The organism is Streptomyces sp. DG2A-72, from assembly GCF_030499575.1.
Lineage (GTDB): Bacteria > Actinomycetota > Actinomycetes > Streptomycetales > Streptomycetaceae > Streptomyces.
The window spans coordinates 8,098,487-8,156,157 of sequence record NZ_JASTLC010000001.1; the positions used below are offsets into that span (position 1 = coordinate 8,098,487).

47 protein-coding genes and 3 pseudogenes (2 of these 50 running past the window's edge) are annotated in these 57,671 nt (G+C 68.9%); 35 read left to right on the forward strand and 15 right to left on the reverse strand.

What is annotated here, in order from left to right:
* Window positions 1–1,408, reverse strand: partial view of a PucR family transcriptional regulator gene (locus QQY66_RS38490; RefSeq protein ID WP_301987636.1) — the 5' portion only. Its footprint begins 290 nt before the window's first position; only the first 1,408 of its 1,698 coding nucleotides appear in the window; its start codon is at window positions 1,406–1,408; its stop codon lies beyond the left edge, outside the window.
* A gap of 314 nt (window positions 1,409–1,722) precedes the next feature.
* Between QQY66_RS38490 and QQY66_RS38495 the strand changes: the two genes are divergently transcribed.
* The 3 genes from QQY66_RS38495 to QQY66_RS38505 are packed head-to-tail and all read left to right on the forward strand — an operon-like array spanning window position 1,723 to window position 7,300.
* Window positions 1,723–2,991 (forward strand): aspartate aminotransferase family protein, encoded by a 1,269-nt coding sequence (locus tag QQY66_RS38495; protein WP_301984996.1) that lies wholly within the window; start codon window positions 1,723–1,725, stop codon window positions 2,989–2,991.
* The gene (locus tag QQY66_RS38500; RefSeq protein WP_301984997.1) at window positions 2,988–5,864 is read left to right on the forward strand and encodes an FAD-binding and (Fe-S)-binding domain-containing protein; all 2,877 of its coding nucleotides are present in this window, start codon (window positions 2,988–2,990) and stop codon (window positions 5,862–5,864) included. Before QQY66_RS38495 ends, QQY66_RS38500 begins: the two co-directional genes overlap by 4 nt.
* A complete protein-coding gene (locus QQY66_RS38505) occupies window positions 5,861–7,300 on the forward strand; it encodes an NAD-dependent succinate-semialdehyde dehydrogenase (RefSeq protein WP_301984998.1) in 1,440 nt (479 codons plus the stop codon). The genes QQY66_RS38500 and QQY66_RS38505 overlap by 4 nt, the downstream gene beginning before the upstream one ends.
* A gap of 18 nt (window positions 7,301–7,318) precedes the next feature.
* On the opposite strand, the gene QQY66_RS38510 is transcribed toward QQY66_RS38505, so the two are convergent.
* Window positions 7,319–8,062 (reverse strand): IclR family transcriptional regulator, encoded by a 744-nt coding sequence (locus QQY66_RS38510; protein WP_301984999.1) that lies wholly within the window; start codon window positions 8,060–8,062, stop codon window positions 7,319–7,321.
* A gap of 215 nt (window positions 8,063–8,277) precedes the next feature.
* Window positions 8,278–9,024 (reverse strand): IclR family transcriptional regulator, encoded by a 747-nt coding sequence (locus QQY66_RS38515; protein ID WP_301985000.1) that lies wholly within the window; start codon window positions 9,022–9,024, stop codon window positions 8,278–8,280.
* Between the two features lie 282 nt (window positions 9,025–9,306).
* On the opposite strand from QQY66_RS38515, the gene solA reads away from it, so the two are divergent.
* The 12 genes from solA to QQY66_RS38575 all read left to right on the forward strand — a co-directional run bounded on the left by solA (window position 9,307) and on the right by QQY66_RS38575 (window position 22,473).
* Window positions 9,307–10,446, forward strand: a complete 1,140-nt coding sequence (solA, locus tag QQY66_RS38520) for an N-methyl-L-tryptophan oxidase (protein WP_301985001.1) — start codon at window positions 9,307–9,309, stop codon at window positions 10,444–10,446.
* Window positions 10,443–11,510, forward strand: coding sequence for a succinylglutamate desuccinylase/aspartoacylase family protein (locus QQY66_RS38525; RefSeq protein ID WP_301985002.1), 1,068 nt, complete (start codon window positions 10,443–10,445; stop codon window positions 11,508–11,510). The genes solA and QQY66_RS38525 overlap by 4 nt, the downstream gene beginning before the upstream one ends.
* Window positions 11,511–11,585: 75 nt before the next feature.
* The gene (locus QQY66_RS38530; RefSeq protein ID WP_301985004.1) at window positions 11,586–12,716 is read left to right on the forward strand and encodes an ABC transporter substrate-binding protein; all 1,131 of its coding nucleotides are present in this window, start codon (window positions 11,586–11,588) and stop codon (window positions 12,714–12,716) included.
* The gene (locus QQY66_RS38535) at window positions 12,709–13,854 is read left to right on the forward strand and encodes an ABC transporter ATP-binding protein (RefSeq protein ID WP_301985006.1); all 1,146 of its coding nucleotides are present in this window, start codon (window positions 12,709–12,711) and stop codon (window positions 13,852–13,854) included. The genes QQY66_RS38530 and QQY66_RS38535 overlap by 8 nt, the downstream gene beginning before the upstream one ends.
* 2 nt (window positions 13,855–13,856) lie before the next feature.
* Complete coding sequence (locus QQY66_RS38540) at window positions 13,857–14,789, forward strand: ABC transporter permease (RefSeq protein ID WP_301985007.1); 933 nt, start codon at window positions 13,857–13,859, stop codon at window positions 14,787–14,789.
* Window positions 14,786–15,652, forward strand: coding sequence for an ABC transporter permease (locus QQY66_RS38545; RefSeq protein ID WP_301985008.1), 867 nt, complete (start codon window positions 14,786–14,788; stop codon window positions 15,650–15,652). The genes QQY66_RS38540 and QQY66_RS38545 overlap by 4 nt, the downstream gene beginning before the upstream one ends.
* Window positions 15,649–17,040: an aminotransferase class III-fold pyridoxal phosphate-dependent enzyme gene (locus tag QQY66_RS38550; protein WP_301985009.1), complete on the forward strand. Its 1,392-nt coding sequence runs from the start codon at window positions 15,649–15,651 to the stop codon at window positions 17,038–17,040. Before QQY66_RS38545 ends, QQY66_RS38550 begins: the two co-directional genes overlap by 4 nt.
* 23 nt (window positions 17,041–17,063) lie before the next feature.
* A complete protein-coding gene (locus QQY66_RS38555) occupies window positions 17,064–18,017 on the forward strand; it encodes a succinylglutamate desuccinylase/aspartoacylase family protein (protein ID WP_301985010.1) in 954 nt (317 codons plus the stop codon).
* Window positions 18,014–19,474, forward strand: a complete 1,461-nt coding sequence (locus QQY66_RS38560; RefSeq protein ID WP_301985011.1) for an aldehyde dehydrogenase — start codon at window positions 18,014–18,016, stop codon at window positions 19,472–19,474. The genes QQY66_RS38555 and QQY66_RS38560 overlap by 4 nt, the downstream gene beginning before the upstream one ends.
* A gap of 22 nt (window positions 19,475–19,496) precedes the next feature.
* The gene (locus tag QQY66_RS38565; protein ID WP_301985012.1) at window positions 19,497–20,435 is read left to right on the forward strand and encodes an aldo/keto reductase; all 939 of its coding nucleotides are present in this window, start codon (window positions 19,497–19,499) and stop codon (window positions 20,433–20,435) included.
* 59 nt (window positions 20,436–20,494) lie between these two features.
* A complete protein-coding gene (locus QQY66_RS38570; RefSeq protein ID WP_301985013.1) occupies window positions 20,495–21,160 on the forward strand; it encodes a haloacid dehalogenase type II in 666 nt (221 codons plus the stop codon).
* Between the two features lie 29 nt (window positions 21,161–21,189).
* A complete protein-coding gene (locus tag QQY66_RS38575; RefSeq protein WP_301985015.1) occupies window positions 21,190–22,473 on the forward strand; it encodes an FAD-binding oxidoreductase in 1,284 nt (427 codons plus the stop codon).
* 18 nt (window positions 22,474–22,491) lie between these two features.
* On the opposite strand, the gene QQY66_RS38580 is transcribed toward QQY66_RS38575, so the two are convergent.
* Together QQY66_RS38580 and QQY66_RS38585 are read right to left on the reverse strand one after the other, a co-directional pair.
* Window positions 22,492–24,021 (reverse strand): UDP-N-acetylglucosamine 1-carboxyvinyltransferase, encoded by a 1,530-nt coding sequence (locus QQY66_RS38580; protein WP_301985016.1) that lies wholly within the window; start codon window positions 24,019–24,021, stop codon window positions 22,492–22,494.
* Window positions 24,022–24,085: 64 nt separating this feature from the next.
* Window positions 24,086–24,283, reverse strand: a complete 198-nt coding sequence (locus QQY66_RS38585) for a DUF4236 domain-containing protein (protein ID WP_301985017.1) — start codon at window positions 24,281–24,283, stop codon at window positions 24,086–24,088.
* A gap of 477 nt (window positions 24,284–24,760) precedes the next feature.
* On the opposite strand from QQY66_RS38585, the gene QQY66_RS38590 reads away from it, so the two are divergent.
* The 7 genes from QQY66_RS38590 (at window position 24,761) to QQY66_RS38620 (ending at window position 29,967) form a co-directional block, all read left to right on the forward strand.
* On the forward strand, window positions 24,761–25,471 hold the full coding sequence (locus tag QQY66_RS38590; RefSeq protein ID WP_301985018.1) for an AAA family ATPase: 711 nt from the start codon (window positions 24,761–24,763) through the stop codon (window positions 25,469–25,471).
* A 30-nt stretch (window positions 25,472–25,501) separates the two neighbouring features.
* Complete coding sequence (locus tag QQY66_RS38595) at window positions 25,502–26,098, forward strand: flavodoxin family protein (protein WP_301985019.1); 597 nt, start codon at window positions 25,502–25,504, stop codon at window positions 26,096–26,098.
* A gap of 41 nt (window positions 26,099–26,139) precedes the next feature.
* On the forward strand, window positions 26,140–26,586 hold the full coding sequence (locus QQY66_RS38600) for a nuclear transport factor 2 family protein (RefSeq protein WP_301985020.1): 447 nt from the start codon (window positions 26,140–26,142) through the stop codon (window positions 26,584–26,586).
* A 37-nt stretch (window positions 26,587–26,623) separates the two neighbouring features.
* Entirely contained in the window at window positions 26,624–27,631 is a 1,008-nt protein-coding gene (locus QQY66_RS38605) for an AvrD family protein (RefSeq protein ID WP_301985022.1), read from the forward strand.
* The gene (locus QQY66_RS38610; protein WP_301985023.1) at window positions 27,628–28,641 is read left to right on the forward strand and encodes a beta-ketoacyl-ACP synthase III; all 1,014 of its coding nucleotides are present in this window, start codon (window positions 27,628–27,630) and stop codon (window positions 28,639–28,641) included. The genes QQY66_RS38605 and QQY66_RS38610 overlap by 4 nt, the downstream gene beginning before the upstream one ends.
* 28 nt (window positions 28,642–28,669) lie before the next feature.
* Window positions 28,670–28,918, forward strand: a complete 249-nt coding sequence (locus QQY66_RS38615) for an acyl carrier protein (RefSeq protein ID WP_301985024.1) — start codon at window positions 28,670–28,672, stop codon at window positions 28,916–28,918.
* Between the two features lie 155 nt (window positions 28,919–29,073).
* The gene (locus QQY66_RS38620) at window positions 29,074–29,967 is read left to right on the forward strand and encodes an aromatic prenyltransferase (protein WP_301985025.1); all 894 of its coding nucleotides are present in this window, start codon (window positions 29,074–29,076) and stop codon (window positions 29,965–29,967) included.
* A gap of 331 nt (window positions 29,968–30,298) precedes the next feature.
* Here QQY66_RS38620 and QQY66_RS38625 read toward each other — a convergent pair whose 3' ends face one another.
* A complete protein-coding gene (locus QQY66_RS38625) occupies window positions 30,299–30,550 on the reverse strand; it encodes a hypothetical protein (protein ID WP_301985026.1) in 252 nt (83 codons plus the stop codon).
* A gap of 1,063 nt (window positions 30,551–31,613) precedes the next feature.
* On the opposite strand from QQY66_RS38625, the gene QQY66_RS38630 reads away from it, so the two are divergent.
* The 3 genes from QQY66_RS38630 to QQY66_RS38640 all read left to right on the forward strand — a co-directional run bounded on the left by QQY66_RS38630 (window position 31,614) and on the right by QQY66_RS38640 (window position 33,622).
* Window positions 31,614–32,504, forward strand: a complete 891-nt coding sequence (locus tag QQY66_RS38630; RefSeq protein WP_301985027.1) for a hypothetical protein — start codon at window positions 31,614–31,616, stop codon at window positions 32,502–32,504.
* Between the two features lie 54 nt (window positions 32,505–32,558).
* Complete coding sequence (locus QQY66_RS38635; protein ID WP_301985028.1) at window positions 32,559–33,089, forward strand: GNAT family N-acetyltransferase; 531 nt, start codon at window positions 32,559–32,561, stop codon at window positions 33,087–33,089.
* Window positions 33,090–33,331: 242 nt separating this feature from the next.
* Complete coding sequence (locus QQY66_RS38640; RefSeq protein ID WP_301985029.1) at window positions 33,332–33,622, forward strand: hypothetical protein; 291 nt, start codon at window positions 33,332–33,334, stop codon at window positions 33,620–33,622.
* A gap of 77 nt (window positions 33,623–33,699) precedes the next feature.
* On the opposite strand, the gene QQY66_RS38645 is transcribed toward QQY66_RS38640, so the two are convergent.
* Window positions 33,700–34,185, reverse strand: a complete 486-nt coding sequence (locus tag QQY66_RS38645) for an NUDIX hydrolase (protein WP_301985030.1) — start codon at window positions 34,183–34,185, stop codon at window positions 33,700–33,702.
* Window positions 34,186–34,640: 455 nt separating this feature from the next.
* Entirely contained in the window at window positions 34,641–35,876 is a 1,236-nt protein-coding gene (locus QQY66_RS38650) for a serine hydrolase (protein ID WP_301985031.1), read from the reverse strand.
* 394 nt (window positions 35,877–36,270) lie between these two features.
* Between QQY66_RS38650 and acnA the strand changes: the two genes are divergently transcribed.
* Complete coding sequence (gene acnA, locus QQY66_RS38655; protein ID WP_301985032.1) at window positions 36,271–38,988, forward strand: aconitate hydratase AcnA; 2,718 nt, start codon at window positions 36,271–36,273, stop codon at window positions 38,986–38,988.
* Window positions 38,989–39,076: 88 nt separating this feature from the next.
* Here acnA and QQY66_RS38660 read toward each other — a convergent pair whose 3' ends face one another.
* From QQY66_RS38660 to QQY66_RS38670, 3 genes and pseudogenes are all read right to left on the reverse strand, one after another.
* Entirely contained in the window at window positions 39,077–39,994 is a 918-nt protein-coding gene (locus QQY66_RS38660; protein ID WP_301985033.1) for an NAD(P)-dependent oxidoreductase, read from the reverse strand.
* A 168-nt stretch (window positions 39,995–40,162) separates the two neighbouring features.
* Window positions 40,163–41,257: a lytic polysaccharide monooxygenase gene (locus QQY66_RS38665; RefSeq protein WP_301985034.1), complete on the reverse strand. Its 1,095-nt coding sequence runs from the start codon at window positions 41,255–41,257 to the stop codon at window positions 40,163–40,165.
* Between the two features lie 173 nt (window positions 41,258–41,430).
* A pseudogene (locus QQY66_RS38670) lies at window positions 41,431–41,979 on the reverse strand (acetylxylan esterase); the annotation flags it as partial.
* A 2-nt stretch (window positions 41,980–41,981) separates the two neighbouring features.
* On the opposite strand from QQY66_RS38670, the pseudogene QQY66_RS38675 reads away from it, so the two are divergent.
* Window positions 41,982–42,410, forward strand: a pseudogene (locus QQY66_RS38675) (beta-galactosidase); the annotation flags it as partial.
* 58 nt (window positions 42,411–42,468) lie between these two features.
* Here the strand turns inward: QQY66_RS38675 and QQY66_RS38680 are convergent.
* Window positions 42,469–43,222 (reverse strand): annotated as a pseudogene (locus QQY66_RS38680) (alpha-glucuronidase); the annotation flags it as partial.
* 35 nt (window positions 43,223–43,257) lie between these two features.
* Window positions 43,258–47,064 (reverse strand): GH92 family glycosyl hydrolase, encoded by a 3,807-nt coding sequence (locus QQY66_RS38685; RefSeq protein WP_301985035.1) that lies wholly within the window; start codon window positions 47,062–47,064, stop codon window positions 43,258–43,260.
* Between the two features lie 405 nt (window positions 47,065–47,469).
* Between QQY66_RS38685 and ngcE the strand changes: the two genes are divergently transcribed.
* The 3 genes from ngcE to QQY66_RS38700 are packed head-to-tail and all read left to right on the forward strand — an operon-like array spanning window position 47,470 to window position 50,870.
* Entirely contained in the window at window positions 47,470–48,957 is a 1,488-nt protein-coding gene (gene ngcE / locus QQY66_RS38690; RefSeq protein WP_301985036.1) for an N-acetylglucosamine/diacetylchitobiose ABC transporter substrate-binding protein, read from the forward strand.
* Window positions 48,958–49,015: 58 nt separating this feature from the next.
* Complete coding sequence (locus QQY66_RS38695) at window positions 49,016–49,942, forward strand: carbohydrate ABC transporter permease (protein WP_301985037.1); 927 nt, start codon at window positions 49,016–49,018, stop codon at window positions 49,940–49,942.
* Window positions 49,943–49,946: 4 nt separating this feature from the next.
* Window positions 49,947–50,870 carry a carbohydrate ABC transporter permease gene (locus QQY66_RS38700; protein ID WP_301985038.1) on the forward strand — a complete coding sequence of 308 codons (924 nt, stop codon included), beginning with the start codon at window positions 49,947–49,949 and terminating at the stop codon, window positions 50,868–50,870.
* Window positions 50,871–50,888: 18 nt separating this feature from the next.
* Here QQY66_RS38700 and QQY66_RS38705 read toward each other — a convergent pair whose 3' ends face one another.
* Entirely contained in the window at window positions 50,889–51,293 is a 405-nt protein-coding gene (locus tag QQY66_RS38705) for a type II toxin-antitoxin system VapC family toxin (RefSeq protein ID WP_301985039.1), read from the reverse strand.
* On the reverse strand, window positions 51,290–51,523 hold the full coding sequence (locus tag QQY66_RS38710; RefSeq protein ID WP_301985040.1) for an antitoxin: 234 nt from the start codon (window positions 51,521–51,523) through the stop codon (window positions 51,290–51,292). Before QQY66_RS38710 ends, QQY66_RS38705 begins: the two co-directional genes overlap by 4 nt.
* A 224-nt stretch (window positions 51,524–51,747) precedes the next feature.
* Between QQY66_RS38710 and QQY66_RS38715 the strand changes: the two genes are divergently transcribed.
* The 5 genes from QQY66_RS38715 to dxs form a co-directional block, all read left to right on the forward strand.
* On the forward strand, window positions 51,748–52,947 hold the full coding sequence (locus tag QQY66_RS38715; RefSeq protein WP_301985041.1) for an ROK family transcriptional regulator: 1,200 nt from the start codon (window positions 51,748–51,750) through the stop codon (window positions 52,945–52,947).
* 133 nt (window positions 52,948–53,080) lie between these two features.
* Window positions 53,081–54,178 (forward strand): substrate-binding domain-containing protein, encoded by a 1,098-nt coding sequence (locus QQY66_RS38720; protein WP_301987637.1) that lies wholly within the window; start codon window positions 53,081–53,083, stop codon window positions 54,176–54,178.
* Between the two features lie 196 nt (window positions 54,179–54,374).
* Complete coding sequence (locus QQY66_RS38725; protein ID WP_301985042.1) at window positions 54,375–55,166, forward strand: ATP-binding cassette domain-containing protein; 792 nt, start codon at window positions 54,375–54,377, stop codon at window positions 55,164–55,166.
* Window positions 55,163–56,458: a sugar ABC transporter permease gene (locus QQY66_RS38730; protein WP_301985043.1), complete on the forward strand. Its 1,296-nt coding sequence runs from the start codon at window positions 55,163–55,165 to the stop codon at window positions 56,456–56,458. The genes QQY66_RS38725 and QQY66_RS38730 overlap by 4 nt, the downstream gene beginning before the upstream one ends.
* Window positions 56,459–56,730: 272 nt before the next feature.
* A protein-coding gene (gene dxs, locus QQY66_RS38735) for a 1-deoxy-D-xylulose-5-phosphate synthase (protein WP_301985044.1) crosses the window boundary here: on the forward strand, window positions 56,731–57,671 show its start. Its footprint extends 979 nt past the window's final position; 941 of the gene's 1,920 nt are visible here — the first part of the coding sequence; the start codon lies at window positions 56,731–56,733; its stop codon lies beyond the right edge, outside the window.

A 57,671-nucleotide genomic window follows, 5' to 3' on the forward strand; every position in this document is an offset into this window, starting at 1 on the left:
GGGCGAAGAGGAGGCGGCGCAGGCCGATGTCGGATCGCTCGTGGTAGGAGCGTCCCGGCGGGAGCGGCCGGCCGGGCTCGGTCGCTTCGGCGACACGGGTCGCCTCACGGAAGGAGCGGGCGACGGCGGGGAGGCCGGTCGCCTCGCTGCCCACGCTCACCGTTGTCCCCGGCACCAGCTCGAGTGCGGTGCGACCGAGGTGTTCGACGACGGGTCGCCACGGCTGGTCGGGGCGCAGGGACAGCAGGACGGCGAGGCGGGTCGGTCCGAGGAGACCGACGAGGGCTTGTGTTCCCTTCTTCCTCAGCTCCTCGGAGAGGAGTTCCTCGGCCTTCGCCGTGTCGTCCTCGGGGCGGACGTCCGCGAGCACGGCGATGAAGCGGGAGTCCCTGGTGGGCAGGCCCAGCGCGGCGACCTGGGCCTCGGCGTCGGCGGGCGAGCGGTGGCGCTGTTCGACGAGGTCGCGCAGGACGCCGCGGTGCGCGGTGCGTTCCCAGGGAGTGGGGTGGGTGAGGCGGGCGATGGTGAGGGCCATCGCGGTCCTCTCCAGGACCGTGACGTCCTCGGGGCCGAACGGGCCGAAGGCCGGGGGAGCGTCCGGGCCGGGCGGGGTCGGGCCGGGCGGGGTCGGGAGCGTGGCGCGAGCCGGGGGCAAGACGTGAGTCGGGAGCGTGGCGAGGGTCGGGAGCATGGCGACCCGGCCCCAGCGTTCGCCCTGGTACTCCACGGGTGCCACGAGCCAGCCCTCGGGGCCGGAGACGGTGGTGTGGTCGGCGGGCGGAGTCGCCCGGGAGCGCTGTTCCCAGTCGGTGAGCGCCGCCTCGACCGTGTCGCCGGAGGGCTCGCAGACGAGCGCCTGGTGCACCAGGTTCTCCAGCACGACGGTGTGGCCGCTCATCTCGGCGGCGGCGCGTACGACGTCCTCGGGCCCGGCGCCGCGCAGGGTGAGGGCGGTGAACGCCTCGTGCACGCGCTGGGTCCGCCGCATCACCTCGGCCTGGTTGCCGAGGATGAACGCGTGGACGACCTGGGTGACCTCCAGGAAGTTGACGTCCTTGGCCAGGGTGACGAGGGGCAGACCGCGGGCCCGGCAGGCGTGGACCAGGGCGTCGGGCGGGCGGTGGTAGCGGCGGACCAGTTCGATGACGAGGGCCGCCGCGCCGATGTCGGCGAGTTCGTCGACGTAGCGGCGTACGCCGGCCGGCTCCTCGGGCAGGGGCATGCCGGTCGTCAGGACGAGTTCGCCGCCCTTGAGGAAGGAGGCGGGGTCGGTCAGCTCGGTGATGTGGACCCAGCGGACGGGCCGGTCGAGCCGTGCCAGGCCGGTGACGACCTGGGGCTGTCCGGCGGCCAGGACGGGAAGGGCGAGCACGTCGGCCACGGTGAGCGGGCGGCCGACGGCATCCATCTCTGGTCCCGGCACGGAGGCGTCAGGCCCTGGAGCCGCGTGGTGGTTCTCGCTCACGGTGCCTCCATGGGGGTCTCCTGCTCGCGACCCCGAGTTCGGGACGTGCCCTGTCACTCTGACAAGCACCGCTGACCTGCGCAAGAGCCCGCAGACGGCGGCGGCGAGACGGGCGGGCGGGGTACAGGGCCCGGTATGCCTGACACAACGTCCGGATACCGCGTCCCGGCCGGACAGATCGCGCGTTGGCCCCGCCCTGGTCCACGGAGATGCTCAGAAAGACCGGAGCAGACCGCCGAACCCGCCGGGAGACGAACATGACCGCACTGTCGCCGCACCTTCGCCAGGCCACACCCGTGACGGCGGTCCGGGGCGAGGGCGTCCACCTCTACGGCGAGGACGGCCGCCGCTACCTGGACTTCACCGCCGGCATCGGCGTCACCAGCACTGGACACTGCCACCCCAAGGTCGTGGCGGCGGCCCAGGAACAGGTCGGCACGCTCATCCACGGCCAGTACACGACGGTCATGCACCAGCCCCTCCGCCAACTGGTCGAGAAGCTCGGCGAGGTGCTGCCGACCGGCCTGGACAGCCTGTTCTTCACCAACTCCGGCAGCGAGGCGGTCGAGGCCGCGCTGCGGCTCGCCCGCCAGGCCACCGGCCGCCCCAACGTCGTCGTCTGCCACGGCGGCTTCCACGGCCGTACGGTCGCCGCCGCCGCCATGACCACCTCCGGCACCCGCTTCCGCTCCGGCTTCTCCCCGCTGATGAGCGGCGTGGTCGTCACCCCCTTCCCGACGGCCTACCGCTACGGCTGGGACGAGGACACCGCGACCCGCTTCGCCCTGAAGGAGCTGGACTACACCCTCCAGACGATCTCCTCGCCCGCCGACACGGCCGCGATCATCGTCGAGCCGGTGCTCGGTGAGGGCGGCTACGTCCCCGCGAACCGCGCCTTCATGGAGGGACTGCGGGAGCGCGCCGACCGCCACGGCTTCCTCCTCATCCTCGACGAGGTGCAGACCGGCGTCGGCCGCACCGGCCGCTTCTGGGGCCACGACCACTTCGGCGTCACCCCGGACATCCTCGTCACCGCCAAGGGCCTGGCCAGCGGTTTCCCGCTGTCCGGCATCGCCGCCTCCGAGGAGCTGATGACCAAGGCGTGGCCCGGCTCGCAGGGCGGCACGTATGGCGCCAACGCCGTCGCCTGCGCGGCAGCCTGCGCCACCCTCGACGTCGTACGCGACGAGAAGCTCGTCGAGAACGCCGACGCGATGGGCGCACGGCTGCGTGCCGGTCTGGAGGCGGTCGCCGACCGGACCCCGGGCATCGGCGACGTCCGGGGCCTCGGGCTGATGCTGGCCACCGAGTTCGTCACCGAGGACGGCAGCCCCGACCCCGACACCGCCGCCCGCGTGCAGCGCGCCGCCGTCGACGAGGGACTGCTCCTGCTGCTGTGCGGGGCCTGGAACCAGGTCGTACGCATGATCCCGGCGCTCGTCATCGACGAGGCGGCGGTGGACGAGGGCCTCCAGGCATGGGCGACCGCGGTGGAAGTCGGCACCTCGGGACCAGCGGCACGATGAGCGATACCCTCGCGCGGCTGACCGCCCGGCTCACCGGGACCGCTCCCGGCCTGCGGGTGGAAACCGGCCCGGGCGCCACCGGCCTCTACGCCTACGACGCCTCCAACTACCGGGTCCCGCCGCGGGCCGTGGTCTTCCCCCGCAGCGCCGACGACGTGGTCGCGGTGCTGCGGACCTGCCGGGAGACGGGCGTCCCGGTCACCGCGCGCGGCGGCGGTACGAGCATGGCGGGCAACGCGGTCGGACCGGGCGTCGTCCTGGACTTCTCCCGGTACATGAACCGGATCCTGGACATCGACCCGGTGGCGCGCACCGCACGAGTCGAGGCCGGCGTGGTCCTGGACGCGCTGGCCAGCGCGACCGCCCCGCACGGGCTCACCTTCGGCCCCGACCCCTCCTCGCACAGCCGCTGCACCCTCGGCGGCATGATCGGCAACGACGCGTGCGGCAACCGGTCGGTGCGGCACGGGCGCACCAGTACCCACATCGAGGCACTGGAGATCGTGACGGCAGACGGCGTGCGAGCCGTCGCCGACCGCACGGGGCTGCGTCCGGTGGACCCCGCGGACACAGAACGGGTCGCCCGGCTCGAAGCGGACGTACGTCACCTGATCGACGCCAACCTGGCCCCGATCCGCACCGAGCTGGGCCGCATCCCGCGCCAGGTCTCCGGCTACCAACTGCACCGCCTGCTGCCCGAGCACGGCTTCGACATGGCCCGCGCCCTGGTCGGCACCGAGGGCTCCTGTGCGGTCGTCACCGCCGCGACGGTCCGCCTGGTGGCGACCGCACCGGCTTCGGCACTGCTCACCCTCGGCTACGACGATGTCGTCGACGCCGCCGAGGACGTACCGGAGATCCTGCGCCGGCACCCCACCGCCGTGGAGGGCATGGACGAGGCGATCGTGGCCACCATGCGCGCCCGGCGCGGACCGGACTCCGTCACCGGACTGCCCGAGGGACGCGCCTGGCTGTATGTCGAGCTCGACGGTGACGACCAGGCGGCGGTCGACGCCCGCGCCGCCGAACTGCTGGACGTGCTCAAGGGGCAGGGCCGGATGACCGGGGGTCGGGTCGTGCAGACCCCGGCCGAGCGGCGCTCGCTGTGGCGGGTCCGCGAGGACGGGGCCGGGCTCGCCGCCCGGCTCGTCGACGGCGGTGAGTCCTGGCCCGGCTGGGAGGACGCGGCGGTCGCGCCCGAGAACCTGGCCGCCTACCTGCGGGACTTCCGCGAACTGCTGGCCTCCCATGACCTGACCGGCGTGCTGTACGGACACTTCGGCGCGGGCTGTGTCCACGTGCGCATCGACTTCGACCTGGCCACGGACACCGGCCGGGCAGCCACCCGCCGCTTCCTCTCCGAAGCCGCCGCCCTGGTCGTCGAGCACGGCGGCACGCTGTCCGGCGAACACGGCGACGGGCGGGCGCGCGGTGAGCTGCTGGAGATCATGTACAGCCACCGCATGATCCGGACGTTCGCCGCCTTCAAGGAGATCTTCGACCCCGAGGGGTTGCTCAACCCCGGTGTCATCGTGGCCCCGGCCCCGCTCGACGCCGACCTGGCACTGCGCCAACTCCCGCTCCTCGAAACGACGTTCACCTTCCCGCACGACGGGGAGGGCTTCGTCGGCGCCGTACGCCGCTGTGTCGGCGTCGGCCGCTGCCGCAGCGACGCGGGCGGCGTGATGTGTCCCAGCTACCGGGCCACGGGCGAGGAGAACGACTCCACCCGGGGCCGGGCCCGCCTGCTCCAGGAGATGGTGCGCGGCGGGACGGTCCAGGACGGCTGGCGCTCGACGGAGGTGCGCGACGCCCTCGACCTGTGCCTGTCCTGCAAGGCGTGCTCCAGCGACTGCCCGGTCGGCGTCGACATGGCCACATACAAGGCGGAGTTCCTGCACCAGCACTACAAGGGTCGCTTGAGGCCCCGCTCGCACTACTCGCTGGGCTGGCTGCCACTGACCTCCTCCCTCGCCGGATTCGCCGCCCGCCCGCTCAACGCGCTGCTGCGCGGACCGGTAGGCAGGCTGCTCGCCCGCCTGGGAGGGGTGACCACGAAGCGCCGGATTCCGGCCTTCGCTTCCCGGCGTGCACGCCGCAAGGTCCTGCGGGCGGCGAAGACGGACACACCGGCGAAGTCCCTGCTCTTCGTCGACAGTTTCACCCGTGCCTTCCGTCCCGAGGTGGCGGGCGCCGCGAGCCGTGTGCTCGCCGACGCCGGCATCCCCTGCACGGCTCAGGACGGCCTGTGCTGCGGCCTGACCTGGGTCAGCACCGGGCAACTGTCCACCGCCCGCCGCATCATGGCCCGCACGGTCGCCCACCTCGACGACGGCGACGACCGGCCCATCATCGTGGCCGAACCCAGCTGCGCCGCCGCCCTCAAGCGTGATGTGCCCGAGCTGCTCGGCACCGAAGCCGCCCAGCGCGTCGCGTCCCGCGTCCACACCCTCACCGGCGCCCTGACCGACCTCGCCACTCCCGACTGGACCCCACCGGAACTGCCGGACAACGTCGTCCTGCAGACCCACTGCCACGAGTACGCCACCTTCAAGGGCCGCCACCTTCGAGACCTGCTCGGCCGCCTCGGCGTACGGAAGGTCGACGAGGCCGAGGGCTGCTGCGGACTCGCCGGGAACTTCGGCTTCGAGGAACAGCACTACGACACCTCGATGGCCGTCGCCGACCTGGCCCTGAAGCCACGCCTCGACGCCATCGACGCCGGGGGACGGACCGTCGTCGTGGCCGACGGCTTCAGCTGCGCCACCCAGATCGACCACCTCGCCGGTGACCGGGGCATCCGCGCCCTGCACCTGGCGGAACTGCTCGACCCCGCCGCCGATCAAGCCGCTCGACCAGGAGGAACCCCATGACCGACACACCTACGCAGTTGTTCATCGGCGGGGCCTGGGTGGACGCCGCGGACGGTGCCACCATGGCCGTCGACGACCCGGCGACCGGTGAGATCCTCTGCCATGTCGCCGATGCGGGCGCCAAGGACGCCAGGCTCGCCGAGGACGCGGCAGCCCAGGCGCAGGAGGAGTGGGCCCGTACGGCGCCTCGGGCCCGTAGCGAGATCCTGCGTCGGGCGTACGAGATCATCCTCGACCGCACCGACGAACTCGCCCACTTGATGACGTCCGAGATGGGCAAGCCGCTGGCCGAGGCCAGGGGAGAGGTGGCGTACGCGGCCGAGTTCTTCCGCTGGTTCTCCGAGGAAGCCGTCCGTGTCGAAGGCGGCAACGGCGTCCTGCCCGACGGCCGCAACCGGATGCTGCTCTCGCGCCGCCCGGTCGGCCCCTGTCTGCTGATCACCCCCTGGAACTTCCCCCTCGCCATGGGGACGCGCAAGATCGGCCCGGCGATCGCCGCCGGCTGCACGATGATCCTCAAGCCGGCCCCGCAGACCCCGCTGTCCAGCCTGGCTCTCGCCGCGATCCTCAAGGAGGCCGGGCTGCCGGACGGCGTCCTCAACGTCGTCACCACCTCCCGTGCGGGGGAGGTGTGCGAGCCCCTGCTGCGCGGCGGCCGTATCCGCAAGCTGTCCTTCACCGGCTCGACGGCGGTCGGCCGGCTGCTGCTCGCGCAGAGCGCGGAGGCGGTCGTACGGACCTCGATGGAGCTGGGCGGGAACGCGCCGTTCATCGTCTTCGAGGACGCCGACCTGGACAAGGCCGTTGACGGTGCGATGGTCGCCAAGATGCGCAACATGGGCGAGGCGTGCACCGCGGCCAACCGCTTCTTCGTCCACACCTCCGTGGCGGAGGAGTTCGGGCGGCGCCTGGCCGAGCGCATGGGCGCGCTGGTCGTGGGCCCCGGCACCCGGGACGGTGTCGACGTCGGCCCGCTGATCGACCGGGTCGGCCGGGCCAAGGTCGAGGAACTGGTGGCCGACGCGGTGGAGCGCGGCGCCCGGGTGCTCGTCGGCGGCCGTACGCCCGAGGGGCGGGGCTGCTTCTATCCGCCGACCGTGCTCACGGACGTCGCCTCCGACAGCCGTCTGATGGACACGGAGATCTTCGGCCCGGTCGCGGCGATCCTCACCTTCGACGACGAGGACGAGGTGATCCGCCGCGCCAACGACACCCCCTGGGGCCTCGTCGGCTACGTCTTCACCGAGGGCCTGGACCGCGCCCTCAGCGTCAGCGAACGCCTGGAGGTCGGCATGGTCGGCCTCAACACAGGCCTCGTCTCCAACCCGGCCGCGCCCTTCGGCGGCGTCAAGCAGTCCGGGCTGGGCCGGGAGGGGGGCCGGGTCGGGATCGACGAGTTCCTGGAGTACCAGTACCTGGCGGTGCCCGTGCGGTGAGGGCCGTAGCCGTCGTCCTCAGCGCAGGTGGCGAGCGGTGATCTCCGCCGCGGTCTCGGTCACCAGTCGCCCCAGCTCGGCGAGGCGGCCGGGCTCGAAACGGGAGTCGGGCATGGAGACGGCCACGGCGGCCAGCGGCACGCCGTCACCGTCCAGGACGGGTGCCGCGATGGCACAGACGCCCTGGAGGTACTGGTTGTGGTTGACGGCGTATCCGCGGTCCCTGACGCGGCGCAGCTCCGCGCGCAGTTCCACCGGATCGGTGATGGTCTCCTCGCCGTACCCCTCGAACGCGCCCGTCGCGAACTCGTCGACCTCGGACTTCGGCAGATGGGCGAGGACCGTGTGCCCGGTCGCCGTTGCGTGCAGCGGCGAGGTGTCGCCGATGGCGTGGAAGGTCCGTACGGCGTGGTCGCAGTCGATGCGGTCGACGACGACCATGCTGTGCAGCGCGTCGGGCACGGAGAGATGGATGGTCTCGTTCAGCGTGTCCCGGAGCCGGAGCATGGGTTCGCGGGCGGCGGCGAAGAGGCTGGAGCCCTGGAGGGCGGCGGGGCGTACGGCCAGCACGCGGGCACCGATCTCCCAGCGGGTGGTGTCCTTGCGGTTGGCCCGGAGCCAGCCCGCCTCGTTGAGCGTGACCAGGGTGCGCTGCACGGTGGACTTCGGCAGGCCGAAGAGCTTCGTCAGCTCGCCCACGGTCACGGGCTGGTGCTGGGCTACCGCTTCCAGGATGCGCAGCGACCTCGTGACGCTCTTCATTTCCATCCGGTGCCCCGTCAGTTGTGCGGCCTCTTGGTGCTCACCTTGTGACTCCCTTCCGGAGGAGTCGAAGGCACGATCGTGCCGGATTCTAGCATGGCGTTCCACAATATGGCATGATCTGGAAGGTTGGTGGCTGCGCGCAGCAGCAAGGGCCGGCTCTCACGTCGATGCGTGCGAGCCGGCCCTCGCCGGTGTGGAGCCCACTCGGGCCTTCAGGCGCCCAGCAGGCGCCCGGAGATCTCGGCGGCCGTGTCGGTGACGAGGCTGCCCCACTCGGGCGCCCGGTCCTCGTCGTACCGGGAATCGGGCATCGAGATGGCCACGGCGGCCAGCGGTGTCCCGCTCTCGTCGAGCACGGGTGCGGCGAGGGCGCAGACGCCCGGCCGGTACTGGTTCCGGTTGATCGCGTAGCCGTCGGCGCGGATCCGGTCCAGCTCGGCGCGCAGCTCGTCGGGGTCGGCGGGGGTCGTGTCGCTGAAGCGGTCCAGTCCCTGCGTGATGAGTTCCTCGACGTCCTGTTTCGGGAGGTGGGCGAGGATGCTGCGCCCGACGGCGGTGGCGTGCAGCGGCGAGGTGTCGCCGATGGTGTGGAAGGTCCGTACGGGGTGGTCGCAGTCGACGCGGTCCACCACGACCACGCACTGGAGTGCGTCGGGAACCGACAGGTGGATGGTCTCGTTCACCGCGTCGCGCAGGCGGATCATGGGTTCGCGGGCGGCGGCGAACAGGCTGGAGCCCTGGAGGGCGGCGGGTCGTACGGCCAGTACGCGGGCGCCGATCTCCCAGCGGGTGGTGTCCTTGCGGTTCGCGCGCAGCCAGCCCGCCTCGGCCAGCGTGACCAAAGTGCGCTGCACCGTCGACTTCGGGAGTCCGAAGAGCTTTGTCAACTCCCCGACGGTGACCGGCTGGTGCTGGGCGACCGCTTCCAGGATGCGCAGCGACCTCGTGACGCTCTTCATTTCCATCCGGTTTCCCCCTGTTAATCCTCGAAATCTCTGCTGGGCACCCTCTTGACTCCCCTCTGAGCCGCTGCCATTCTCGTGCCAGATTCTAGCACAGCGTTCCACAATGTGGCACGGTCCAGCGGAAAGATCCCGACGAGGTGGGCCGGCACCGCGAGACACGGCGGCTGTGAGCCGTAGGCCCGAAGGAAGGGCCCGGCCCCCGTCCAAACCGCCTCGAATCGATCAGCCCACGTCGAGCGCTCAGCATGCGCCCCGGCGTTACGAAAGGAAAGTCCTGTGTCAGCTGCCAGGAAGCGCGTCGCCGTCGTCGGCGTCGGAACGATGGGCAGCCAGGCCGCCTGGCGGCTGGCGGCCCGCGGCGCCGAGGTCGTCGGATACGACAGGTTCGCCCCCGGCCACGACCGCGGTGCCGCCGGCGGTGAGACCCGGATCTTCCGCAGCGCCCACTTCGAGGACTCCCGCTACGTCCCGCTGCTCAAGCATGCCGACGCCCTGTGGGAGCGGCTCCAGCAGGAGACCGGCCGTGAGCTGCGCCGACTGACCGGGTGCCTGCTGATGGGGCCGACCGAGCACCACCAGATGGCCACCGTCCTGCAGTCCATCGCGGAACACGACCTCGACCACGAGGTGCTCGACGCCGAGCTGCTGGCCAAACGTTTCCCCCAGTTCCGCATCGAGAACGGCGACGCGGCCGTGCTGGACCGCCGCGCCGGTTTCATCCGCCCCGAGCTGACCATCCAGACCGCCGCCCGCCGCGCCGAGCAGCTGGGCGCCGTGCTCCACCGCTACACCACGGTCCGCGAGATCGTCCCCGTCGCGAACGGCGTGGAGATCCGCACCGACACCGGCAGTGAGCGCTTCGACACCGCCGTCGTCACCCCCGGCCCCTGGGTCAACGACCTGCTGCCCGACCTGCCCTGGGAGGTGGACGTCCGCCGCCTCGTCAGCGCCTGGTACGTGCCCACCACCCACGACGCCTGGTTCGGCGAGGAGCGCCCCGCCTTCATCCGTACGGCACCCACCCACTGCTACGGGCTCCCCTCCCCGGACGGCATCTCCGTCAAGCTCGGCCTCTCCCGCGCCCTGCACCGCCCCGCCGGCGACCCGAACCAGCTGGACCGGACGGTGCGGCCCGAGGAGCTGGAGATCTTCAGCGAGCTGATCGGCCGCTACATGCCGGACCTGCACCCGGATCCGACCCGGCTCTCCGTCTACATGGAGGGCTACACCGAGAGCAGCCGCCCCCTGGTCGGCCCCCTGCCCGCCGCCGAGAACGTGATCCTGCTCGCCGGCTTCTCCGGCCACGGCTTCAAGCTCTCGCCCGCCTTCGGCGACATCGCCGCAGACCTCGCACTGGACGGCGCCTCGCCCCAGCCCATCGACTTCCTCTCCACCGTCAGCCGCACGGAGGCATGACCATGAACGACGCCACGCTCGCCGTCGGCTCCCTGCACGCGCAGCCCGGCACCAAAGCCCGCGGCACGGTCCGGGCCGACCTCGGCACCCTCACCGTCGACATTCCGCTGACCCTGGTCAACGGCACCCGCCCCGGCCCCCGGCTCGTCATCACCGCCGGCGTCCACGGCGGTGAGTTCACGCCCATCGACGCCGTCGTACGACTGGCGGACAGGCTGGAACCCGGCGAGGTGCACGGGCAGGTGATCATCTGCCCCGTCGCCAACCCTCCCGCCGTCTACCAGGGCCGACTCAACATCTCCCCGGTCGACGGCGTGAACCTCAACCGCGTCTTCCCCGGCGACCCGGCCGGCGGCCCCACCGAGCGGCTGGCCGCCTGGCTCTTCACCCACCTGCTCGATGGCGCCGACGTCTACGTCGACCTGCACTGCGGCGGCATCGACCAGATCCTGCGGGACTTCGTCGGCTACCGCCTCACCGGTGACCCGGACCTCGACAAGGCGACGGCCGAGCTGGCCCGCTCCTTCGGTATAGAGGACGTCATCCTCGGGCTGAAGGCCGACGGCGGCAACAGCCACGCGGCCGCCGCCCGCCGGGGCATCTCGGCGGTCCTCGTCGAGGTGGGCTCACTCGGACAGCGGGACGAGCCCACGGCCCTCCGCCGCGTCGACGGTCTCCTCACGGCACTGCGCCACCTGGGCGTCCTCGACCACGACGGCTCCGCCCCGGCGCCGATCCGGGAATGGGTCTGGTCCGCCGGCGTCACCGCCGAGGCCACCGGCCTGTGGTACCCGGAGTTCTCCTTCGACGCCGACCTCATCGGCGAAGTCGCGGAGGGCGACGTACTCGGCCGCATCGTCGACCCGGCCGACGGCACGGAGCACACGGTCCACGCCCCGGCCGCCGGGCGGATCTTCTACGGCATGCACGGCCTCACCGTCGCCCCCGGAGCCGAGCTCGCCGCCCTCGCCGTCCCGTGGGACCCCGACACGGCCACGCGCCCCGACACCCTCCGTACCCCTGGCGCGGGACGCGGATCCGACGAGGCGGGCCCCCGCACGTAGCGCCCTCACCCCCCGCACGTAGCGCCCCAACCCCCCGTCCCCCTTCCCCAGCAGTCCCACCCCAGGAGGCACCCGATGACGAATCGAAATGCGGCTCCGCCGCGTGGCGCCCGGATAGACCGCCGGCTCTTCCTGCGCGGCGTCGGCGGAGTCACGGCGGGTCTCGCCACCGCGTCCGCCCTCAGTGCCTGCGGCACCGGCACCAGCCGCTCCGTCGGCGGCGGCGATGGCAAGAACTCCAAGACACTCGTCGTCCGCAACAGCGGTGGCACCTACGGCGACGCCAACCAGAAGGCGGTCTACGACGCGTTCACCAAGGAGACCGGCATCCAGATCAAGGTGGTGAACATCGCGTACGCCCAGCTGCTCGCCCAGATCCAGCAGGGCCGCCCGCAGTTCGACCTGATCGACACCTCCATGGCCGACGTGGTGCGCTTCAAGGACGAGGACGCCACCGAGGCGCTCGACTACGACCGGCTCAAGTACGCCAAGAACGCGGGCATCGCCGACTCCCTGATGATGACCCACGGTGTCGGTAAGAACTACTGGGCCAGCGTCATGGCGTACCGCACGGACTCCTTCGACGGGAAGAAGCTCGGGAGCTGGGCGGACTTCTGGGACACCAAGGCGTTCCCCGGCAGCCGCTCCCTCCAGGCCCGTGACGCCGACCTGCCCGAGCTGGAGTTCGCCCTCCTCGCCGACGGCGTGCCCCTGGACAAGCTGTACCCCCTCGACGTGGAGCGCGCCTTCAAGTCCCTCGACAACATCAAGGGATCCGTCCGCAAGTACTGGGACACCGGTGCCCTCCCCGGCCTGCTGCTGGGCCGCAAGGAGGTCGTCGCCACCAGCGTCTGGCACGGCCGGCTCGACGCCCTGATCAAGGGCGGCTCGCCGATGGCGTACCAGTGGAACGGCGCCCGCCGGCAGAGCAACGGCTTCTGCGTCCCCAAGGGCGCGGCCAACCCCGACGCCGCTTACCAGCTGATCGACTTCGCGCTGCGGCCCGACATCCAGGCCGCCTACGCCGAGCTCTACCCGATGGCGCCGGTCGTGCCCGCCGCCTACAAGAAGCTCTCCCCGGCCGCCGCCGGCAACCTGGCCAGCTCGCCCGAGCACCTGAAGTCCGGGTTCGACCTCGACGTCGAGTGGTGGATCAAGAACGAGGCCGCCGTGTCCAAGCGCTGGCAGGAGTGGGTCAATGCCTGAGCTGCACGTGAAGTCCCAGCCCCAGTCGTCACCGGCGCTGTCCACGCCGTCGGGGACCGGCACCGGAAAGCCCCTCTCCGTCACCGATCTGCGCAAGACGTACGGCGGCGTGACCGCTGTCGACACCGTCTCCATGGAGATCGCGGGCGGCGAGTTCGTCACCTTCCTGGGGGCTTCCGGCTCCGGCAAGACCACCACACTGATGATGATCGCCGGGTTCTGCGAACCGGACTCCGGCACCATTGTCGCCGGCGGCCGTGACGTGACCCGGCTGGCCCCGCAGAAGCGCGGTCTCGGCTTCGTCTTCCAGCAGTACCTGCTCTTCCCGCACATGACGGTGTGGGAGAACGTCGCCTTCCCGCTGCAACTGCGCGACGTCCCCAAGGCGGAGCTGCGCCGCCGGGTCGGCGAGACCCTGGAGATGGCCGGACTCTCCGCCATGGCCCGCCGCCGGCCGCGCGAGCTGTCCGGCGGCCAGCAGCAGCGTGTCGCGCTGTGCCGGGCCCTGGTCTACCGGCCCCCGGTGATCCTCATGGACGAGCCGCTGGGCGCCCTCGACAAGAAGCTGCGCGACCAGCTCCAGACCGAGATCAAGCGCATCCAGCAGGAACTCGGCCTGACCGTCATCTATGTGACGCACGATCAGGAGGAGGCGCTGGTCCTGTCCGACCGGATCGCGGTGATGCGGGACGGACGGATCGACCAGTTCGACACCCCGCGTGAACTCTTCGAGCGCCCCGGCACCCCGTTCGTCGCCGACTTCCTCGGCGCGGCCAACTTCCTCCCCGCCACCGTCAAGCAGCAGACCTCCGAGCAGACCCTCGTACAGCTCGACACCGGAGGCCTGCTCAAGGCCCGCCCGCAGTCGGGAGCGGAGGGAGCGCGAGTACGGGCCGCGGTCCAGCCCGGCCGGCTCGGACTGTGTACCCCCGGCGAAGGGTTCTGTACCGGGACCGTGGAGACGGTCACCTACGTCGGCACCCTCGTCCGTGTCACGGTCCGCCCGGCGGGCGACGCCGACACCGGTGTCGTACGCCTGGAACTCCCGGCCTCAAGCGCCCCGGTCCTCGGCGAGCAGGTCAGCCTGACCGCCCACCCCGACGACGTCAGCGTCTTCGCGGTGGAAGGAGGCGGATGAGCATGGCCGGATCCCTCCTCGCCCCCGCGCCCCCGGCCCCGGGCCCGGCGACCCCCACCACCCGCAAGGGACGGCTGCGCCGCACGCTGTCCGAGCGCCGCACCCGCTTCGGGCTGCTCAACGCCGCCCCCGTCGTCATCTACCTGCTGGTGCTGTTCGTCTTCCCGATCTTCAGCACCCTGCTCCTCAGCTTCAAGGGCGAGGAGGGCGGCTGGACGCTGCACTGGTACACGGACGCACTCCAGGGCTCCAACCTGGAAGTCCTCCTCACCACGCTGCGGATCTCCGCCGAAACCTCGCTGCTGAGCCTGGTCATCGGGTTCCTGCTGGCCGCCGCCGTCTCCCGGCTCAAGCCGCTGTGGGCGGGCCTGGTGATGGTCATCGTCATCGTGCCGCACTTCATCAGCGCGCTGGTGCGCACCTACGGCTGGATCATCCTGCTCGGTGAACACGGCGTCATCAACAACGCCCTGACGGACCTGGACGTCCCCGGCGCCCCGTTCCAGATGCTCTACAACGAGCTGGGCGTGGTCATCGGCACCACCTCGGTGATGCTGCCGTACACCGTGCTGCTGCTGTACGCGGTCATGAAGGGCATCGACCGCAGGCTGCCCGCCGCCGCGGCCAGCATGGGCGCCGGACGGCTGACGATCTTCCGCCGGGTCTACCTGCCCATGGTCGCCCCCGGCCTGGTCAACGCGGGAATCCTGTGCTTCATCCTCTGCCTCGGCTACTACCTGACCCCCGCCCTCATGGGCGGCCCGAAGCAGACCATGGTCGCCTCGCTCATCAGCGAGCAGGTCATGAAGCAGAGCCAGTGGAACGGCGCCGCCGCGCTCGGCATCATCCTGCTGCTCCTCACCTTCGCCGGTCTGCTCCTGCTGCGGCTCATCAAGGTCGTGACCGAGGCCGCGAAGAGTCGAGGTATCTCATGATCGCGCTGCGCTCGACCCTGACCGGGCGGATCTGCCTGACCGTCGCCTCCACGCTGATCCTGCTGTTCCTCGCCTTGCCGATCGTCCTCATCGTCGTCACCTCCTTCGGCAGCGACGCGTTCGGCTCCTTCCCGCCGGACTCCTGGACGCTCGGCTGGTACAAGTCACTGTTCGCCGACGGCAGCAAGTGGCCGGCCGCACTCTCCCTGAGCGCCCTGGTCGCCTCTCTGACCACCGTGTTCTCGCTCGTCCTGGGCATCACGGCGGCGACCGCGCTGGTCCGCAGCGACCTGCCGCTGCGCTCGGCGGTCTACGGTCTTGTCCTCGCCCCGCTGGTGATCCCCCAAGTCGTCATCGCCCTCGGCCTGTTCCTGCTCTTCGAGCCGGCCGCGATGCTCGGCAGCCCGATCGCCATCGCCCTCGGCCACACCGTGCTCGCCGCACCGATCGCCGTGATGATCCTCATGGCCACGCTGAAGGGCATCGACGAACGGCTGGAGGACGCGGCGGCCAGCATGGGCGCGAGCCGCCTCACGGTCGCCCGGCGCATCACGCTCCCGCTGGCCATGCCCGGCATGATCGCCGCCGCGATCTTCTCCTTCATCACCAGCTTCGACGAGTTCTTCATCTCCATGTTCCTGTCCTCGGTGGACACCGTGACCCTGCCCGTCCAGGTCTTCAACGTCCTCCAGTTCGACGTAGACCCGTCGGTGACGGCCATCAGCGCGGTGCTCATCGCGGTCGCCGTCCTGGCCCTCGCCCTGGTCGCCGCCGTACGCCGGCTCGGCGGCTCCGGCAAGCAGGGCGGTCTGCTGCCGACGGAGCCCGCCGTGGGCCTGTCCACCGGGAGTGACCCCGAATGACCACCAGCACCCGCGCCCCGGCCGGTGAGCTGTCCGCCACCGCGGCCAGACACCTCCTGCTCAACATGACCCCCAACGGCTCGCTCGGCCCCGAGGGCGAGAACCTCCTCGTCGTCCGGCGGGGCGAGGGCCCCTACGTCGACGACGCCGACGGCAGGCGCTACATCGACGGCCTGTCAGGGCTGTACTGCTGCCAACTCGGCTACTCCTACGGCCCCGAGTTCGCCGAGGCCGCCGAACGGCAGCTGCGCGAACTGTGCTACAGCCCGCTGTGGACCTCCTCCGCGCACCCGACGGCGATCGAACTCGCCGAACGGCTCTCCCGGATCGCCCCCGTCGACATCGAGCACACCTTCTTCTCCAGCGGCGGCGCCGAAGCCGTCGAGACCGCCTGGAAGATCGCCCGCCGCTACCACGCCCTGCGCGGGGAGCCGGGCCGGGTGAAGGCGATCGCCCGCCGCGGCGCCTACCACGGGCTGACCATCGGCACCCTGTCCCTCACCGACGACCCCGGGCTGACGGAGCCGTACGGCCCGCCCGCGATCGACACCCGGTTCGTGTCGAACACCAACCGCTTCGGCTTCGCCCCGGAGTTGACGGACGACGACCTGTACACGGCCCGGCTGCTCGCCGAGCTGGAGGCCGCGATCCTCGCCGAGGGCCCGGAGACGATCGCGATGCTGATCGCCGAGCCGGTGCAGAACCGGGGCGGCTGCATCACCCCACCGACCGGTTACTGGCAGGGACTTCGCGCACTGGCCGACCGGTACGGCTTCCTGCTCGTCGCCGACGAAGTGATCACCGCCTTCGGCCGGCTGGGGGAGTGGTTCGGCGGTGACCGCTACGGCGCCCGCCCGGACCTCGTCACCGTCGCCAAGGGCATCACGGCCGGATATGCCCCGATGGGGGCAACCCTGGTCAGCGGTCGCGTAGTTGAGGTCATCAATCAGCCGGGCGCCGTCCTCAACCACGGCTACACCTTCGCCGGGCACCCGCTCAGCGCGGCCATCGCCCTGCGCAACCTCGAGATCATGGAGCGGGACCGGATCCTGGACAACGTCCGCGGCCTCCAGGACCATCTCGCGGCGCGCATGAACACGCTCATGGACCTGCCGATCGTCGGCGACGTCCGGGGCACCGGGTTCTTCTACTCCTGCGAACTCGCCGGTGACCTCGACGGCGGCGGCTTCGGCGACACCGCCCGAGCCGACCTGATCGCCGACCTGATCCCACGCCGGATGCGCGAGGCCGGCCTCCTCGCCCGCGTCTACAACCGGTCCGCGCCGCTGGTCCAGATCGCGCCCCCGCTGATCAGCGACCGCGCCCTGCTCGACGCAATGGCCGACATCCTCGCGCAGACCCTCGCCGAGGCGTCCGCCCGCCTGTGACACCCGCTGTGGAAAGGAACCACATGTACTCCATCGGTCCACTGACCGTCGCCCCCGGCGAGCGCGCCCAGGGCCTCATCCCGGTCGGCACCAGCAGCTACGGCGTGGAGCTCGGCATCCCGCTGATCGTCGTCAACGGCGTCCAGGACGGCCCGGTCCTGTGCGTGGACGCGGGCGTGCACGGCGACGAGTACGACGGCCAGGAAGCCGTCCGCCGGGTCCTCGCCGAGCTCGACCCGGCCACCCTGCGCGGCACCGTCGTCGGCATCCCCTGCCTGAACACCCCGGCCTTCGAGGCGGCCGCCCGCACCAGCGGCCTCGACCACCTCAACCTCAACCGCATCTTCCCGGGCGACGCGGAGGGCTCGTACTCCCAGCGCCTGGCCGCCACCTTCGTCGAGCAGGTCGTCCCCGCCGTCGACGCCGTGGTCGACCTGCACACAGGCGGCGCCTACGGCGAGATCGCCCCGCTCGTCATCCTCCAGGGCGGCTACGAGGAGCTGGCGACGGACCTCGCCCTCGCCGCCGGGCACGAGCTGGTCTGGAAGGGCGGCAAGTGGGGCGGCACGGTCCGCCACCCCGCCCTCGCGGCCGGCAAGCCCGCCATCACCATCGAGGTCGGCGGCGGCACCTACCGCGAGGCCAACGTCGAGACGCACATGAACTCGATCCGCAACGTTCTGCGCCAACTCGGCCTGATCGACGGTGAGGTGGAGCTGCGCGACACCTACACCACCGTCTCCGGCACCTTCGCCCGCTCTGCCGCCGGCGGCTTCTTCGTCGCTCGCGCCGAGCCGGGGGAGACCTGCAAGGAAGGCGACCTGATCGCCACCATCACCGACCACTACGGCAACATGCTGGAAGAGGTCCTCGCCCCGCAGGAGGGCATCGTGCTCTGGGTGCGCCGCATCCGTACCGTCCGTCCGGGTGACGAGGTCGTCATCTTCGGTGAGGTCCAAGGGGAGATCCGGCCATGACCGGCGAACTGCGGCTGACCGAGCTGCTGATCGACGGCAAGCAGGTGCCCGCCGCCGACGGACGCACCTTCACCGTCCTCGACCCGTCGGACGGGACCGCCATCGCCCAGGTGGCGCTGGCGGGCAAGGCGGACGTGGACCAGGCGGTGGCGGCGGCCCGCGCGGCCTTCACGTCCCCCGAGTGGGCCCGAATGCGGGCCGCCGACCGGGGCCGCGTCCTGTACCGGATCGCCGAGGCCATCCGCTACCAGGGCGAACGGCTGGCCCGTCTGGAGAGCCAGGACGTCGGCAAACCGCTCCGCCAGGCCAAGGCCGATGTCGAGGCGGCGGCCCGCTACTTCGAGTTCTACGCGGGCGTCGCCGACAAGCTCGGCGGCACGACGATCCCTCTCGGGCCCGGTCTGATCGACTACACCGTCCGCGAGCCGATCGGCGTCTCCGGCCAGATCATCCCGTTCAACTACCCACTCCAGAACACCGCTCGCGGGTCCGCCCCGGCACTGGCCGCGGGCTGCACGGTGGTGCTCAAGCCATCGCCCGAAGCGCCGCTCACCCCGCTGGAGATCGGCAGGATCGCCCTGGAGTGCGGTCTTCCGCCAGGTGTCCTCAACGTCGTCCCCGGCGACGGCGAGACCGGCGCGGCCCTCGCCGGACACCTGGACATCAACCAGGTCACCTTCACCGGCTCGGTGCCGACCGGCATCAAGGTCGCCCAGGCCGCCGCGGCCAACGTGGTGCCGTCCGTCACCGAGTTGGGCGGCAAGTCCCCGGTCGTCGTCTTCGCCGACGCCGACTTCGACCTCGCGCTGACCGCCGTCGCGGCCTCGGCCTTCGGCAACGCCGGCCAGACCTGCTCGGCCGGCACCCGCCTGCTGCTCCAGCGCGGCGCGGAGGAGTTCCTCGACAAGCTGGTCGCGTACGCCGCCGACCTGCGCGTCGGCCCGGGGCTCACCGACCCGGACATCGGCCCGCTGGTGGCCGCCCGGCAGCGCGACCGAGTGCTCGGCTATCTGGACCTGGCCCGCGAGGAGGGCGCCGTGGCCCGGGCCGGCGGCGGTGCGCCGTCCGACCCGGCCCTGGCCGACGGCTACTACGTCGAGCCGACCGTCCTCACCGGCCTGACCAACGACGCCCGGTGCGCCCGCGAGGAGATCTTCGGCCCCGTCATCACCGTCATCGAGTTCGACGACGCCGACGAGGCCCTGGACATCGCCAACGACAGCCCGTACGGCCTGGCTTCGTACGTCTGGACCCGCGACATCGACAAGGCGATGCGGCTCGCCGAGGGCATCCGGGCCGGCCAGGTCTACGTCAACGCCACCGGCGTCGGCACCGGCGTCGAACTCCCCTTCGGCGGCTACAAGCACAGCGGCTGGGGCCGCGAGAAGGGCCTCGCGGCGCTCGACAGCTACACGCAGACCAAGAACGTCTGCATCGGCTTCGGCAACCGGTCGTGAACGCCATGAGAGGAGGCCGGTCATGAGATACCGCCCGCTCGGTGAACGCGGCCCGGCCGTCTCCGTGGTGGGCGTCGGCGGCAACAACTTCGGCTCCCGCCTCGACGAGGACGGCACCAAGGCTGTCGTCCATGCCGCCCTCGACGCCGGGATCACCCTGTTCGACACCGCCGACATGTACGGCGGGCGCGGGGAGAGCGGCACCGGGCGCGGTGACGGCGAACGGCTCCTCGGCGCCGCCCTCAAGGGGCGCCGCGACGAGGTCGTGCTGGCCACCAAGTTCGGCATGGAGATGGGCCGGGACGCGGACCTGTACGGGCCGCGCGGGGCACGTGCCTACCTGCGGCACGCAGTGGAGGCGTCACTGAGCCGGCTCGGCACCGACCGGATCGACCTGTACCAGTACCACGAGCCGGACGGCGTCACCCCGCTGGAGGAGACCGTCGCCGCGCTCCAGGAACTGGTCGGCGAGGGCAAGATCGGCCACCTCGGCTGCTCCAACCTCCCCGCCGAGGACGTCACCGACGCCTTCGTCTCCACCCAGGCCCGCTACCACCTGCTCGACCGCGGCGTGGAGCAGGACCTGATCCCGGCCTGCCTGCGCCACGGCGTCGGCCTGCTGCCGTACTACCCGCTGGCCAACGGCCTGCTCAGCGGCAAGTACCGGCGCGGCGAACAGCCCCCGCCCGGCAGCCGCCTGTCCTGGCGGCAGGGCTGGCTCACCGACGCGGCCCTGGACAAGGTCGAGGCGCTGACGGCATACGGCGCCGAACGCGGCCTGACCCTCCTCCAGGTCGCCGTCGGCGCACTGGCCGCCCTCCCCGCCGTCGGCTCCGTCATCTGCGGCGCCATGACCCCCGACCAGGTCACCGCCAACGCGGCGGCGGCCGACTGGATCCCCGACCCGGCCGACCTGGCCGCACTCGACGCGATCGTCACCCCCGGCGAACGCGTCGTCTGAAGCCCCCACCCCATCCCACCCCCTGGAAATCCGGAAACCGCGAGACTGAGGCGAACACCATGCGAGAGATCGTCACCTTCGACGCCTATGCGACCCTGATCAACTTCGAACTCGCCCCCACGACCTTGAAGGTCCTCGAGGACCGGCTGGATCTGGACAACCTGGATGTCGACGAGTTCCTCGACGACTTCCGCGTCATGCGCTTCCAGGCCGTCCTGGAGGCCTACCGTCCGTACCACGAGATCCTGCACTCCAGCCTGCGCAACGCCATGCGTCTGCACGGCCTGGAGTACCGCGAGTCCGACGGTGACGCACTCGTCGAGGCCGTCCCCACCTTCGGTCCCTGGCCGGAGGTCCCGGACGCGCTGCGCCGGCTGAAGACGAAGTATGAGATCGCCATCATCTCCAACACCGACGACAACCTGATCGCGCGTAACGTGGAGAACATCGGCGTCGAGTTCGACTACGTCATCACCGCCCAGCAGGCCGGCGCCTACAAGCCGGACCGCCAGACCTTCGAGTACGCCTTCAAGACCATGGGCGTCGAGCCGTCGCAGGTCATCCACACCGCCCAGGGCTGGGAGTACGACCACATCCCGACCCGCGACCTAGGCCTGAAGCGCCGGGTGTGGATCAACCGCTACGGCCGCCTCGGCAGCGCCGACTACCAGCCGTACGACGAACTGCGCGATCTGTCCGGTCTGCCGAAGCTCCTCGGCTGCTGAACCTTCGTACGAATGTGAGGACGCACGCCATGAAGCAGATCCCCTACTGGCTGGACACAGCTTCCGCCCTGCCCGACCGTTCCGGCAAGGACCTGCCCGACGAGGCGGACGTGGTGGTGATCGGCGGCGGTCTCACCGGGCTGTCCACCGCCTACCACGCCGCCCGCAAGGGGGCCAGGGCCGTCCTCGTCGAGAAGGACAAGGTCGGCTCGGGCGCCTCCGGGCGCAACGGCAGCATGTGCACCCAGGGCATCACCATCGCCCCCGCCGAGGCCCGCAAGCGCTACGGCCAGGAGCGCGCCCGCGAGTTGTACAACGCCTTCCGCGAGGCGGTCGACGTCGTCGAGGAGCTCACGCTCAAGGAGCGGATCGACTGCGACTTCCACCGCTCCGGGCGTCTGGGCGCGGTCTGCAAGCCCGGGCACTTCGAGGGCCTGCGGGCCAAGCAGCGCGACCTGGCCGACAACTTCGGCCACGAGACGATCGTCCTGAGCAAGAGCGAACTGCGGGCCGAGCTCGGCACGGACTACTACCACGGCGCCCTGCTCGACCCGCTCAGCGCGGGTCTGCACGTGGGTAAGTTCGTCGGCGGCCTGGCGGACGCCGCCGAGCGTGCCGGCGCCGAGATCCACGAGCGCAACGCCGCCACCGGCCTCACCCGCCTCCCCGGTGGCGGCTTCGTGGTGGAGACCATGAACGGCGCCATCCGGGCCAAGCAGGTCATGGCGGCGACGGACGCCTACACCGACAAGTCGATGCCGTGGTTCCGCAAGCGGCTGATCAACGTCGGCAGCTTCATCATCGTCACCGAGCCGCTGGGGGAGGCGCGCGCCAAGGAACTCATCCCGAACGGCCGTCTGCTGGTCGCCCACAAGAACGTCGGCCACTACGTCCGCCTCACCCCGGACAACCGCCTCGCCTTCGGCGGCCGGGCCCGCTTCGCCCCCTCCAACCCGGCCTCCGACGTCAAGAGCGGTGACATCCTCAAGCGGGAGATGACCGAGATCTTCCCGCAGCTGGCGGGGGTGCGCATCGACTACGTGTGGGGCGGCACGGTCGGCTTCTCCTGGGACCGCATCCCGCACGCGGGTGACGTCAACGGCCTGTACTACTCCATGGGTTACTGCGGCCACGGCGTCCAGATGGCCACGTACATGGGCCGCGCGGTGGCCGAGATGATGGACGGCAAGCCCGAGGCCAACCCCCTGCGCGGCCTCGGCTTTCCGAAGGTCCCCGTCCCCTTCTACAACGGCACCCCCTGGTTCCTGCCGTTCGGCGGCGCCTACTACAAGGCGAAGGACAAGCTGCTCTGATCCGACGCCGGCGTCCGTTCAGATGTCCCGGAAGATCTCGATCTGCGCCCCCACGGAGTTGAGCCGCTCGGCCAGATCCTCGTAGCCCCGGTTGATGACGTACACGTTGCGCAGCACGGACGTGCCCTCCGCCGCCATCATCGCCAGCAGGACGACGACGGCGGGGCGCAGGGCCGGCGGGCACATCATCTCGGCGGCGCGCCAGCGGGTGGGGCCCTCGACCAGGACGCGGTGCGGGTCGAGCAACTGCAGCCTGCCGCCGAGGCGGTTGAGGTCCGTCAGATAGATGGCCCGGTTGTCGTAGACCCAGTCGTGGATGAGGGTCTTGCCCTGCGCGACGGCGGCGATGGCCGCGAAGAACGGGACGTTGTCGATGTTCAGGCCCGGGAACGGCATCGGGTGGATCTTGTCGATCGGCGCCTCCAGCTTGGAGGGCCGGACGGTGAGGTCCACCAGCCGGGTACGGCCGTTGTCGGCGACGTACTCCGCCGACCGGTCGTGGTCGAGGCCCATCTCCTCCAGCACCGCGAGTTCGATCTCCAGGAACTCGATCGGCACCCGACGCACCGTCAGTTCCGACTCCGTCACCACGGCGGCGGCCAGCAGGCTCATCGCCTCGACCGGGTCCTCGGAGGGGGAGTAGTCGACGTCGACGTCGATGGTCGGCATGCCGTGCACGGTGAGCGTGGTGGTGCCGACGCCCTCGACCTTGACGCCGAGCGCCTCCAGGAAGAAACAGAGGTCCTGGACCATGTAGTTGGACGACGCGTTCCGGATGACGGTGACGCCGTCATGCCGCGCGGCGGCCAGCAGCGCGTTTTCGGTGACCGTGTCCCCGCGTTCGGTCAGCACGATCGGCCGCACGGGGGAGACGGACCGGTCCACCTGGGCGTGGTACAGCCCCTCGGTGGCGGCGATGTCGAGCCCGAAGCGCCGCAGGGCGATCATGTGCGGCTCGATGGTCCGGGTGCCCAGGTCGCAACCGCCCGCGTACGGCAGCTTGAAGCGGTCCATACGGTGCAGCAGCGGACCGAGGAACATGATGATCGAGCGGGTGCGGCGGGCCGCCTCGGCGTCGATCGCCTCAAGCTCCAGCTCGGCCGGCGGCACGATCTCCAGGTCGACCCCGTCGTTGATCCAGCGCGTGCGGACCCCGATCGAGCCCAGCACCTCCAGCAGGCGGTACACCTCCTCGATGCGCGCCACCCGACGCAGCACCGTGCGCCCGCTGTTGAGCAGCGAGGCGCACAGCAGTGCCACACACGCGTTCTTGCTGGTCTTCACGTCGATGGAGCCGGACAGCCGGCGACCGCCGACGACCCGCAGATGCATCGGACCCGCGTAACCCAGAGAGACGATTTCGCTGTCCAGCGCCTCACCGATGCGGGCAATCATCTCAAGGCTGATGTTCTGGTTGCCCCGTTCGATGCGGTTCACCGCACTCTGACTGGTGCCGAGCGCCTCGGCGAGTTGTGACTGCGTCCAGCCCCGGTGTTGCCGGGCGTCACGGATGAGCTTGCCGATGCGTACGAGGTAGTCGTCTGCCATGAGGTTGAGGTTATCTCAGATATGAGATGGCGCCTGTTGAGGGGGCCATTCGGGTGACGGCTCGTCAACGCCGTCGGGTGGCACGGGTACGACGCCACCCGAAAGGTCCGGGCAAATCCACTGATGTCGTACGACGTCCTGTGCTGCTGCGTGTGTGCCGGGGGCCGTGCCTGCCACCGGTCGTGATGGACCATGAGCGCCGGTTGATGTTCAGTCGCACTCCCGGCAGGATCCGGAAACTCTTACGGAATGTGAGCGGCATCAGCGCCTCCCTTCAGGGAAAGGCCGGGTGGTCCCGGTTCACCTCGGATACCCCGACTTCGCGCACTGATGGGCGAACTCGACCGGTTCCTCGAAGCCGGCCGCTGTCACGGGGCCGGCCCCTGCGGTGCGGTTGCGCCGCTGTCCGGTGTGTGAACTCCGGTGGGTACAGCGGCAGTTGGTGTGACTCATATCACTTCTGGCCACTCTTGGTGCGGAGTTGCCGTCCGTGTCACTCTTTTTGGACGCCTCCCCTGCCCGAAAACAGTCCCATGGCAGCGGATTGTGATCTTCTGAGCGCTCGCCGACTCCGGCCATGGCCGTGACCATGCGATGCGGGCCTGATTCCCCATTTCTCGCCGCCCGGCTTTCCGGCGGAATTGCCTCATCCAGCTTTGCCATATCCCCTTTCCCGACCTCTCGCCGTATGCGGCAGTGCCATGCGACTGCAACGCGCTGCCGGGAATTGGAGATGCCCATGAAGATATCCGTGTCCGGAACCTACTCCTCAGGCAAGACATCGACGGTGATGGCACTGTCGTACTACACCGGTGTACCCCGCTCGCTCGCCCGGACGATCAGGGAGATCATGCCGGAGGCTCTGCCGGGCGTGAAGCTCGCGGACGTGACGCCGGCGCAGTTCCTCCAGCTCACCATGCGCCGCCACACCGGCCGCGCCGTACAGGAAGCCCTGCTCGGGGACCACTTCATCTCCGACGGGTCCTCCCTCCAGGAATGGCTCTACGGCGCGGCCCGGCTCCGGTACGGCATGAACCCCAACGCCAACGCCGGGAACGAGGGCGGCCCGGCCACGGTGACGCCGGAGGAGATGGCCTTCTTCGGCAAGGTCGTCGAGCAGTACGGGCACGCCTTCAAGCAGCACGTCAAGGCCACCTACGACGCCTACGTCCACCTGCGCCACGAACTGCCGATCGCCGCGGACGGCCACCGGCCGATGAACAACGACTTCCGCGCGACCGTCGACAAGATGCTGCTCGCCACGCTGGACGAGCTGGAAATTCCCTGCCACGTGGTCAGCGGCTCCATGGCGGAACGCATCGAGGCCATTGCCCGGATCTTCGACTGGACGCCCGTCATGAGCACCGCAGAGGCCATCGAGCAGGCCCGACACGAATACGGCCGGCAGGACTTCCGAATGGAGCACGAGCGGGTTCCGGCACGCGCGTGAACTGCCCTCACGACCAAAGGAGAACACCCGATGGAAAAGCCGCCGACCATCGCCGTCGCCTACCACTCCGGCAGGGGCCATACCGATGTACTGGCGCAGTCCGTCCGAGTCGGTGCCGAGGCCGCGGGCGCCGGAGTGACCATGGTGACCGTCGACGCCATGGATGACGCCAAGTGGGAGACCCTCGACAACGCCGACGCGATCGTCTTCGGGGCGCCCACCTACATGGGATCGGCGTCGGGAAAGTTCCACACCTTCGCGGAGTCGACCAACAAGCGCTGGGCACGGCAGGCATGGAAGGACAAGCTCGGGTCGGGGTTCACCATCGGCGCCTGCAAGGCGGGCGACAAGGACTCCACCCTCGGCTACTTCGCGACCCTCGGCGCCCAGCACGGGATGATCTGGGTCAGCCTCGGCCTGCTCCCCGGCTGGCACCTCAGCCACGAGAGCGAGAGCGACCTGAACCGGCTCGGCTACTTCAACGGCGTAGCCGCCACCACCCCGGGCGACCTCCCCGCCGACGCCGTGCACAAGGCCGACATCGCCACCGCCGAGCACCTCGGCGAGCGCGTCGCCCAGTTGACGGCGATCCACCTCGCGGGGCGCGCCGCCCTGTCCGCCGAGTAGCGCCCTTCCCGCCAAGTACCCGACAGACGGAGTGAGTCGACATGACGACAGCGCAGCAGCCCGCCACCAGGGCGGTCGTGGACGCGTTCTTCGAGAGGTACGCCTCCGGCGATCTGCCCGGCCTGCTCGAGCTGTTCGCCGACCGGGTGGACTTCCGGGTGGCCGGAAGTGAGCACGTGCCCTGGACCGGCACCCGGTCCACCCGGCGGGAGGTCGCCGAATTCTTCGAGATCTTCCCCAAAGTGCTGACCGCGCCGCAGAGTTTCACGCTGCACGCCCTCATGGTCGACGGACAGCACGCGGTGGTCACGGCCGAGTCCGTCTTCGGCGTCCTGGCCACCGGAAAGACGTTCGCCAACGCCTACGCGCTGCACTTCTCCGTAGTGGACGGACAGATCACCCGATACCACATGTACGAAGACAGCTACGCCATCGCCGAAGCCTTCACCACATTCAGCGGCGAGCGCGCCGAGCGCTCCTCCCACTGAACTCGGAGGCGGTTCATCGGCGGGAACAGGAGTACCTGTGCCATCCCTGGAACTCGCGTCCATCGACGATTTCCTCGGCCCGCGAGAGAGCAGATTCCTCGGCGAGGGATTCAAACGGGTCGAACACTCGCTGACCGATCTCACGATATCGCCGGGAGCCGACGACGCTTCGGGTATCGAGGCCACGGCCCATGTCGCCATTCCGGGCCTGTGGTCCCGCAAAGGCGACCAGAACCAGAAACCTCATCTCAGCTCCATCGATGTGATGCTCCTCGCCGCCCGGCTCACCGGTCTGTACGCGGCCCACACGTTCGGCCTCGCCCCCGATACCCGGTTCGAGGTGCGGTCGGTCGACATGAAGGCCGGCTCCGGCCCGGACGAGGAGGGCTTGGCGGAGCTGCCGGTGAGCGGTCGGCTGGTCGCCGCCGAGACGCGCGGCGAGGAGTGGTCGACCACCCTGGACTGCCGTGTCGGATCGCTGTCGGCTCGCGTGCACGCCAGGCACGCCGCGGGCTCTCACCCGATCGGCACCCGCCGGACCTACTACCTGGCGGAGGAACTGCCCGGCCCCTGGAACGACGCGCCCTACGGCGTGCGGCATGGTGCGCGGCAACAGTTGCTCACCGGCGTGAACGTGACGGGCGACAACGAGGACGACCTGCGGGCGACCGCCCGGGTCGCGCTGGTCCCGGGCGGGGTGGAGGCCGCCCAGGACGACGCCCCGGCCACCATGATCGATGCCTTGGTCACCGCCATGCAGCTCGGTCAAGTCCTGCTCTACACGCTCGACGGCGTCGAGCGTGTCCACAGCAACAACCTCTGGATGCGGCGGGCCCGCATCACGGCCGGCGGCACCGCACCAGCCCGGTCCGACGGCAGGGTGACGGCCCGTCTGGAGCAGGCCCGGTTGCTGCCCGCCCCGTCCGGAACATGGCGGTCGGCCGAGGTGGTCGGAGCCCTGCACGGCGTACGGACCCGGGTCGGTGTCGCGCATCTTCTCAACTCGCCCGTGCGGAACGGCAGCCGGGGAGATGAGAGGCGGTGAGCGCGCCCGCAGCCGTCCTCGCCGGACTGGGTGGCTATGTGCCGCCGCGCACCGTGACCAACGAGGAACTCTCCCGCCGGATGGACACCAGCGACGCATGGATCGTCCAGCGCACCGGTATCCGGAAGCGGCACTGGGCCGATCCCGGCGTGGCCACCAGCGACCTCGCCGTCGAGGCGGGCCACCGGGCACTGAAGTCGGCCGGGGCCGGTGCACCCGACGACATCGGCATGGTGGTCGTGGCCACTGCCACTCCCGACCAGCAGATCCCCGCCACCGCACCGGACGTGGCCGCCCGCCTGGGCCTCGGCCCGGTCGCCGCCCTGGACGTGGCGGCCGGCTGCTCAGGGTTCGTGTACGCGCTCGCCACCGCGTCCGCCGCCCTGGTGGCCGGGTACGCCGAGCGTGTTCTCGTCATCGGTGCGGAGACGTTCCGCCCCTTCCTCAACCCCGCCGACCGCAGTACGGCGGTGATCTTCGGCGACGGTGCCGGTGCCGCGGTGCTGCGCCGCGGAACCAGCGACGAGGCCGGTGCGGTCCAGAGCGTGGACCTGGGCTCGGACGGCACCTTCAAGGAACTGGTCGCCCTTCCGGGGAACGGTTCCCGGCACCGCTCCACCGACCGTGCGCCGCACCCGGACGACCAGTACATCCGTATGAACGGCAAGGAGGTCTTCGTACACGCGGTCCGCCGGATGGCACAGTCCTCGGCGGTCGCGCTCGCCCGGGCGGGCTGGAGGGTCGATCAGGTCGACCATGTGGTGGGCCACCAGGCGAATCTGCGCATCCTGGATGCGCTGGCCCGGCAGCTGGGCGTGGACAGATCGCGCGTGGTCACCCATATCGAGCAGGTGGGCAACACCTCGGCCGCCTCCATCCCGCTGGCCCTGGCCGATGCTGCCGCCCAGGGCCGGTTCCAGCCCCGTGACCGGCTGCTGCTGACCTCGTTCGGGGCCGGTCTGACGTGGGGTTCCGCCGCGCTCACCTGGCCGGAGATCACCCTCACCTGACAGCCGTCGTATCCCGAAAGGAAACGCCATGACGAGCCGCATCTCCCTTGAGTCCGAAGCAGTGCTCGACCTTCTCAGGACGCACTTCGACGTCCCCGCCGAAACGACTGCCGACACGCAGTTCCACAGTCTCGACCTGGACTCCCTGGTCCTGATCGAGTTGAGCGTCATCCTGACGAAGCGGTACGGCGTCCAGGTGGCCGGAGACGAACTGGCCACCGCCGGGACCGCCGCCAAGGCCGCCGATCTGCTGACCCAAAAGGGCGCCGCTGTCTGACGCGCGACGGCAACTTCGAGCAGGACGGTTCCCGCCAGAAATCCCGGCGGCCGCGAGAAAGCGGTCGCCGGGATTTTCACACGCTGATTTTCGTACGCCGACGAAGCATTCACCTTCTCGCCGAGGGCGGGAACAACGACGCTTGGGAGAACGGAATGTCCGGACCGGTCAATGGGGAAGTCGATGTGGAAACGGTGTACTCGGCCATCGAGGAAGCCGCCGGCCTGCTCGACCTGCGCTGCTCGCCGGACACGGTCCGGCCGATCCTGGAAGCATTCGAGCCGTTCGAGGGCGGGATCATCTTCAGCGCCTCGGCCGGCGAAGGACACGCGGGAGATCTCGATCTCACCATCCAGGTGCCCCGAGCGATCGACGATCCCTACGCCCACGCTCTGGCGCACGGGCTCGTGCCGCCGACCGACCATCCCGTGGGCGCCCTGCTCTCGGACCTCCGCAAGCACTGCTCCGTCGACGAGTTCCTCATCGACTTCGCGGTTCTGGGCGGCTTCCACAAGATCTATGTGCACTTCCCCCGCGACGTGCAGGGAGTGTCCCAGCTCGCCGCCATCTCCTCCATGCCCCGTGCGCTGGGTGAGAACGCCGACTTCTTCGCCCAGCACGGCCTGGACGACGTAGCGATGATCGCGATCGACTACACGAACCGGACCGTAAACGCATACTTCACGTTTCCGGCCGGCCTAGAGGCGGCGACCGTCTCGTCGATCCTTCGCGACCTCGGGCTGCCGGAACCCGACGAAGAACTGGTGGAGTCCGCACGGAAGACGTTCCGGGCCTACGTCACGCTGGGCTGGGACTCCGGACGGATCGAGCGGATCAGCTTCGCCCGCAGCCTCGATCTGGCGGTCGTCCAGCCCCGGGTGGAGCCGGAGATCGTGCGGTTCGTAACCGGCACTCCGTACACGTACGAAGGCGATCGCTTCAGCATCTCGATCGTCAAGTGGTCGCCCGACGGCGAGTGGTTCAACGTCGGGTCGTACTACCGATTCGGCCCGTTGCAGTGGGACGTACTGCGGAAGATCCTGACGTGAGCAGCCCTGATTGAGCAGATTCCGGGCCGGCGAGGCACATTCGAAGGACCCACCCCACTCCCGGGCGGGAACCGCCTCCGCAGGCTCGCCCACGAGTACCTCCCCGCCGCCCTCGCCCCTGCATCGCGAGGGTGGAACACCTTACGGAGCCCTCTGACCCGGCCGCGGAATGCATCACTCCAACGAGCGACCGTGCCCTTGTCAGGTGCTTGGAGTTATGTATGAACTCACGATCGTTGGGACGGCTACCTTGCCGTCAGCGCGGTGACCAGTGCGTCCAGTCCAGTGGAATCGGAAGAGATCATCTTGCCGTCCACGGGCAGCTCAGACCTCAGGCCGTTTCGTGTCGATTGGCGCGCGCTCCAGCCATCAGGAGCAGCAGCCATGCCGACGTCGCTACAACGAAGATCGCGATGAGTGGCGACAGGCTGCCTCGCTTGAGGAAGAAGATGAACGACTCTGGTCCGTTCGTCAGCGCCACCAGGCCCAACAGTGTCAAGGCACCGATGGCGACTATTCCGAACAGCCGCTGTGCCCAGTAGCGAGCTACGGATCGGGCTACCACGCGGTCCCGATGGTTCATCTTCGTGCCTCCTCGCGCTCGACGAGCCAGATCCTGTCAGCCACGCGCTGTCGCGGCCACAGGCCCTTACCTTGCAGTCATGGCCCCGATCCCGTGGGGCAAGTTCCCCACTGTCGCAGAGCATCAACTGGCTCGCCGGTGGCTGCAGTCCACAGCCAACATCGGTCGAGCACCCAACACGATCGACGCGTACGGACGGGCGGTCGAGGACCACCTGCGGTTCTGTGCAGCGGAAGGCACGGACCCGCTGCTGGCCCGCGCGGAGACCGTCGCCGCCTGGATCAGGGACATGCTGGACCGGTCATCGCGTCCGCCGTCGAAGGCTCCGCCTCGTACCGAGACGGGTTTGGCGAACGCAACCATCCAACAGTGCCTGGTCGCTGTCCGGTCCTTCTACGAGTACTTGGTGGAGGACGGCCTGCGCGAGCAGAACCCGGTCCGCCGAGGGCAGGCAGGCCGTGGCGGCCGCAGACCCCGCCAGGGTCTCGTACGACATATCGAGCAAGCTCCCTGGATCCCCAACGAGGATGTCCGGCAGCGGATTCTGGCCGCCTCATTGAACTCCGCAAGGCCGGCGCCTCGGCGATCGCGGCACCGGTCTGCGCGGAGTGCGGCAAGGAACTGCGAACCCTCCAGCGCAAGGGCCCGGACTGGTACTGCTCGGTCTGCGGGCAGGAGACCGCCGAGTGCACCACCTGCGGAAACGTCCGACACGTCAGCTTCCGGGACCGCAAGGTCCTGCCGCGCTGTTCGATGTGTCCCGATAACGACGACCGTGATCCAGTCACGGTCGTCCACGAACTGATCACCGCGATCGCCCCGGGCGCCGACCGTGATGCGGTCGCCGAGGCCCTTTACCGGTCGGCACCCCACCGCGCTCACTACCGCCAGAGAGCGGTCCGGGCTCTGGAGGAGAACCCTCGCCTGCTGACCGGGGAGGGACACCTGGCGCCGCATCGCGCCATCCTGCGGTTCATCGACTTGCTGCACGAGGCCGGGGTCGCCGGGATCGTCCGGCCCGCCTGTCCTCGCTGCCACCGGGTCGTCCCGTCTCGAACGGCACGTGAAGGACCTCGTCGCCTCCCACGCAACGGCCGAGGGGCGGAAAATCCTGCACCGGTACGCAACGTGGCACCTCCTTCGCCGGCCTCGCCGACGCAGCCGCGGCAAGGAGATCACGCACTACCAGCTCACGGGCGCACGGCACCATCTGCGGGCGGCCGTCCATCTCCTGGACTGGCTCGAGGAACAGAACCTGACCCTTGCCACCTGCCGTCAGGCCGACCTTGAACGCTGGATGACCAGCGACGACGTCCGCCACCGCCGGGAGGCAGGCCACTTCGTGCGCTGGGCCCTTTCCCAGAAGATCGCCCGTGACCTCAGCTTCCCAGCCGTCAGATGGAACGGTCCGTCCCAGGCCATGGACGACGAGGCCCGCTGGGAAACCGCCCGCCGCCTGCTGCACGACGACACCCTCAGGCCCGAAGACCGCCTCGCCGGACTGCTGTTGCTCCTCTATGCCCAGTGGCCCGCCGCGATCTCCCGCCTCACCGTCGACCACATAGAGGAGACCGGCGGAACCGTCCGCATCCGCCTCGGCGCCGTCCCGGTCGAGCTACCCGCACCCGTCGCCGAACTGGCCCTCCACCAGGTCGCGATTCGCCGCAGCCACGCCGTCCTCGGCCGGACAGAGTCACCCTGGCTCTTCCCCGGCGGCCAGCCCGGCCGACCGATCAGCGCCTGGGCCAAGGGCGAACGCCTGCGCAAACTCGGCATCCGGCTCGCGGAAACACGCTCGACCGCACTGATCCAACTTGCCACAGAACTACCCGCCGCGGTCCTCGCCCGCACCCTCGGCATCGACATCACCGTCGCCGTCACATGGCAGCGAGCCGCCGCCGGAGACTGGGCCGCCTACGCAGCCGAGGTCAGCCGCCGGAACTCGAAAGCCTGACAAACCCTGATGTCAGACCCCGCTGACATGCTGCTTCTCATGACGCACGCAAGCATGCCAGACCTTGTCCAGATCACCGATGCCCGCGCAATCACACCCGAACTCCGACGCCAGCTGATCGACTGCTGGATCGCGGTCACCAACTCGGGTGGCGCCGCCGGATTCCCCTTCCCGCCGGTCCAAGACGATGACGTCGCGCCCGCCACCGACAAGCTCCTCAGCCGTCTCCACCCGCAACACAGCCGACTCATCACCGCCAGATTCGACGACGTTCTTGCCGGATGGGTCATCCTCAACCGCGATCCCTATCGACTCGTCGGGCACTGGGGCACGGTCCACCACCTGCAGACCCACCCCGAATTCCGCAGCCGTGGTGTCGGCTCCGCACTCATGCGCGAACTACGGAAGATCGCCCGCAACGACTTGGGGCTCGAACAGCTCCATCTCGCAGCCCGAGGAGAAGAAGGGCTGGAGGACTTCTACAGCCGACTCGGGTGGCGTGAGGTCGGTCGCTGGCCCGGGGCCCTCCGCCTCGCGCCCGACGACACCCGGGACGAGGTCCTGATGCTCCTCGATCCCCTCTGATCACGAGGGTATTCCGAGAGTTCCAACACCCGAGCACACCATTAGCGATCCTGCAGCGCACCCTCACCGCCGCCTACAAAAAGGCCGACTACTTCGCCCGCAACGTCCGCACCATCCAGGTCCTCACCGACCGCGAGTCCATCCTCACCGGAGCCGCCGCAGGCGGCGAACAGCCCTGGAAGTACTACGACCTGGGCGAGGGCTACTGCAGCTACGACTTCTTCGCCAAATGCCCCCACCGAATGGCCTGCGCGCGCTGTCCGTTCTACGTCCCCAAGCCGTCCGCGCAGGGCCAACTCCTGGCCGTCAAGGACGGCATCAACCAGATGCTCGAACGGCTCGACCTGACCGACGACGAACGCGAAGCCCTTGAAGGAGACCGCGAAGCGGTCACTGCCCTGGCCGAGCGTCTCGCCGACACCCCCACGCCAGCTGGTCCCACACCCAGGGAACTCGGCACCACGGACAGCTTCATTCCTTTGACCCAGCTGATGGACACCGTGTCCCGCCCAGCGCAAGAAGACGCCGAATGACGCCCGACGAAATTCAACCAGCCGCGCCGAACGGCCTCACCGCTGACACCAGTGCAGTCACCAACGAACGACGAGACTTACAGCCCAAGCTCCAGTGGCTGATCGGGGACTCCGTCCTTGATCAGTCGGGTTAGTGGACCCGCAAGATCACGCGGCCCAAAGAGGTCCGACCCTTGGTAGTCGGCGATCTCTGACAGCTGCCACCAGCGGAAACCCGTGATGTTTTCAGCGGCCAACTCGTCACTCGACAACGCTCCGTCCGGTCGGAAGGCAGCAGTGCGGACGAGGAAGTAGTCCTCAATCGCGCCGTCATACCCGCTCACATAGCCGGGACCGACGACTTTCCGATGCCACACGTGCGGCGGCGTCCCGTCAATCACGAGCCCGATCTCCTCACGCAGCTCGCGGCGCAGCGCCTCCTGAGGTGACTCGCCAGCCTCGATCCCTCCTCCGGGAGTTGCCCAAACCACCCTCTCCGGAAGCACGAACCTGCACAGCAGGATGCGGTCCTCCCCATCCAGAACGATCGCACGGGCCGCATGACGCAGGTTCAGCAAAGGCATCGAAGCACCCTACGGGCCGGTCCAAGATCGCCGCAACGCCCCTCGATGGACCTCTCTCAAGCGTCCCCGCCCTCACCCACCGAAAGGCCACGCTCCTGTCTCGATTCTCAATAACTTGTCCGTACACCCGATCTGGCGGGTCAGGATCCATTCCAGCCGGTCCAGCCATCCGGTACCCGAACGCGCTCGCTGAGAAGGCTCGACGGGGTGAGACGGGACAGTCCGCGAACCAGATCAGCTGAGACCACAAGCGAAACGGACCAGGTCACCTGAGACGGGGACCAGATCTTTGGAGTCGGTCGTCTGCGGCTGTGCTGACCTGCAAGGACTGGATTGCGTGAGACGGGCGGCCGCGGAGCGCGGGCAGATGTCGCGGGGCAGGCGGCCCGGGATACGACTGTCGGCCCGGGTTATCTCGTAGAGGTGGGTTCATCTGCACTGTTGGACAGGCGCTGTCAGAGCTCGCAGAACTCGGTCTCGACGGCCGCGTCCTCCAGTCGCTGCTCGCCCCAGTCGCCGTTGCGGTTCATGGTCATGACGCGCCGGCCGTCCGCCGAGGCGAGCGTTCGGGTCGCGGAGCCGGGGATCATGCCGCCGTGGCCCCAGGCCCAGCAGCCCTCCTTGAGCTTGAAGTGCCGTATGCCGAGGCCGTAGCGGTCCTGTGGACCACCGTGTCCCTTGTCCCCGTCGACGTGGACCGCGTCGAGCAGCTGCCGCTGCTGGGCGGGCGGCAGCAGCTCACCGGCCAGCAGCTTGGACAGGAAGGCGTTCACGTCTCCGACGGTCGAGATCATCTGCCCGGCGGAGAAGGCGACGGTGGGGCTGAACTCGGTGACGTCGCGCACTTTCGCCTCCGGCCCGTCCTCGAACAGCGTGGAGTAGTGCCTCGCGTGTGGTGCGGGCAGTTGGGGCGAGGTGCCCGGCACACTCGTGCCGCGCAGGCCGAGCGGCCGGATGACAAGACGCTCGACCGCCTGCGCGTAGGTGCCGCCGGTGGCCTTCTCGACAACCATGCCGGCGACGACGTAGTTGGTGTCGGAATAGTCCCACCTTCCTGGCCTGCCGGGCCTGCTGCCCTGCTCCGGCTGGAAGTTGGGCGGGTGGGCGAGCGCGATGTCCACCAACTCTTCGGGGGTCCATCTGGTGTGGCGGTTCCGGTCGAACTCGTCCCCCGCGTACAGGGAGCGGAAGCCGTCGTCCATGTTGTAGTCGAAGATGCCGCTCGTGTGGTTGAGCAGGTGCCGCACGGTGATGTTCCCGGGCCGGTAGCCCTTGCCGCGCACCACCCCGGGCAGCCACTCCTCCACGCTGTCGTCCAGCGAAATCCTGCCCTCGGCTTCGAGCCCGAGCAGCACCGTGGCGGTGAAGGTCTTGGTCACGCTGGCGATACGGAACTTCTCGCTGGTGCTCCTCGGCCGCTCGGCGACCAGGTCACCGACACCGGCCCGGCCATCCCACACACCGCGCGCGTCTCGTACCTGGGCGATGACGCCGGGGGTGCCTTGCGCGACGATCTCGTTCAGTACGGCCTGGGTCTTCGCGTGCGCGGCCTGGACGTTCGGGTGTAACCGGGGCGGAGCATGGTGGGGTGGCCCGGCCGGTGCGGCGGTGGTAGCGGTGAGCGTTGCCAGGGCGACGGCTGCGACGGCAAGGGCGATGGGGAGTCCACGAGAGGACTGTTGACGGCTCATGAGAACAGCTGACCAAGTGCCCCACCCCCACACCATCGGGAACGTCCCGGAAAGAGGTCGGGGACACGACCTAGGGGTTACCGCTCGCACAAGGGGGAGCGAGCGTCCCGGCACAGAACGCCTGAGTTCGCTGAGACAGAGACCCGAACGACTCGGTTCGTTGCGAAACGACTCGATCGAGTGAGGCGGGACAGGAGGCCTGGGCATGACCATCCCGCCCTCATGTACTAGAGTTATCTCGACATCGAGATATCTGCCGAGGCGTACCGCAGCCGCACGCCCTCATCGGTCTGGCACTAAGGGTTACCTAACTTAGCCTTACCTTAGCGGATCGGCCAAGACGTCGTGGCGGCAGGATGCGGTGGGAACGCGCACATCAAAGAAGGAGACTGTCGTGTCGGCGAACAGCTTCGACGCCCGCAGCACGCTGCAGGTGGGCGACGAGTCGTACGAGATCTTCCGGCTGGACAAGGTGGAAGGCTCGGCCCGCCTTCCGTACAGCCTGAAGGTGCTGCTGGAGAACCTCCTCCGCACCGAGGACGGCGCGAACATCACCGCCGACCACATCCGCGCCCTCGGCGGCTGGGACTCGCAGGCCCAGCCGTCGCAGGAGATCCAGTTCACGCCGGCCCGCGTGATCATGCAGGACTTCACCGGCGTGCCCTGTGTCGTGGACCTCGCCACCATGCGTGAGGCCGTCAAGGCGCTCGGCGGCGACCCGGCGAAGGTCAACCCGCTCTCCCCGGCCGAGCTGGTCATCGACCACTCCGTCATCGCCGACAAGTTCGGCACCAACGAGGCCTTCGCGCAGAACGTCGAGCTGGAGTACGGCCGCAACCGCGAGCGCTACCAGTTCCTGCGCTGGGGTCAGACCGCCTTCGACGACTTCAAGGTCGTCCCGCCGGGCACCGGCATCGTCCACCAGGTCAACATCGAGCACCTCGCTCGGACCGTCATGGTGCGTAACGGCCAGGCCTACCCCGACACCCTGGTCGGCACCGACTCGCACACCACCATGGTCAACGGCCTCGGTGTGCTGGGCTGGGGCGTCGGCGGCATCGAGGCCGAGGCCGCCATGCTCGGCCAGCCGGTCTCCATGCTCATCCCGCGCGTCGTCGGCTTCAAGCTCACCGGTGAGCTCACGCCCGGCACCACCGCCACCGACCTCGTGCTGACCATCACCGAGATGCTCCGCAAGCACGGCGTCGTCGGCAAGTTCGTCGAGTTCTACGGCGAGGGCGTGGCGGCCACGAGCCTCGCCAACCGCGCCACCATCGGCAACATGTCGCCGGAGTTCGGCTCCACCGCCGCGATCTTCCCGATCGACGACGAGACCATCAAGTACCTGAAGCTCACCGGCCGCTCCGAGCAGCAGCTCGCGCTGGTCGAGGCGTACGCCAAGGAGCAGGGCCTCTGGCTGGACCCGGCCGCCGAGCCGGACTTCTCCGAGAAGCTGGAGCTCGACCTCTCCACGGTCGTCCCCTCCATCGCCGGCCCGAAGCGTCCGCAGGACCGCATCGTCCTCGCGAACGCCGCCGAGCAGTTCAAGACGGACGTACGCAACTACGTCGACTCCGTGGACGAGGCGGGCCAGGAGTCCTTCCCGGCCTCCGACTCCCCGGCCGTCGCCCCGAACGGCGCCCCGTCCAACCCGGTCACCGTGACCGCCCCCGACGGCTCGACGTACGAGATCGACCACGGCGCGGTCACCGTCGCGGCCATCACCTCCTGCACCAACACCTCCAACCCGTACGTCATGGTCGCCGCCGCGCTGGTGGCCAAGAAGGCGGTCGAGAAGGGCCTGACCCGCAAGCCGTGGGTCAAGACCACCCTCGCGCCGGGTTCGAAGGTCGTCACCGACTACTTCGACAAGGCGGGCCTCACCCCGTACCTCGACAAGGTCGGCTTCAACCTGGTCGGTTACGGCTGCACCACCTGCATCGGCAACTCCGGCCCGCTGCCGGAGGAGGTCTCCAAGGCCGTCAACGACCACGACCTCGCGGTCACCTCGGTCCTCTCCGGCAACCGGAACTTCGAGGGCCGTATCAACCCCGACGTCAAGATGAACTACCTGGCGTCCCCGCCGCTGGTCGTCGCGTACGCCCTCGCGGGCTCCATGAAGGTGGACATCACCAAGGACGCGCTCGGCACGGACCAGGAGGGCAAGCCGGTCTACCTGTCCGACATCTGGCCGACCGAGGCCGAGGTCAACGACGTCGTGGCGAATGCCATCGGCGAGGACATGTTCAACAAGTCCTACGCCGACGTCTTCGCCGGCGACGCCCAGTGGCAGGCGCTGCCGATCCCGACCGGCAACACCTTCGAGTGGGACCCGCAGTCGACGTACGTCCGCAAGCCCCCGTACTTCGAGGGCATGACGATGGAGACCACCCCGGTCTCCGACATCACCGGCGCCCGGGTCCTGGCCAAGCTGGGCGACTCGGTCACCACCGACCACATCTCGCCCGCCGGTGCGATCAAGGCCGACACACCGGCCGGCAAGTACCTCACCGAGCACGGTGTGGAGCGCCGCGACTTCAACAGCTACGGCTCCCGCCGAGGCAACCACGAGGTCATGATCCGCGGCACGTTCGCCAACATCCGCCTGCGCAACCAGATCGCGCCGGGCACGGAAGGCGGCTACACCCGCGACTTCACCGTCGAGGGCGCGCCGGTGTCGTTCATCTACGACGCCTCGCGCAACTACATCGAGCAGGGCATCCCGCTGGTCGTCCTGGCCGGCAAGGAATACGGTTCCGGCTCGTCCCGCGACTGGGCCGCCAAGGGCACCGCGCTGCTCGGCGTCAAGGCCGTCATCGCCGAGTCGTACGAGCGCATCCACCGCTCCAACCTCATCGGCATGGGCGTCCTTCCGCTGCAGTTCCCGGAGGGTGCGTCCGCCGAGTCCCTCGGCCTGACCGGCGAGGAGACCTTCGACTTCACCGGCGTCGAGGAGCTCAACAACGGCACCACCCCGCGCACGGTCAAGGTCACCACCGACACCGGTGTCGAGTTCGACGCGGTCGTCCGCATCGACACCCCCGGTGAGGCCGACTACTACCGCAACGGCGGCATCATGCAGTACGTGCTGCGCAGCCTGATCCGCAAGTAACCGATCGGGAAACCGGTCAAGTAACGGATCTCGTACGGCAGTCGGGCCGCATCCCTGGTGACGGGGGTGCGGCCCTTCGCGCACCGGCTCAGGCCAGCTCCTCCTTGAAGCCCAGCCGCCACGACGGGTAGCGCAGCTCCCAGCCGAGCTCCCGCCTGGCCCTGGCGTTGGAGAAACCGTGGCCCTCGGTCATCAGAGCCACCGCGAACTCCCCGGCCAGCAGCCTGGCGAGCCACTTGGGCACCCGCATCGGCCGCTTCGCCCCCGCGCACGCGGCCAGGTACGGCAGCCAGTCCAGGACCTGGGCGGGCTCGTCGTCGACGATGTTGAACACGCCCCTCGCCCGCTGCTCCATGGCCAGGACGGTGGCGCTCGCCGCGTCGTCGAGATGCACCCAGGAGTTCCAGCCGCTGCCGTCCCCCACGAGCGGGAACTTCCGCTTGCGCACCATCTCGACCACGTCGTCGCTCGCGCCCGGCCCGTAGAACCCGCCGTAGCGCAGGACCGTGCCGCCGGCCTTGGGCACCACATCCTGGATGTGCAGGACACCCGCCGAGAGTCTGCGCACGGTCGGCACCGTGCCCGGGTCGATCGGGTCCTCCTCGGTCAGCAGCCCCGCACGGGGCCCGTAACTCTGCGCGAAGCTCTGCACGAGCACATGGGGCACGCCGGTCGCCTCGGCGGCGGCCAGCAGATGGTCCGTACCCTCGACGCGCAGCCGGTTGGTCGGGGCGAAGAACCGGTCCGGGTGCCGCATGTCGGGCTTGCCGGTGCCGAGCGCGGTCATCTGGTGCATGATCGCGTCCGGCCGCGCCTGGGCCACCGCTTCCCGGACCGACACCCCGTCCAGCCCGTCCATCACGACGCCCTGCGCGCCCAGCTCCGCCAGCATGCCCAGCTTGGCCGCGCTCGTCGTGGTAGCCGTCACCTGGTGGCCCCGGGCCACCAGCTGCGGCACCAGCCGCCGCCCCAGGGCTCCGCTCCCGCCCGCCACGAACACCCGCATGATCATCACCTTCCCGCGCCAAAGCCTGTCTCTCTACGTGGGACGAGCCGGCCGGAGCGTTTTGTGACATCGGCGGGAGGGCCTCCCGCGTGGACGACGCGGGAGGCCCTTTTCTGAGTTTCTGCGTTTCTGCGTTTCTGCGTTTCTACGGACGACGCGGACGGCCGCTCAGCCGACCCGGCAGGGCAAGGTCGCCGCCGTATCACCGCCGGAACCGTTGACGACGTAGCCGAACGTCGTGCTTTCGCCCGGATCCAGTGATCCGTTCCAGCCGGCGTTGTGGACCATCACGTTCTGCCCGTTGTATGTCGGGTTGCCGCTCCACAGACTGTCGACCTTCTGGCCGCCCGGCAGCGTCCAGTCGACCATCCAGCCGAGCATCGGGACATTGCCGGAGTTGGTGACGGTCACCTCGGATTGGTAGCCACCGTTCCAGCTGCCGGTCGTCTTCCGCGTGGCCGTGCAGGTGCCCGGCACCGGTTCGGTCGGGTTGCCGGGCTGCTTGATACCGGTCACCTCGCCGTTCCCGCCGTCGAAGACGACGTCGGAGCAGGAGTAGAAGGTCTCCGCGCTGTCCGAGCGCTGCCACACCATGTAGATGATGTGCCGCCCCGACTTGCCCTCCGGGAGCTGCCCGGACCAGGAGTAGTTGGCCTCGACCGTGCCCGGCGAACCGTTCAGCGGCGGGTGGTCGACGCTCAGGAACGGCCGCTCCTCCATGTCGTCCCAGGTGAGCGTCGTGGTGGGATCGAAGCCGTCCTTGGTGATGTAGACGTAGAACCAACCCGGGTGCGCGGCCCAGGCGTTGTACGAGAAGTCGACGGTCGCGCCCGAGGTCAGATGGGTCAACGGCCAGTTGGCACTGGGAGTGTTGAAACCGGTGAAGTTGGTGTTTCCGCCGCTGCACAGCTCGCCGTCCGGCACAAAGCCGTGGGTGCGGCCGGCACCGTCCGAGCGCAGCACGGAGAACCAGTTGTAGAACGGCGTGGTACCGCTTACCTGTTGTGCCGTCTTGCAGGCCGGGTTCACAGGCTTGATCTCACCGGTGTCGGTCAGCCCGTCCTGCCAGCACAGGAAGGTGCGGCTGCCGGGCTTCATGGGGGTGCCGTGGGCCTCCGCATCGCCGCCGGCCGTGACGATCAGGCCGAGGGCCGGGATCGTCGTGAGCAGGGACAGCAGGACGAGGAGAAGGGCTCCTCGGCGGGTCGGGAGCGGTAATCGGGGTCTGGGGCGGGGAGGTGAAGATGATGTTGTCAGGGCCATGACAGTTCTACGTCCCTTCGCTCGGCGGTCGTGAGGAACGTGCGCACATGGATGCGGGGGATGGGAGCAGTCCTGGGCGGGTTCCGGTCCACCGAATGTGGGAGCGCTCCCATCCGCCGCTGTGGGGCAAGTTAGCGCTGTATTGCCCACTTGTAAACGCTTGGCGCAAGTGGTCAGCTCAACAGATCCCGGAGCGACGCCAGTTGGCCCCGTACGTGAAACGCCTCGCCGCCCTCGTGGCCGTTGAACGGGTAGCTCCGCGTAACGGTTCCAGGCGGCGTACGCACCGCGCGGCGGGCGAAGGAGATGCCCTCCATGTAGGAGAGCGTGCGGTACGCGGCCTGTTCGGCGCCGCGGTGGACGGTGAGGTACGCGACGATCTCGCCGTACGGGCCCGCGTCCGTGAGGTCCAGTGCGCGCCGGATGCCGCACAGGAGTGGTGCGGTGATCAGGGCCGCCGTCAGGTCCGGGACGAGTCCGGCGACGGCCAGGGCAAGCCCGCCGCCCTGGCTGTTGCCGACGGCCGTGATCCGTGAGCCTCCCCCATCGCCGGGCAGGGCGCGGACGGCGGCGACGGCACGTACGGCGTCGGTGATGAGACGCCGGTAGTGGTAGTCGTGGGGGTCGAGCAGGCCGCGCACCGCAGGGCCGGGGCCGCCCGGTGCGGTGGCGTGCGGGTCGGGGGTGTCGCCGCCGTTGCCGTACTGGTCGCCCTGGCCCCTGGCCCGCCCTCGCCCACGACCTGATGCGCGGCCTCGAGGACGGCGCCCCCTTCTGGCTCATGGAGCAGACCCCGTCCACCACCGCCTGCCGCGACGTCAACCCGCTCCGCCGCCCCGGCGAACTGCGCCTCGCCACCTTCCAGGCCATCGCCCACGGCGCCGACGCCGCCCTGTACTTCCAGATGCGCGCCTCACGCGGAGCCTGCGAGAAGTACCACGGCGCGGTCATCGGCCACGCGGGCCGCGACGACACCCGCGTCTTCCGCGAAGTGGCCGAACTGGGAAGGGAGTTGGGACTCCTGGGCGACGCGACTCTCGGCGCCCGAACCCTCGCCCGCACCGCCCTCCTCTTCGACTGGGACAGCTGGTGGGCCCTGGAGGTCTCCGACGGCCCTTCGCGTCTGGTCCGGTACCAGGAGGTGGTCCACGCCTAGTACCGGGCCACCCGCGAGGCCGGCGCTGACGTCGACGTCGTCCCGGTCACCACTCCCGTACCCGCGCGTCCAGCGGATCGGCCGTCTCCAGACCCCCGAGCACGATCGGCGCGGCGAAGGTCACCGACAGATGCGTCCTGATCCCGTACGGCCGCAACGCGTCGGCCAGAGCGGCGACTTCACCGATCCGGTCGGTCGGCAGACGCGCCTCGGTCCTGTGCACATTGACGTTGCTCACGGCCACGGCGTTGATCCCGCAGGCCGCGAGCAGCCTGCCGTACGCCCGCACCCGCTCCAGTTCTCCGCGCGCCCGCCCGTCCTCCCAGAACAGCGACCCACCGGAGTAACCGCGTTCTACCTGGCCCATCACCGGGTGCACCGCCACGTTGTCCCAGTGGTCCAGCATGCGCAGCGCGAGGGACGGACGGTGTACCTCGCGGGCGCGGTCGCCGCTGAAGGCGGCCTCGCCGAGCCGTACGACGTGGAAGAGGCCGTACAGCAACCCGGACTGCCCGGACGCGGAAACGGTCGTGCAACCGTTCTCGCGCCCGCAGACGAACTCCTCGTCTCCGAGCCCCGGCCTCAACTCGAGGACGAGGTCGTACGACATGCCCGCGCCCGGCCCGGGATCGCGGTCCACGCGACCTCCGAACCGGGCGCAGGCGTCCGCCACTTCAGCCGTGCACCGTCTCCGCCAGGAGACCCGATCCGCGGATCAGGGTCCGCCGGGTGCCGAGCGGCCGGAAGGCGGCCGGTGGCAGCCAGGCCGGGTCGACACCCTCGGCGAGGACGGGCACGGGCAGCGGCACGAGACCTCAACTCCTCGATTCCTCGACTGCTCGGCTCAGGCGAGGAGTTCGACCTCCGAGACGGTCGCCTCGCCGTTCAGGACCAGGCGGTACCTCTCGTACGTACCCGGCCGCCCCACGGAGAACGCGCGCGTCTGCTTGTCCCAGGTGAAGGACTCACCCGACCGCTGGTCGAGCGTGCGCCACTTCGTCCCGTCCGAGGAGCCCTGGAGCGTCCAGCCGGTGGGCGCCTTCGTCCGGTCCGACGAGGTCAGCGTGTACTGGACGGCCTTCGCGCCCGCGGAGACCGGCAGGTCCACAGAGGTCACCGTCGCCTGGGTCGCCGACGTGTTGTCGAACAGGGCGCCCTCACCCTTCAGCACGTCCGCACGCGGCGTCGGCACCTCGTCGTCCTGGGTGATCGACGGGGGCGCCGCGTTCTTCCCGGAACCCCACGCCGACGGCCTCGGCCCCATGTCGAACTCCAGGACACCGCCCTTGGCGATCAGCGAATGCGGCAGCGAAGTCGACTTCCACATACGCCCGTTGACCTTCAGCCCGTGCACGTACACGTTCTTCGCGCTGTTCTTCGGCGCCTTGACGACCAGGTCCCGGCCGTTCTCCAGATGGACCGTCGCCTTGGTGAACAGCGGGGAGCCGATGGCGTATTCGCCGCTGCCCATCACCAGCGGGTAGAAGCCGAGCGCGGAGAACAGGAACCAGGCCGACTGCTCGCCGTTGTCCTCGTCGCCGTGGTAGCCCTGGCCGATCTCGCTGCCGACGTAGAGGCGGGACAGCACCTCACGGACGTTCTTCTGCGTCTTCCACGGCTGCCCGGCCGCGTCGTACATGTAGAGGGCGTGGTGGGCGACCTGGTTGGAGTGCCCGTACATGCCCATCCGGACGTCCCGCGCCTCCGTCATCTCGTGGATGACACCGGGGTACGAGCCGACGAACTCGGGCGAGGCCGTCTCGGGGGTGGCGAGGTACTCGTCGAGCTTGTCCCCGAGGCCGCCGCGGCCGCCGTAGAGGTTGACGAGACCGCGGGAGTCCTGCGGGGCCGTGAAGGCGTAACCCCAGCCGTTGGTCTCGGTGTAGTCATGGCCCCACACCCTCGGGTCGTACTTCGACGACTCGACCCGCCAGTCGCCCTTGGCGTCGCGGCCCTGGAAGAAACCGGCTTCGGAATCAAAGAGATTCACATAGTCCTGGGCGCGGTTGAGGAAGTACTCCGACTCCTCCTTGTACCGCTTTTCGCCCGTTTTCTCATAAAGCTTCCGGCCCATCCGAGCGATGCCGTAGTCGTTGAGACAGCCCTCCAGCGCCCACGACAGACCCTCGTGCGTCTCGGTGCTCGTGTAGCCGAGGAACGGCGAGGTGGTCATGCCCTTGCGGCCCACGCCCGACGAGGGCGGTACCACCGTGGCGTTCTTCACGGCCGCGTCGTACGCCGACTTCGCGTCGAAGCCGACGCCCTTGACGTACGCGTCCGCGAAGGCCACGTCCGACGAGGTGCCGGTCATCAGGTCCGCGTACCCGGGCGATGACCAGCGGGAGGTCCAGCCACCGTCCTTGTACTGCTGCACGAACCCGTCGACCATCTCACCCGCCTGTCCGGGCGTGAGGAGCGAGTAGGCCGGCCAGGTCGTCCGATACGTGTCCCAGAAACCGTTGTTGACATACACCTTGCCGTCCACGATTTTCGCGCCGGTGTGCGTCGGGGTGTCCGGGCCCGGCATCGGCGAGAACGGGGAGGCGTACCGGTACTTCGAACCGACCTTCTCGAAGCCGGAGTTGGGGTACAGGTACAGCCGGTACAGGCTGGAGTACAGCGTGGTCAGCTGGTCCGGTGTGGCGCCCTCGACCTCGACCTTGCCGAGCAGCCTGTCCCACTGCCGCTGCGCCTTCGTCTTCACGGCGTCGAAGGACGTGCCGTCCGGGATCTCCTGGCGCAGGTTGTCCTTCGCCTGGTCGACGCTGATCAGGGAGGTGGCGATCCGCAGGGTCACGGTCCGGTCCTCGCCGGGCTGGAACCGCAGATGGCCCTTGACCCCGCTCGACGTCCCCTCCGTTGCGGGAGCGTCGAACACCCCGTAGACGAACAGCCGGGTCGCGCCCGTCGACAGCCCCGACTTCACGTCGGAGTAACCGGTGAAGGTGCCGTTCTCCTTGTCGAGCGTCAGGCCCGCCTGGTCGGTGACGTTGTCGAACAGGACGCTCGCGTCGTCGCCGGGATAGGTGAAGCGCATGACCGCCGCATGGTCGGTCGGCGCCATCTCCGCCTTGAGACCGTTCTCGAAACGCACCCCGTAGTAGTACGGCCGCGCCGTCTCGTTCTCGTGCCGGAAGGCCAGCTCCCGTGCCTCACGGCCGTTGTCGGGCGTGCCGGACGCGGCGGACGGCATCACCTGGAAGGTCTGCCGGTCGCCCATCCAGGGGCTGGGCTCATGGCTCGCGCTGAACGCCTGGATCGTCGGCAGGTTGTCGGCGTTGTTCCCGCGCGCATAGTCGTAGAGCCAGCTCAGCGAACCCGCGTTGGTTACCGGCGTCCAGAAGTTGAACCCGTGCGGCACAGCCGTCGCGGGGAAGTTGTTGCCGCGTGAGAAGCCACCGCTGGAGTTGGTGCCGCGGGTCGTCACCGCATAGTCCGACAGGTGCGCCTTCGGCTTCTCCCGCGGTGCCGCTTTCAGTGCCACGTCATCGAGCCAGCCCCGGAACTTCGCCGGCCCCGTGGGGGAGTCGTACGCCACCAGGATCCGGTCCACGGTCTTCCCGGCCGCGACCGACCCGATCCGCGAGGCCACGTTGTTCCACTGGTTCACATAGAGGATCTTGGCCGCGCCCTGTCCCTGCGGCGTCAGCGCGAACCCGTGCTGGTCGGTCGCCTTGAGATCGCTCAGATACGTCCCGTCCGTGAAAGCGAGATCGACGGAAACGTTGGTGGCGTCGTAGTCCCGGTCGCCGTCCGCCATGGAGGGGAAGATCCGGTACGACAGTTGCGTATCGCGCCCGACGGCCACATTGACGTCGAAGACCTTGTTGTACGAGTACGCCTGCCCGTCGGCGGTGTGCCGCCCGGCGTAGCGCAGCGCCCGCTTGCCCGTGAAGCCCGCGCCCGCCTTCGCGGTCGGCGAGCCGCTCGGGCCGCGGTCGACCAGCGAGAGCATGTCCTGCGGGATCGGGTCGCCACCGCCGCCCTCGGAGAACTGCACGTCGGCGAGTTGCAGGGCGTCGGAGGCGCCGTTGTTCCTGGTCACGTCGAGCCGGAAGTGCCGGTACTCGGCGGCATTGGCTTCCGGGATGTCGTACGTCTTCGTCTGGAACCGCTCGGCGAAGGTCTCGCCGGTGCGGGTGTCCAGGGGCGTCCAGTTCGTGCCGTCCGTGGAGCCCTTCAGGGTCCAGTCCAGCGGGTTGCGTTCGTCGTGGTCGTTGGCCGACGTCAGCGCGTAGGTGACCACCTTGACCGGCGCGTCCAGATCGAACTCCGCCCAGCCGGTGGGCGCGAAGGTCAGCCACTTGCTGCTCGGCTCGCCGTCGACGAGGTTCTCCTTCACCTCGCCGGCGCCGGTGTTCTCCCCGCTGGCCCGGACGTCCGTGACATGGTCGGTCACATTGCCCGGAATGCCGCTGCTGTACCCGCCGTCGACACCGAAGGCACGCTTGCTGCCGTCCGGTGCGGTGTCGACGGTGTTCAGCCAGTCGGGCGCCGGGTCCTCCGCCTCGAACGACGAGGCGAACTCCCGGTCGGCGGCGGCCACCTCGCCCGGCAGCGCGACCGCCACCCCCTGCGAGCCCACCGCCAAAGCGAAGGCGGTCGCCATCACGACCGCCGAACCCCATCTGTGCCGACTTCTGCGTTGCATGAGCAAGCACCCTCCCTGCACACTGGACAACGTTGTCAACCTCGGTGCGCAAGGACCAGTAGTGGCGCAAGTGGCCAGCTCTGTCAAGGGTGTTGGTTGGGGCATTCGGGGGCAATCCCGAGAATTTATCCGGCGAGGAACGCGCAGGCCGCTCATATTTCCGCGAGGTCTCAACTCGGAAAAGACCAACAGCCAACCTTGCATTCGATCTTGCTCCGCTGGCGGGAAGTGGACTATACCTGTCGGCAATTCACTCGATCCGAACGCACAGATCCGCACGTCCGATCCGCATGATCGATCCGCATGATCGATTCGCACGTCCTGCACAACCCTGCTTGACCTGACCGCGGTGCCGGGGAGGTTCCGGTTCACCGCCTGAGTCCTGGAGAAGGCGAGGACTTGAGCATGGGATCCACTTCCGCCGAGAACACCGCGAACGCCGAGCACAGCACGCACCTGGCGAATACCGGCTCCGCAGGCGTCGGCCGCCGCCATCTGATCAAGCGGTCGGCCGCACTCGGTCTGATCTCCGTACCCACGATGAGTTTCCTGTCCGCGTGTGCCAGCGGCGGCGGGGGTGACGAGGAGAAGGCCGAAACGGGAGAGAAGACCGCGAAGAACCCGCTCGGCGTCAATGACACCGCGCAGATGGAATTCGTGCTGTTCGACGGCGGCTTCGGCAAGGAGTACGCCGAGGACGCCGTGAAGATCTACGAGACGAACTTCCCCAAGGCCAAGGTGAAGTTCTCCGCGACACAGAAGATCCAGTCCACGCTGCAGCCCCGCTTCAACCAGGGCACCCCGCCGGACCTCATCGACAACTCCGGTGCCGAGCAGATGGACATGGGCGTTCTCTCCAGCAAGAAGCAGCTCGCCGACCTCACTCCGCTGCTGGACGCCCCGTCGTACGACGACCCGAACAAGAAGGTCCGCGACACGCTGCGTCCGGGCATCGTGGAGATGGGCCAGTTGGACGGCGATCCGGTCTGGATCATGTACTACGCGTACACGGTGTACGGCGTCTGGTACTCCCAGAAGGCCCTGGACTCGCTCGACGAGCAGTACCCCGAAACCTGGGACCAGATGCTCGCGGTCTGCGAGAAAGCCAAGAAGAAGGGCATGGCGGGCTGGACGTATGCGGGCAAATACCCGTACTACCTCCCCTTCTCGCTCTACCCGATGATCGGCAAGGTGGGCGGGGTCGAGGTGCTCGACGCCATCGACAACCTGGAGCCGAACGCGTGGAAGCACCCGGCGGTCAAGGCATGCTTCGACGCCTATTACGAGCTCTACCAGAAGGGCTACGTCCTCAAGGGCACGCCGGGTCTGGACCACATCCAGTCGCAGACCGCGTGGGCTCAGGGCAAGGCGCTGTTCATCCCGAACGGCTCCTGGGTGGAGAACGAGTCGGCGAATGTCATCCCCAAGGACTTCGACCTCGCGGTCTCCGCTCCCACCGGAATCGACAGCTCCGACAAGCTGCCCTTCGGCACCATCTGGGCGTCCGGCGGTGAGCCCTTCATCGTCCCCGCCAAGGCGAAGAACGGCGCGGGCGGCATGGAGCAGCTGCGCATCATGCTGAGCGAGGCGTCCTCGAAGAACTTCACGTCCAAGGTCAAGTCGCTCACCGCCTACAACGGCGGTACCGACGGCATCACCCTCACCCCGGGCCTCAAGTCCGGTGTCGCCGCGCTGGACAAGGCCGGCGAGAACGTGGTGAATCCGCGTATGCAGGACTGGTATGTACAGCTGCAGAAGGAGCAGATTGGTGTGTCGGGCCTCGGTGAGATGATGGCCGGCCGGCTCACTCCGGCGGAGGCCATCAAGAAGATCCAGGGCTTCGCCGACGCGACCGCCAAGGACTCGTCGATCAAGCACTACAAGCATCAGTAGATCAGGTGAGGATCCGTCACCAGCGGCGGCACCCGCGCACAGAACGGGGTCGGTAGCAATGCAGCACGGCAAGTACCGGTTCATCGTGGGGTTCCTGGTGGTACCCCTGGGGCTGTACACGCTTTTCGTCGTCTGGCCGTTCATCCAGTCCATCTACTACTCGTTCACGGACTGGACGGGGCTGAGCCCCGAATTCAAGATGGTCGGCTTCGACAACTACGAAAGGATGCTGGACGACGACATCTTCTGGAAGTCGTTGCAGCACAGCCTGTTGTTCGCGTTGCTGCTGCCGCTGGTGACGATCAGCCTTGCACTGTTCTTCGCCTTCATGATCAACGTGGGCGGGCGGAAGAGGAGGGGCGGCCCGGTGATCACCGGTGTCCGCGGCTCCTCGTTCTACAAGATCGTCTATTTCTTCCCGCAGGTGCTGTCGATCGCGATCGTCGCCCTGTTGTTCGCCTTCGCGTACAACCCGGACAGCGGCGCGATCAACTCGATCCTGCGGGGGATGGGCCTGGACAGCGTCCAGCCGCTGTGGCTCGGCGACCCGAACCTCGCGCTGTGGGCCGTGATGGCGGTGCTGGTGTGGTCCACGGTCGGCTTCTTCGTGGTCCTCTTCTCCGCGGGTATGGCTTCGATCCCGGCGGATCTGTACGAGGCCGCGCTCCTCGACGGCGCCAACCGCAGCACCACGTTCTTCCGGATCACCCTGCCGCTGCTCTGGGACACCGTGCAGTCCGGCTGGGTCTACATGGGCATTCTCGCCCTGGGTGCCGAGTCGTTCGCGGTCGTACAGATCATGACGACCGGCCCCGGCGGTCCCGACTACTCGACCACCGTCATGGTCCTGTACGTGTATCAGAAGGCGTTCCGTGACGGGCAGGCCGCCTACGCCACGACCATCGGCGTCGCCCTGCTCGTCGTCACGCTGGCCTTCGCCGCCGTAGTGATGCGGCTGGGCCGGCGCGAGCGGCTGGAGTACTGATCAGATGAAGACGACCGAGACCTCCGCGCCCGGACCGACCGAGTCCGGTATGTCCGTGAGCAAGACCGGCGGCCCGGCCGCTGCGCCCCCGAAGGGGAAGAAGGAAGGCAGGGTCCTCAACGTCTTCTCCCACGGCGTCCTCGTCATCTGGGCGTTCATGGTGGTCATGCCGCTGCTGTGGGCGGTGATGACGTCCTTCAAGGACGACGCCTCCATCTTCGGCTCGCCCTGGTCGCTGCCGGACAAGCTGCACTTCGACAACTGGTCGCGGGCCTGGACCGAGGCCAACATGAGCGACTACTTCCTCAACACCATCCTGGTGGTGGGGGGTTCGCTCATCGGCACGCTGGTGCTGGGCTCGATGGCGGCCTATGTGCTGGCCCGCTTCGAGTTCCCGGGCAACCGCTTCATCTACTACCTGTTCATCGGCGGCATGAGTTTCCCGATCATGCTGGCGCTGGTCCCGCTGTTCTACGTCGTGAACAACATGGGCCTGCTGAACACGATCCACGGGCTGATCCTGGTCTACATCGCCTACTCGCTCCCGTTCACGGTCTTCTTCCTGACCGCGTTCTTCCGCACCCTGCCGAGCTCGGTGGCGGAGGCGGCCTTCGTGGACGGGGCCTCGCACTCCAGGACGTTCTTCCAGATCATGCTGCCGATGGCCAAGCCCGGCCTGGTCAGCGTGGGTATCTTCAACTTCCTGGGCCAGTGGAACCAGTACATGCTTCCCACGGTTCTCAACACCGACCCCGACAAGCGAGTCCTCACCCAGGGCCTGGTCCAACTCGCGGTCAGCCAGGGCTACAAGGGCGACTGGTCGGGTCTGTTCGCGGGCCTGGTGATGGCGATGCTGCCGGTGCTCGCGGCGTACATCGTCTTCCAGCGTCAGGTGGTGCAGGGGCTGACAGCGGGGGCGCTGAAGTAGGGGTGGGGCCCAGCGGCATCAGATGACCTCGACCGGGCAGCGTGCGGCCCCGCTGCGTTTGATCCTGGCGTCCGCTGTGACCAGGGTCGTGCCGAGCGCCTCGGCCAGGGCGGTATAGGGGGCGTCGTAGGGGGAGAGATTCGCCGACAGGATCCGTACGCGAGGCCAGAACGGGAGTGCGTCGTAACGGCGGATGGTGAGGGCCTGGTAGGTGTCCAAGGCTTCGTCCAAGGCCGGGCGTTCGAGCTTCGGGGTGCCGCTACGTGTGCCGCGCGCCATGCCGAACAGCGCCGATGCGATCTCGTAGTCGAGAAGACCGGGGGCGGCCAGGTCGTCCGTGGCGATCTTGTCGCGCACAGCTTCACCTCGGGAGCCCTTGTCGATGAGAGCGTGGACCAGGGCCGAGCAGTCGATGACGATCACGGCCGCCGCTCGCGTTCTGCCTCGACGAGGCCGGGGATGTCGGTGTCGGTGAGGTCGAGGCCGGCAGCACTGCGCATCCGTTCGGCGAGTTCCGCGTTGGTGGGGGTGGCCGCCTCGCGGGTGAGGAGTTCCAGGACGTATGCCTGGAGGCTCTGACCTGCTTGGGCGGCGCGCTCCTTGAGGGTGTTCAGGACGCTGTCGGGGACGTCGCGGGTCACGATCGAAGTCATGCGGTCATTCTATCTGCGGGTGCTAGCGTATCGCTAGCATTCATGCCCGTTACGGATACCGGGTCCGAGACTCCTCGATCCGCACGGCGGGCGCGGAGGCGGAGCGGGTTCCCCGATCCGGTTCAACCTCTTGACGGGAGGCGACCCGAACGGCTCAGCTTAGAGTTCACTAGTTGGACATAGACGGGGCCTCATCGAAGCGGTCCCGCGCGCAGGAGGTCGTCGTGGAGACTCCGGGGTCGCAGTCGTCGCTGCACCGAGCCAACCTGGAGCGGGTCGTCCGGGCCGTACGGCTGGCGGGCTCGCTCACGCAGGCGGAGATCGCGAGGACGACCGGCCTGTCCGCGGCGACGGTCTCCAACATCGTCCGGGAGCTCAAGGACGGCGGAACGGTCGAGGTCACGCCCACTTCGGCGGGCGGCCGCAGGGCCCGCAGCGTCTCCCTGAGCGGGGACGCCGGGATCGTGATCGGCGTGGACTTCGGGCATACGCATTTGCGCGTCGCGGTCGGGAATCTCGCCCATCAGGTGCTGGCCGAGGAGGCCGAGCCGCTCGATGTGGACGCCTCCGCCACGCAGAGCTTCGACCGGGCGGAAGAGCTGGTCAACCGGCTGATCGTGGCGACCGGAGTGGACCGCTCCAAGGTCGCGGGCGTGGGCCTGGGCGTGCCGGGGCCGATCGACGTCGAGTCGGGCACCCTGGGTTCCACCGCGATCCTGCCGGGCTGGACCGGCACCAAGCCCGCCGAGGAGCTGCGGGGGCGGCTCGGTGTGCCCGTCCATGTCGACAACGACGCCAACCTGGCCGCCCTCGGCGAGATGGTCTGGGGCAGCGGCCGGGGTGCGAAGGACCTGGCGTACATCAAGGTCGCCAGTGGTGTCGGCGCCGGCCTGGTCATCAACGGCAAGATCTACCGCGGCCCGGGTGGCACGGCTGGAGAAATCGGGCATATTACTCTTGATGAGTCCGGTCCTGTCTGCCGCTGCGGTAACCGGGGCTGCCTGGAGACCTTCACGGCCGCGCGCTATGTGCTCCCGCTCCTCCAGTCCAGCCACGGCACCGACCTGACCATGGAAGGCGTCGTACGACTGGCGCGGGACGGAGACCCGGGCTGCCGTCGGGTGATCGCCGACGTCGGCCGTCACATCGGCAGTGGAGTCGCCAACCTCTGCAATTTGCTCAACCCGAGCCGAGTGGTCCTCGGCGGTGATCTCGCCGAGGCCGGTGAGCTGGTGCTCGGGCCCATCAGGGAGTCGGTCGGCCGGTATGCGATCCCCAGTGCCGCACGACAACTCTCGGTGTTGCCAGGCGCACTCGGTGGTCGCGCGGAGGTCCTCGGAGCCCTTGCGCTGGCGCTCAGCGAGATGGGGGATTCAACCCTTTTGGACGGCTCGCTGACTGCCGCTGCCCCTGCCTTCACTTAGAGAACGGATGGCACCGTTGCCAACCCGTTAAGGATTTACTTCTTGACGTCGCACGGGTGGCCGAGTTGACTTCCAGCCACCTCGGCCGCAACGACGCGGCCTCGTCAGGGAGGTTTCTGAAGTGAACACGCGTATGCGTCGTGCCGCCGTTGCCATCGCCGCAAGTGCGATGGCTGTTTCCCTCGCCGCCTGTGGCAGCGCGAAGGAGGCCGACGGTGGCAGTGAGACCGCGGGTACCGCCGCCAAGGGCGACAACATCAAGGTCGGTCTCCTGCTCCCGGAGAACCAGACCGCGCGGTACGAGAAGTTCGACCGCCCCTTGATCGAGAAAAAGATCGGGGAGCTGACGAACAACAAGGCTGAGATCCAGTACAACAACGCCAAGCAGGACGCCAACCTGCAGGCGCAGCAGGTCGACACGATGATCACCAACAAGGTGGACGTGCTGATCCTGGACGCCGTGGACGCCAAGGCGATCAAGAACTCCGTGCAGAAGGCCGTCGAGGCCGGCATCAAGGTCGTCGCCTACGACCGCCTGGCCGAGGGCCCGATCAGCGCCTACACCTCCTTCGACAACGTGTCGGTCGGCAAGACCCAGGGCGAGGCCCTGCTCACGGCGCTGGGCGACAAGGCCAAGGACGGCCAGGTCGTCATGATGAACGGCTCCGTCACCGACCCGAACGCCGCCCAGTTCAAGGAGGGCGCGCACTCCGTCCTCGACGGCAAGGTGAACATCGGCAAGGAGTACGACACCAAGGAGTGGAAGCCGGAGAACGCCAACGCCAACATGGAGTCGGCGATCTCGGCGCTCGGCAAGGACAAGATCATCGGTGTCTACTCCGCCAACGACGGCATGGCGGGCGGCATCATCACCGCCCTGAAGTCGGCCGGCATCGATGTCCCGGTCACCGGCCAGGACGCCGAACTCGCCGCCGTCCAGCGCATCGTCACCGGCGACCAGTACATGAGCGTCTACAAGCCGTACGCCCCCGAGGCCGATGCCGCCGCCGAGATGGCTGTCGCGCTCGCCAAGGGCGAGTCCCTGGACTCCATCGCCAAGGACAAGGTCGACAGCGGCAGCGCCAAGGCTGTTCCGTCGGTTCTGGTCCCGGTCACCTCGTTGACCAAGGACAACATCAACGACACCGTCATCAAGGACGGCGTCTACACGATCGACGAGATCTGCACGGCCAAGTACAAGTCGGCCTGCGACAAGATCGGTCTGAAGTAAACAGCCGCAAGTCCCTGTGAACGTACGGGAATTCGGGAATCGTTGTCCGAACTCCCGTACCGGGACCGCCGCTCTCCAGGCTCCTCCGGCGCCCCGCATACACGCAGCCCCGCAAGCTCGTTGCGGGGCGCCGGACGGAACATCCCCCCAATCTTTCTTTCTGCACAACCTCCCGCCGGGTCAGGCGGCGAAGGAGATGGTTCACGTGTCCGCTACGCCCGTGCTGGCGTTGCGCGGGGTCTCCAAGCGATTCGGTGCCGTTCAGGCGCTCACCGACGTAGAGCTTGAGGTCCACGCCGGTGAGGTGGTCGCCCTCGTCGGCGACAACGGCGCCGGAAAATCCACGCTGGTCAAGACGATCGCCGGCGTGCACCCCATTGATGAGGGCGTCATCGAGTGGGACGGCAAGGCCGTATCGATCAACCGGCCGCACGACGCCCAGGCCCTGGGCATCGCGACGGTCTACCAGGACCTCGCGCTGTGCGACAACATCGACGTCGTCGGAAACCTGTTCCTCGGCCGTGAGCTGAGGAAGTGGGGCGTCCTCGACGAGGTCGAGATGGAGCGCCGCTCCCAGGAACTGCTGCAGACGCTGTCGATCCGCATCCCCAGCGTCCGTATCCCGATCGCCTCGCTCTCCGGCGGTCAGCGCCAGACCGTGGCCATCGCCCGGTCCATGCTCGGCGAGCCCAAGCTGGTCATTCTCGACGAGCCCACCGCGGCCCTCGGTGTCGAGCAGACCGCCCAGGTCCTCGACCTGGTCGAGCGGCTGCGGGAGCGCGGTCACGCGGTCATCCTCATCAGCCACAACATGGCCGATGTGAAGGCCGTGGCCGACAAGGTCGCCGTGCTGCGACTGGGCCGGAACAACGGCGTCTTCGAGGTCAAGACGACCTCGCAGGAGGAGATCATCTCCGCCATCACCGGCGCCACCGACAACGCCGTGACCCGCCGTGCGGCGCGCACGACCGGGGAGGTTCAAAAGTGAGCATCGACAAGACCTCCACGTCCCCGCAGGACGCGCACGCCGTCGAGAACCCCGAGGCCGCCGCGGCCGCGGTGACCGCGGTCGACCCGCGGCTCCTGGTGCGCGAGCGGGGCCTGGCCGGCTACCTCGGCGAGTTCAAGCGGAAGATGAAGGCGGGCGAGCTGGGCTCCCTGCCGGTCATCGTCGGCCTGGTCGTCATCTGCGTCGTCTTCCAGTCCCTCAACTCGGCGTTCCTGTCCGCACAGAACATCAGTGACATCACCGTCACGATGGTCGGCACGGGCATGATCTCCGTCGGCATCGTCTTCGTGCTGCTGCTCGGCGAGATCGACCTGTCGGTCGGCTCGGTCAGCGGCGCGGCCAGCGCCATCGCGGCCGTCCTCGCCGTCAATCAGGGCTGGCCGGAGTGGATGGCGGTGCTGTTCGCCGTCGCCGCGGGTGCGGCCATCGGCGCGGCACACGGCTTCTTCTTCGCGGTGCTCGGCGCTCCCGCCTTCGCCGTGACCCTGGCGGGTCTGCTGTTCTGGCTGGGCTTCATGCTCCAGACGCTGGGCGAGAACGGCACGATCAACCTCGACAGCGACGGCTTCATCGGCAATCTGACCACGTACTTCTTCAGCGACGTGGCCGCCGCGTACGGCCTCGCGATCGTGATGGTCGCCGTCTTCTTCATCACGTCCTTCCTGGGCAACCGGCGCCGGGAGGCGGCGGGCGTCCCGTCCCGGCCGCTCAGCGACACGCTCCTGCGGACGGTGCTGCTGGCCATCGTCTCCTTCGCCGCGGCGGCCATGTACAACCAGTACAAGGGTCTGCCGCTGGCCACGGTGATCTTCCTGGGCTTCCTGTTCCTGACCGACTTCGTGCTGCGCCGCACCTCGTACGGCCGCAAGATCTTCGCCCTCGGCGGCAGCGTGGAGGCGTCCCGCCGTGCGGGCATCAACGTCACCGCCGTACGGATCTCCGTGTTCGCGATCTCCGGTGGGTTCGCGGCCATCGGCGGTCTGTTCCTGGCCTCGAAGATCGCGTCCGCCAACCAGAGCGCGGGAACTGGTGACCTGCTGATGAACGCGATCGCCGCGGCGGTCATCGGCGGCACGAGTCTCTTCGGTGGGCGTGGACGTACGTGGAACGCGCTCCTCGGTGTGCTGGTGATCGTCTCCATCCAGTACGGGCTGCAGTTGGAGTCCATCGCCGAGCCGGTGAAGTACATGATCACCGCGGGTGTTCTGCTGACGACGGTGGTCATTGACTCGATCACCCGTCGGACGCAGAAGACGGCAGGTCGTGCCTAGACAGGTTGTTCGCGGGCTGTGGGCCGGCTGTGGCTGGTCGCGCCCACGCGGCGGAGCCGCATATTGACACAGCCCCGCGCCCCTGACGGGGCGCGACTGTTGCCCGGCATCTTCAGGTGCCGGGCAACAGTCATGTCGTAGGAACGCCACAACTTGGGTACAGCCGATCGCGTGACCTATGACGCACCGCCCGGGCATCGCCCGCCCAGGCGGAACATTAGACTCGACAGGCCCGGCAACAGCTCGATCAGCTCTACTGCAAGGAGGCACGGGTGCCGCTGCTGACCCGCATCAGGGGACCGCGCGATCTGGACCGGCTCAGCCTGGAGGAGCTGGCCCTGCTGGCAGAGGAGATCCGGACCTTCCTGGTCGAAGCCGTCTCCAAGACCGGCGGCCACCTCGGCCCGAACCTCGGCGTGGTCGAGCTCACCATCGCGCTGCACCGGGTCTTCGACTCACCCAAGGACAAGGTGCTCTGGGACACCGGCCACCAGTCCTATGTGCACAAGCTGCTCACCGGCCGCCAGGACTTCAGCAGGCTGAAGATGAAGGGCGGTCTGTCCGGCTACCCCTCGCAGGCCGAGTCCGAGCACGACGTCATCGAGAACTCGCACGCCTCCACGGTCCTCGGCTGGGCCGACGGCCTCGCGAAAGCGAACGAGATCCGCAAACGCGACGACCACGTGGTCGCCGTGATTGGTGACGGCGCCCTGACCGGCGGCATGGCCTGGGAAGCCCTCAACAACATCGCCGAGGCCAAGGACCGCCCGCTCGTCATCGTCGTCAACGACAACGAGCGGTCGTACGCGCCCACCATCGGCGGTCTCGCCAACCACCTGGCCACGCTGCGGACGACCGACGGGTACGAGCGCTTCCTCACCCGGACGAAGGAGATCCTCGACCGCACGCCCGTCGTCGGCAGGCCGCTCTACGAGACCCTCCACGGCGCCAAGAAGGGCCTGAAGGACTTCATCGCGCCCCAGGGCATGTTCGAGGACCTCGGCCTGAAGTACGTCGGCCCGATCGACGGCCATGACATCGAGGCCCTGGAGTCGGCGCTGGCCCGCGCCAAGCGCTTCGGCGGCCCGGTCATCGTGCACTGCCTCACCGAGAAGGGCCGCGGCTACCAGCCCGCCCTCCAGGACGAGGCCGACCGCTTCCACGGCATCGGCCCCATCCACCCCGACACGGGCCTGCCGATCAAGGCGTCGGG

Bases quoted from the DNA above. Each gene is read 5' to 3' on its own strand.
- QQY66_RS38495 (WP_301984996.1), top strand. From the start codon at position 1,723: ATGACCGCACTGTCGCCGCACCTTCGCCAGGCCACACCCGTGACGGCG.
- QQY66_RS38640 (WP_301985029.1), top strand. From the start codon at position 33,332: ATGGCCTGCGCGCGCTGTCCGTTCTACGTCCCCAAGCCGTCCGCGCAG.
- QQY66_RS38700 (WP_301985038.1), top strand. From the start codon at position 49,947: ATGAAGACGACCGAGACCTCCGCGCCCGGACCGACCGAGTCCGGTATG.
- QQY66_RS38635 (WP_301985028.1), top strand. From the start codon at position 32,559: ATGCCAGACCTTGTCCAGATCACCGATGCCCGCGCAATCACACCCGAA.
- QQY66_RS38555 (WP_301985010.1), top strand. From the start codon at position 17,064: ATGTACTCCATCGGTCCACTGACCGTCGCCCCCGGCGAGCGCGCCCAG.
- QQY66_RS38590 (WP_301985018.1), top strand. From the start codon at position 24,761: ATGAAGATATCCGTGTCCGGAACCTACTCCTCAGGCAAGACATCGACG.
- QQY66_RS38505 (WP_301984998.1), top strand. From the start codon at position 5,861: ATGACCGACACACCTACGCAGTTGTTCATCGGCGGGGCCTGGGTGGAC.
- QQY66_RS38695 (WP_301985037.1), top strand. From the start codon at position 49,016: ATGCAGCACGGCAAGTACCGGTTCATCGTGGGGTTCCTGGTGGTACCC.
- QQY66_RS38565 (WP_301985012.1), top strand. From the start codon at position 19,497: ATGAGATACCGCCCGCTCGGTGAACGCGGCCCGGCCGTCTCCGTGGTG.
- QQY66_RS38510 (WP_301984999.1), bottom strand. From the start codon at position 8,062: ATGAAGAGCGTCACGAGGTCGCTGCGCATCCTGGAAGCGGTAGCCCAG.
- QQY66_RS38625 (WP_301985026.1), bottom strand. From the start codon at position 30,550: ATGAACCATCGGGACCGCGTGGTAGCCCGATCCGTAGCTCGCTACTGG.
- QQY66_RS38665 (WP_301985034.1), bottom strand. From the start codon at position 41,257: ATGGCCCTGACAACATCATCTTCACCTCCCCGCCCCAGACCCCGATTA.
- QQY66_RS38580 (WP_301985016.1), bottom strand. From the start codon at position 24,021: ATGGCAGACGACTACCTCGTACGCATCGGCAAGCTCATCCGTGACGCC.
- QQY66_RS38720 (WP_301987637.1), top strand. From the start codon at position 53,081: ATGCGTCGTGCCGCCGTTGCCATCGCCGCAAGTGCGATGGCTGTTTCC.
- QQY66_RS38550 (WP_301985009.1), top strand. From the start codon at position 15,649: ATGACCACCAGCACCCGCGCCCCGGCCGGTGAGCTGTCCGCCACCGCG.
- QQY66_RS38645 (WP_301985030.1), bottom strand. From the start codon at position 34,185: ATGCCTTTGCTGAACCTGCGTCATGCGGCCCGTGCGATCGTTCTGGAT.
- QQY66_RS38515 (WP_301985000.1), bottom strand. From the start codon at position 9,024: ATGAAGAGCGTCACGAGGTCGCTGCGCATCCTGGAAGCGGTCGCCCAG.
- QQY66_RS38530 (WP_301985004.1), top strand. From the start codon at position 11,586: ATGACGAATCGAAATGCGGCTCCGCCGCGTGGCGCCCGGATAGACCGC.
- QQY66_RS38535 (WP_301985006.1), top strand. From the start codon at position 12,709: ATGCCTGAGCTGCACGTGAAGTCCCAGCCCCAGTCGTCACCGGCGCTG.
- QQY66_RS38525 (WP_301985002.1), top strand. From the start codon at position 10,443: ATGACCATGAACGACGCCACGCTCGCCGTCGGCTCCCTGCACGCGCAG.
- QQY66_RS38660 (WP_301985033.1), bottom strand. From the start codon at position 39,994: ATGCGGGTGTTCGTGGCGGGCGGGAGCGGAGCCCTGGGGCGGCGGCTG.
- QQY66_RS38570 (WP_301985013.1), top strand. From the start codon at position 20,495: ATGCGAGAGATCGTCACCTTCGACGCCTATGCGACCCTGATCAACTTC.
- QQY66_RS38585 (WP_301985017.1), bottom strand. From the start codon at position 24,283: ATGCCGCTCACATTCCGTAAGAGTTTCCGGATCCTGCCGGGAGTGCGA.
- QQY66_RS38615 (WP_301985024.1), top strand. From the start codon at position 28,670: ATGACGAGCCGCATCTCCCTTGAGTCCGAAGCAGTGCTCGACCTTCTC.
- QQY66_RS38650 (WP_301985031.1), bottom strand. From the start codon at position 35,876: ATGAGCCGTCAACAGTCCTCTCGTGGACTCCCCATCGCCCTTGCCGTC.
- QQY66_RS38620 (WP_301985025.1), top strand. From the start codon at position 29,074: ATGTCCGGACCGGTCAATGGGGAAGTCGATGTGGAAACGGTGTACTCG.
- QQY66_RS38595 (WP_301985019.1), top strand. From the start codon at position 25,502: ATGGAAAAGCCGCCGACCATCGCCGTCGCCTACCACTCCGGCAGGGGC.
- QQY66_RS38545 (WP_301985008.1), top strand. From the start codon at position 14,786: ATGATCGCGCTGCGCTCGACCCTGACCGGGCGGATCTGCCTGACCGTC.
- QQY66_RS38540 (WP_301985007.1), top strand. From the start codon at position 13,857: ATGGCCGGATCCCTCCTCGCCCCCGCGCCCCCGGCCCCGGGCCCGGCG.
- ngcE (WP_301985036.1), top strand. From the start codon at position 47,470: ATGGGATCCACTTCCGCCGAGAACACCGCGAACGCCGAGCACAGCACG.
- QQY66_RS38575 (WP_301985015.1), top strand. From the start codon at position 21,190: ATGAAGCAGATCCCCTACTGGCTGGACACAGCTTCCGCCCTGCCCGAC.
- QQY66_RS38500 (WP_301984997.1), top strand. From the start codon at position 2,988: ATGAGCGATACCCTCGCGCGGCTGACCGCCCGGCTCACCGGGACCGCT.
- QQY66_RS38560 (WP_301985011.1), top strand. From the start codon at position 18,014: ATGACCGGCGAACTGCGGCTGACCGAGCTGCTGATCGACGGCAAGCAG.
- QQY66_RS38710 (WP_301985040.1), bottom strand. From the start codon at position 51,523: ATGACTTCGATCGTGACCCGCGACGTCCCCGACAGCGTCCTGAACACC.
- QQY66_RS38685 (WP_301985035.1), bottom strand. From the start codon at position 47,064: ATGCAACGCAGAAGTCGGCACAGATGGGGTTCGGCGGTCGTGATGGCG.
- QQY66_RS38725 (WP_301985042.1), top strand. From the start codon at position 54,375: ATGGTTCACGTGTCCGCTACGCCCGTGCTGGCGTTGCGCGGGGTCTCC.
- QQY66_RS38600 (WP_301985020.1), top strand. From the start codon at position 26,140: ATGACGACAGCGCAGCAGCCCGCCACCAGGGCGGTCGTGGACGCGTTC.